Raw genomic sequence first — 56392 nt, 5'->3', positions numbered from 1 at the left:
GCCTTGAACACCGTCTCGCACTGGTGGTGGGCGTTGATGCCCTTCAGGTTGTCGATGTGCAGCGTCACGCCCGCATGGTTCACGAAGCCCTGGAAGAATTCGTAGGTGAGCTGGGTGTCGAAACCGCCAATGTTCCCGGCGGTGAACGGAATGTGCAGGTGCAGCCCCGGGCGGCCCGAGAAGTCCACCACCACCCGTGACAGGGCTTCATCGAGCGGCACGTAGGCATGGCCGTAGCGGCGGATGCCCTTCTTGTCGCCCACGGCCCGCGCGAAAGCCTGGCCCAGCGTGATGCCCACATCTTCCACCGTGTGGTGGCCGTCGATGTGCAGGTCGCCGTCGCAGTCGATCTGCAGGTCGATCAGCCCATGGCGCGCGATCTGGTCGAGCATGTGGTCGAAGAAGCCGATGCCGGTGTGCAGGCTGGCCGCGCCGGTGCCGTCGAGATTCACGCGCACGGTGATGCGCGTCTCGGCCGTCGTGCGGCTGACCTCGGCCGTGCGGTCGGGGCAGAGTTCTGCGGAAGAAGGAACGAGTGCGGAGGAAGTCATAGGGATGCCTGGAGCGCTGTGAGCATCTGGTCGTTGTCGGCACTGCTGCCCACCGTCAGACGCAGGCAGCCTGCCAGCAATGGATGCATTGTAGAAACGTTCTTGACGAGCACCTTGCGGGCCTTCATGCCCTCATAGGCGCGGGCGGCATCGGGCACACGCACCAGCACCATGTTGGCCTGGCTGTCCCACACGCGCTCAATGCCGGGCATGGCGCGCAGCGCGGCCAGCAGCTCGGTGCGCGCGGCACGCAGCTCGTCGGCCTGGGCGGCGAACACGTCGGCATGTTCCAGCGCGAACAGGGCGGCCTCGGTGTTCAGCACACTCACGTTGTAGGGCGGGCGCACCTTGTCGACCTCGGCCACCAGCGCGGCGGGGCCAATCATGTAGCCCAGGCGCACGCCGGCCAGGCCGAACTTGGAGAGCGTGCGCATCAGCAGCACATGGCCGTTGCGCTCGGGCTGCGTGCGCATGCGCTCGATCCAGCTGCGGCTGGCAAAGGGCTGGTAGGCCTCGTCCATGACCACGATGCCGCCCTGCGCACCGGCGGCGTCGATGATGCGCTGCACCACGGCCTCGTCCCACAGCGTGGCCGTGGGGTTGTTGGGATAGGCCAGGAAGGTGATGGCCGGGCGGTGCTGGGCGATCGCGGCCAGCATCGCGGCCTCGTCCAGCTCGAAGTCCGCCGTCAACGGCACGCCCACGAAGCCCAAGCCCTGCAGCTGCGCGCTCATCGCATACATCACGAAGCCCGGCACGGGCGCCAGCACGGTCGCCTGCGCACGCGCGCAGGCCAGCGCCACGAGGGAAATGAGCTCGTCGGAACCATTGCCCAGCAGCACGGCCGAGCCTGCCGGCGCCCCGGCGTAGGCTGCCAGCGCAGCCTTCAGATCGTTCTGGCGCGTACCGGGGTAGCGGTTAAGCGCGAGTTGCCCCAGGCGCTGCCCCAGCGCGGTCTGCAGCGCGGGCGGCAGGCCGAAGGGGTTCTCCATCGCGTCCATCTTCAGGTAGCCGGTGGCATCGGCCACGACGTAGGCCTGCATTGCGCGCACGTCGTCGCGGATGCGCGCCAGCGCGGGCAGTTCGGCAGAAGGGGTTGTCATGCGTTCATCACTCCATTCGATCGGGCGGCGCCGCCACATCAGGGGACAGCCAACGCGCAATGCAGCGGATGCAGCACCTCTACGCCGCCATACTGCGCGCCCTGCGGCAGGCTCAGCGACAGCAGGCTCGCGCAGCCGCTGTGCTGCGCGGCGGCCAGCGCCAGGCAGTCGCCCCAGGCCAGTTGGTGCCGCGCCTCCAGCGCCCAGGCGGTCTCCAGCGTGGCAGCATCGATCTGCCAGGGCGTCCAGCTGTGGTAGCGGCGGATGGCCGCGCGTGCATCGCCGTGCGGCATGGGCGCGCTGGCGGCGCGCGTCACGGTGTCGTAAAACTCGGCCAGCACCTGGCTGCTGACACGCCCCAGGCGCTCGCGCCACAGCAAGTCCAGACAGGCCAGCACCGGGGCTTGCAGGGCGGCATCGGCGCCGTCCTCGGCGGCGACCAGCACGGCCGTGTCCACAAACACGGGTTGCGCCAGGCTGCGCTGCAGCGGCTGCGGCGCCTCACCTACGTGGGCAGGACTGCGCTCGAAGCCGTGGATACGCCGCGCCGCGGCGCCCGCGCGCCAGGTGCGCTCGTCCGTGCGCCAGGCGAGGTAGGCACGCTCGTAGGCGTCCTCGCGGCGCTGCATCTCGCCTAGAAAGTCCCCCACCATGCGCGACACGCTGGTGCCGCGCCGCGCCGCCTCGATCCGGGCCCATTCGAGCACCGGATCGTCCACGGTGATGGTGACGTTCTTCATGCGTTCATCGTACACGAATTTCGTGTCACACGAAATTCGTGTTCATTCAGTTTGATGTGTTTTTCGCTTCTAAGGCTTGTTCATTCAGCGCCAGGCGCTCTCATTTTGAAAAGACAAAGCCACCTCGCAAGGTGGCTTGGTAGGCGTACAGGCTGTCGGAGCGGTCAGGACTTGAGCCGCATCTCCGCCGCCCGTGCATGCCCCTGCAGCCCCTCGCCATGCGCCAGCACGCTGGCGATGCGGCCCAGGCTCTGCGCGCCCTGCTCGCTCACCTCGATGATGCTGCTGCGCTTTTGGAAGTCGTACACGCCCAGCGGCGACGAGAAGCGTGCCGTGCCGCTGGTGGGCAGCACATGGTTGGGCCCGGCGCAATAGTCGCCCAGCGATTCGCTGGTGTAGGCGCCCAGGAAGATCGCGCCCGCGTGGCGCAGCAGCGGCTCCCAGCGGTGCGGCTCGCGGCTGCTCACCTCCAGGTGCTCGGGGGCGATACGGTTGCTGATCTCACACGCCTCTTCCATGCTGCGCGTGTGGATCAGCGCGCCGCGCCCGGTGAGGCTCTTGGCGATGATCTCGGCGCGCGGCATCTGGGGCAGCAGACGGTCGATGGCGGACTGGACCTGGTCAATGTAGGCCGCATCGGGGCACAGCAGGATGGACTGCGCCAGCTCGTCGTGCTCGGCCTGCGAGAAGAGATCCATCGCCACCCATTCCGCCGGCGTGCTGCCGTCGGCCAGCACCAGAATCTCGCTGGGGCCGGCAATCATGTCGATGCCCACGGTGCCGAACACATGCTTCTTGGCGCTGGCCACGTAGGCGTTGCCGGGGCCGGTGATCTTGTCCACCTTGGGAATGGTCTGCGTGCCATAGGCCAGCGCCGCCACGGCCTGCGCGCCGCCGATGGTGAAGGCGCGCGTGACGCCCGCCACATGCGCCGCGGCCAGCACCAGCGGGTTTTTGGTGCCCTGGGGCGTGGGCACGACCATGATGATGTCCTGCACGCCCGCCACGTGCGCGGGAATGGCGTTCATGAGCACGCTGCTCGGGTACGCGGCCTTGCCGCCCGGCACGTAGATGCCCACGCGGTCCAGCGGCGTGACTTTCTGGCCCAGCAGGGTGCCGTCGTCGTCGCGGTAGCTCCAGCTTTCGCCATTGGCCTTTTTCTGCGCCTCGTGGTAGCGGCGCACGCGGGCGGCGGCGGCCGTCAGCGCATCGCGCTGCGCCGCGGGCAGGCCGTCGAAGGCGGCTTGCAGTTCGCTGGCCTTGAGCTCCAGCGACGGCAAGCCCTGCGCATGCAGACCGTCGAAGCGCTGCGTGTACTCCAGCACTGCGGCGTCGCCGCGCTCGCGCACGTCGGCCAGGATGCCCGCCACGCGCTGCTCGATGGCCGCATCCGTGTCCGCCGACCAGTGCAGGCGTGCGGAAAACTCCACCTCGAAAGTGTCGTCAGCGGTGGACAGACGGACGGGAGCAGCTACGAATTGCATAGTGGACCTACTCAGAATGTACGAAAGGAATCGGCGCGCCGTTGCGGTAGCCGAGGGGTGCCCGGCCACGATGTTCTCACCATAACTCGGGCCACGGCGCGCGGTTGCAACGCCGGGCGATGGACGCGGAACCAAAGCGGCGCAGACGCAGCCCTGCGCACCCCTCAGCCCTGCGGCACGGCGGAGGCGAATGCGTCGATGATGCGGCGCAGCGGCGCCTGCTTCAGCTTCAGCGCGGCCTGGTTCACCACCAGGTGCGAACTGATGTCCATGATCTGCTCCACCTCCACGAGGTTGTTGGCCTTGAGCGTGTTGCCAGTGGAGACCAAGTCCACGATGGCATCGGCCAGGCCGGTGAGCGGCGCCAGTTCCATGCTGCCGTAGAGCTTGATGAGGTCCACGTGCACGCCCTTGCTGGCGAAGAAATCGCGCGCGATGCTGGTGTATTTGGTGGCCACCTTCAGGCGCGAGCCCTGGGTGACGGCCTCGCGGTAGTCGAAATCGGCGCGCACGGCCACGCTCACGCGGCACTTGGCAATCTTCAGATCCAGCGGGCGGAACAGCCCCTGGCCGCCGTGCTCGATGAGCGAGTCCTTGCCGGCCACACCCAGATCGGCGCCGCCGTATTGCACGTAGGTCGGCACGTCGGTGGCACGCACCAGCACCACGCGCACCTCGGGGCGGCTGGTGGGCAGGATGAGCTTGCGCGACTTCTCCGGGTCTTCCAGCACCTCGATGCCGGCAGCGGCCAGCAGAGGCAGGGTTTCCTCGAAGATGCGGCCCTTGGACAGGGCGAGTGTGATCTGCTGCGTCATTGAATTCTCTCGATGTCGGCCCCCAGGCCGCGCAGTTTGGCTTCCATGCAGTCGTAGCCGCGGTCCAGATGGTAGATGCGGTCCACCAGCGTTTCCCCGTCGGCCACCAGTCCGGCGATCACCAGGCTGGCCGAGGCGCGCAGGTCGGTGGCCATGACGGTGGCGCCCGATAGCCGCGCGCCCGCAGGCGCCGCGCCGCCCAGCCCCTCGATCACCGCTACGCGGCCATCCGTGGTCTGGATTTTCGCGCCAAGGCGCAGCAGTTCGTTGACGTGCATGAAACGGTTCTCGAAGATCGTCTCGGCCACCGTGGCGGTGCCCTGGGCCACCACGTTCAGCGCCATGAACTGCGCCTGCATGTCGGTGGGAAAGCCCGGGTACTCAGTGGTGCGAAAGCCCTGCGCCTTGAGCTGCGCCGCGCCAGGGCTGCGCACGCGGATGCCACCCTCTTCCGGCGCCACCTGCACGCCCGCGTCGCGCAGTTTGTCGATCACGGCGTCCAGGTGGTCGGCGCGCCCGTGGCGCAGCAGCGCGTCGCCGCCCGTGGCGGCCACGGCGCACAGGAAGGTGCCGGCCTCGATGCGGTCGGCCACGACGGCGTGCTCGCAGCCGTGCAGCCGCTCGACCCCCTGGATGCGGATGCGGCTGGTGCCATGGCCCTCGATATGCGCGCCCATCTTGATGAGCATCTCGGCCAGGTCCGCCACCTCGGGTTCCTGCGCGGCGTTCTCCAGCACGGTCTCCCCCTCAGCCAGCGTGGCGGCCATGAGCAGATTCTCGGTGCCGGTCACCGTGACCATGTCGGTGGTGATGCGCGCCCCCTTGAGTCGCGTGCACCCCTGCGGCAGCCTGGCGATCATGTAGCCGTGCTCGACCACGATCTGCGCGCCCATGGCCTGCAGCCCCTTGATGTGCTGGTCCACCGGGCGCGATCCGATGGCGCAGCCGCCCGGCAGCGACACCGTGGCCTCGCCGAAACGCGCCAGCAGCGGCCCCAGCGCCAGTACCGAGGCGCGCATGGTCTTGACCAGATCGTAGGGCGCCTCGGGCGTGGACAGGCCGCCCGCGTCCAGGCGCACTATGCCGGCCGCATCGGCCACGGAGCAGTCGGGGTCAGCGATGCGGTCCACCTGCACGCCCATGTTCCGGATGAGCCGCAGCATGGTGGCTACGTCCTGCAGGCGCGGCACGTTGTGCAGGGTGACCGGGTCGGCCGTGAGCAGCGCGGCGCACAGCTCGGGCAGCGCGGCGTTCTTGGCGCCGGAAATTGGCACCTCGCCCACCAGGGGGCGGCCACCGCGAATCAGGAGTTTGTCCATGGGTTTGCCGGTTGCTGCATTCAGTGCCAAAAATGGCTCTAGCGCTTATCTATCAAGCGGTAGCAGCTATTAAAATAATAGTGCGCGAATTCTTTCGGGGAACGCCGCGCGACGGTGTATGCGCCCATCCACCGGCGAGGACCGGGGCATGACGCCCGTGCCGCCCCCGCGCCGGGGCACGGTCCCGGCCGCACGGCCATCTTGCGAAGGACGGGGCCGTATCAGTCGCCCGCCTGGGCCTGCGCCCACTCGGCGGGGGTAAAGGTCCTCATGGACAACGCATGCACCTCGTCCGACTGCATGCGTGCGCCCAGTGTGGCGTAGACACGCTGGTGGCGCTGGATGGAGCGCTTGCCCTCGAACTCGGGCGACACGATGGTGGCGTACCAGTGGCGACCGTCGCCTTCCAGCGTGATGTGGTCGCAGGCCATGCCCGCGCTGATGATGTCCTTGAGTTGGTCTGCAGTCATGTCAGTTCCTGATTTTGTAGCCCGTGCGCAGCAGGTGCAGCGCCAGCAGGCTGACCAGCGCCCATGCCAGGCCGACGACGCCCAGGCTGAGCCAGGGGGAGACGTCGCTCACGCCGAAGAAGCCGTAGCGGAAGCCGTCGATCATGTAGAAGAACGGGTTCAGGTGGCTTGCGCCCTGCCAGAACGGCGGCAGCGATTGCACCGAATAGAACACGCCCGACAGGAAGGTCATGGGCACGATGATGAAGTTCTGGAATGCCGCCATCTGGTCGAACTTGTCGGCCCACAGCCCCGCGATGACCCCCAGCGTGGCCAGCAGCGCCGCGCCCAGCAGTGCGAACGCAAGAATCCACAGCGGCGCGGCGAACTGCGGCGTGGCGAACGCCAGCGTGACGATGAACACACCCAGGCCCACCACCAGGCCGCGCACCATGGACGAGCCCACGTAGGCCGCGAACCAGGCACGGTGCGACAGCGGCGTGAGCAGCACGAACACCAGACTGCCCATGATCTTGCTCTGGATCAGGCTGGACGAGCTGTTGGCAAAGGCGTTCTGCAGCACGCTCATCATCACCAGGCCGGGCACCAGGAAGGCGGTGTAGCTCAGCCGGTCATAGACCTTGACATGGTCTTCGAGCACATGGCCGAAGATCAGCAGGTACAGCACCGCCGTGAGCACCGGCGCCGCCACGGTCTGGAAGCCCACCTTCCAAAAGCGCAGCACTTCCTTGTAGAACAGGGTCTGCCAGCCGATCATGCGTGCTCCTCCTGCTCGGCCGCCATGACGTTGAGGAACACATCCTCCAGGTCGGCCTTGCGGATCTCCACATCCTCCACGCGCACGCCGGCGGCGCGCAGCCGGGCCAGCAACTGCTCGATCTCCTGCGCGTCCTGCGCGGGCAACTGGGCCACGCGGCCGGTCACGCGCGCCAGCGCTGCCAGGTCGGCCGGCAGCGTATCGTCGGTCTTGAACCGCAGGACGTTGGTGGAGGCCGCCTGCAGCAGCTCGGACGTGCGCGCCAAGGCCACGACGCGCCCGCGCTTGAGCATGGCCAGCCGCGTGCACAGCGCCTCGGCCTCTTCAAGGTAATGGGTGGTCAGCAGCACCGTGTGGCCCTGCTTGTTGAGGCGCGCCACAAACTGCCACAGCGTCTGGCGCAGTTCCACGTCCACACCGGCCGTAGGCTCGTCCAGCACGATGATGGGCGGTTTGTGCACCAGCGCCTGGGCCACGAGCACGCGGCGCTTCATGCCGCCCGAGAGCTGGCGCATGTTGGCCGTGGCCTTGTCGGCCAGCCCCAGGTTTTCCAGCAGCTCATCGATCCAGGCGTCGTTGTTCTTCACGCCGAAGTAGCCGGACTGGATGCGCAGCGTCTCGCGCACGTTGAAGAACGGGTCGAACACCAGTTCCTGAGGCACCACGCCCAACAGCCTGCGCGCGTCGGCAAACTGGGTTTGCACGTCATGGCCCAGCACGCTGACGCGGCCGCTGGTGGCGCGCGCCAGCCCGGCGAGGATGCTGATCAGCGTGGTCTTGCCGGCGCCGTTGGGGCCCAGCAGGCCGAAGAACTCGCCCTCCTCGATGTCCAGACTGACATCCTGCAGCGCCTGGAAAGGCCCTCGGGGAGTGGAAAAGCTCTTGGAAATGGATTGGAAGGAGACGGCGGGCATGGAAGAGCGGCATTCTAAAGGGGGGCTCTTGCGCGCGTGTCCGCAGGGGTTTGGCCGGCAGGCAACCCGCATGTGTGGGCAGCCCCGCAGGCCGCCGCTACAGGGCGGGCAGCAGTTCCTGCACCCCGTACAGCCCCGCCAGGCTGGACAGCGCCGGCGGCAGGGCCTTGACCACGAAACCCCGGTTCTCGAACACCGCTGCGCGGCGACACTCCAGCAGCACCGCGAGTGCGGAGGAGTCGAAGGCCGTCAGCGCACCGGCATCCACCACCACCAGCGATTCGTCCTGGGCCTTGAGCCCTTGCAGCAGCATGCGCAGGGTGGCGCCAGCGTGGCGGTGGGTGAGTTCAGCGGGCAGCACCAGCATGCACAGGCCTTTCGCTTCTTTCTGTTCTGGTTACTTGGCGCTGGAGGCGGCGTTGGCCTTGTTGCGCGCCACCAGCGCCTCGATCAGGCCATCTACGCCCTTGGCGTTGATCTCCTGCGCGAACTGGCTGCGGTAGGTTTCCACCAGCCACACACCCAGAACGTTGAGGTTGTAGATTTTCCAGCCCGCACCCTCGCCCGGCGTCTTCTCCAGGCGGTAGTCCAGTTGTATCGGGTCGCCCCGGCCGCGGATTTCGGTGCGCACGAGCACGTCCTTGTCTTCGGCGGCTGCGCGCAGCGGCTTCACAACGATGCTCTGGTCCGTGACCTGGCTGAGCGCGCCCGCGTAAGTGCGCACCAGCAGTGTCTTGAACTCGTCCTGCAGGCGCGCCTGCTGCTCCGGCGTAGCCTTGCGCCAGCCCGGCCCGACGGACGCTGCCGTCATGCGGCGGAAGTTCACGTGGGGCAGGATGGTCTTGTCCACCAGCGCCATGATGCGGTCCACGTCGCCGGCCTTGATGGATTTGTCTTTGCGCAGCGTCTCCAGCACATCGACCGAGAGGCGCTTGACGAGGGCATCCGGTGCCTCGTCGGCCGCCAGCGCGGCCTGGGGCACAGCCACCCACGTGGCCACCGCCATCGCGGCGGCGGCATGGATCAGGGTACGGCGGTTCATCATGGTGAGGCTCCTTGCGTGCAGCGCCACGCCGTGCGCTGCCATGTATGGTTTCGTTGGGTAGATTGTGGAGGGCGCCCCGCGCTGCACATGCGTCGCCGCCGTGCAGGGATGCAAGCAACTGCAACCGCGCCTGTCAGCCAGGGGCCCGAGTGCTTGTCAGGCCGGCCTTTGCGGGTTTTCAGTACTCGTCGTCGGGCAGCTTGCCCCCGTTTTCCTCATAGGCGCCCTCGTCGCGTGCGCCTGACACGCCACTACGCACCTTGAGGTACACGTCGCGCGTGAAGCTGTAGGGGTCCAGGGCCGCCGTATCCAGCACCGAGCCCGCGCGCAGCAGGCTAGCGCGCTGATCGACAAGGCGCAGGCCGTACAGGGAATTGCGGACCTCCACCGGGTCGAGCTGGCCCAGCGGGTTGCCCCAACTGTCTACCGGCAAAGCGGCCGTGTCGCGCACGGTGGACGGCCCCAGCAGCGGCAGCACGAGATACGGCCCCGTGGGCACGCCCCAGCGGCCCAGCGTCAGGCCAAAGTCCTGCTTGTGCCGCTCGATGCCTGCCTCGCTGGCAATGTCCAGTACGCCGCCCAGCCCGAAGAAGGTGTTGGTGGCGAAGCGCACGAGGCTCTCGTAAGCCTCCAGCCCGCGGAACTGCAGCAGGTTGTTGACGAACGACCAGGCATCGCCCAGGTTGCCAAAGAAGTTGCTCACGCCCGTACGCACCGGCTGCGGCGTCACGTCGCGGTAAACGGTGGCGACGGGTTTGAGCACCGCCTTGTCCACACTGTCGTTGAACGAATGCACGCCGCGGTTGAAGGGTTCGAACGGATCTGCGGGGTTGGCGTTGGGGCCCGTGGCGCAGCCGCTCATGAGGGCCGCGCCGAGCAACAGCGCCGCCCAGCGGGCAGTCCAGCCCGTGAAGCGAGGTTGATTTGTCATTTCTTGGTACCTCCATTGGACGAAGCACCTTCTTCGGCCTTGCCATACAGGAACTGGCCGATCAGGTTTTCCAGCACTACCGCGGATTGGGTGGCGGTCACCATGTCGCCCTCGGCCAGATTGTTCTCGTCGGCTCCCGGCTCGATGCCGATGTACTGGTCGCCCAACAGGCCGCTGGTCAGGATCTTGAGCGAACTGTCCTTGGGGAACACATAGCGCTTTTCCAACTCCAGTGTCACGCGCGCCTGGTAGGTCGTGTCGTCGAAGCCGATGGACTGCACGCGCCCCACCACCACGCCGGCGCTGCGCACCGCGGCCTTGGGCTTGAGCCCGCCGATGTTGTCGAAACGCGCCGTCACGGTATAGCCCGAGCGGAAGTTCAGGTTCAACAGGTTGGCCGACTGCAGGGCCAGGAAGACCAGCGCCGCTCCGCCCAGCAGGACGAACAGCCCCACCCAGAAATCGTTTTTGGAATGCTGCATGGTGAATTTCCTCAAGACAGACGCATGGTCGCCGTCAGATACTGAACATCAAGGCGGTGAGGACGAAGTCCAGCCCCAGCACGGACAGCGACGCCATCACCACCGTGCGCGTGGTGGCGCGCGAGACGCCTTCCGGCGTCGGCTTGGCCACGAAGCCCTGCAGCACCGCGATGAAGGTGACGGCCACGCCGAACGCGAGGCTCTTGACGATGCCGTTGCCCACGTCCTTCCAGACGTCGACACCGCTTTGCATCTGGCCCCAGAACGCCCCGCCGTCCACGCCGATGAGCACCACGCCGACCAGCCAGCCACCGATCACACCCACCGCGTTGAACACCAGTGCCAGCAGCGGCATGGCGATCACGCCCCCCCAAAAGCGCGGCGCCAGGATGCGGCGCACCGGGTCCACGGCCATCATCTCCATGGCCGACAGCTGTTCGCCGGCGCGCATCAAACCGATCTCGGCCGTGAGCGACGTGCCCGCGCGTCCGGCAAACAGCAGCGCCGTGACCACCGGCCCCAGCTCGCGCACCAGGCCCAACGTGACCACCAGGCCCAGTGAGTTGGCCGAGCCATAGAGCTGCAGCACGTTGTAGCCCTGCAGCGCAAGCACGAAGCCCACAAACAGGCCCGACATGGCGATGATGGACAGCGAATAGTTGCCCAGGAAGTGCACCTGGTCACGCACCAGGCCAGGGCGGCGCATCACGTCGCCGAACAGCCCCAGCAGCCGCGCGAACAGGCGCGCGCCCATGCCCACATCGGCCAGCTTCGTGCGCACGGCGTAGCCTACGTGCGTGGGACGCCACCAGCTCATGGGGTACCTCCGCTGGCGTGGGCGTCCACGCTGGGCGAGCGCAAGGGGCCGAAATCGTCGGCCACGCTGGGGCCGGGGTAATGGAACGGCACCGGCCCGGTAGGCAGCGCGTGCACGAACTGGTGCACCAGCGGATCCGTGCTGGCGCGCACCTCTTCGGGCGTGCCCTGGGCGGCCACCGTGCCGGGCCCCAGGATGATGACGTGGTCCGCCAAGCGGAAGGTCTCTTCCAGATCGTGCGAGACGACGATGGTGGTCAGCCCCATGGCATCGTTGAGTTGGCGGATGAGTTGCGCCGCAGTACCCAGCGAGATCGGGTCAAGCCCGGCGAACGGCTCGTCGTACATGATGAGCTCGGGGTCCAGGGCAATGGCCCGTGCCAGGGCAACCCGCCGCGCCATGCCGCCGGAGATCTGGCTGGGCATCAAGTCCCGCGCTCCCCGCAAGCCCACGGCATGCAGCTTCATGAGCACGATGTCGCGGATCAGGTCCTCGGGCAGATCGGTGTGCTCGCGCAGCGGAAAGGCCACGTTCTCGTACACGCTCATGTCGGTGAACAATGCGCCGAACTGGAACAGCATGCCCATGCGTCGGCGCGCGGCATACAACTGTGCGGTATCCATGCGCCCTACGTCCTGGCCGCCCACCAGCACCTCGCCCTGCTGGGCGCGCTGCTGGCCGCCAATGAGGCGCAGCACCGTCGTCTTGCCCCCGCCCGAAGCACCCATCAGCGCCGTGACCTTGCCACGCGGCACGGCCAGCGACAGGTCGCGCAGGATCACCCGCTCGCCGTACCCGAAGGTGACGTTGCGCAGTTCCACGAGGGCGTCGCCCGGCGATGAAAGTGGGGAGGACATGGTGTATGCAGATACGCCCAGCTCTACGACAGAGCGCGAGGCGAACCCGACATCATAGGGGAAACCCCTCTGCTCGGCTGCGCCTCCCATTAAAACCTGTGGTTTGCATATGACGTTTGGCTATACTCGCCGGTTCTTAAGAAATGTCCCGCCCGACCCTCCGGGCGGATTGCTTGTCAGCGTTGCTGCATGGGCGTCACCGACGCACAACGGAACGAAGGCGCGGCAATGTGCCTGCGACATTCCCTTTTCTTCCGTTGCGCGTCTGCCTCCCGGCAGCGTGCTGGTCGGTACCCGGCGGACGGCGTCCGACCGCGGCGCCGTTTCCTGCCACCCCCGCAGAAAGAGAAAAGGCTCCAGATAATGAAGAATCTCCAGTCCGTCGTCCCCATCCCGGCTCCCGTCCCCCAGCGCCAGGCCACGGGCCTGCACCTGATCGGCGACCTGTATGGCTGTCTCTGCGACAGCCGCCTGATGTTGGACGCCGCGCATCTGGAATCGTTCTGCAAGGAGCGCGTGGCCGCCGCCGGGTTGACCACCGTGGGCAGCCTGTTCCACAGCTTTGGCGAAGGCGGCGGCGTCACCGGCGTGGTGGTGTTGGCCGAGTCGCACCTGTCCATCCACACCTGGCCCGAGGCGGGCTACGTCACGCTGGACGTGTATGTGTGCAACTACACCGAAAACAACCGCCCCAAGGCGCAGAAGCTCTTCGACGACCTGCAGGCCGCCTTCAACCCGGCCGATCCGCACCTGCACCGCGTCGACCGCGCCTGATGAGCGGCGCCCTCACCGCGCAGGCCACGCGCTACGTGGCCGAGCGCCTGAACGCCGACTTCGGCTTTTACCTCAGCGACCGCCGCCTACTGGCCGAACGCCAGTCGGCCTGGCAGCACATCGAGGTCTTCGACAACCCGCAGTTCGGCCGCGTGATGCGCATCGACGGCTGCTTCATGACCAGCGAGCGCGACGAATTCTTCTACCACGAGCCGATGGTGCACCTGCCGGCCATCGCCCACCCCGGCGTGCGCCGTGCGCTGGTCGTGGGCGGGGGGGACGGCGGCGCCGCCGAGGAGCTGCTGAAGCTGCCCGGCATCGAGCAGGTGGTGCTGGCCGAGCTGGATGGCGAGGTGATTGCCATGGCCCGCGATTGGCTGGGCCAGATCCACCGTGGCGCCTTCGACGACCCGCGCCTGGAGGTGCGCCTGGGCGACGCACGCGCCTTCATCGGCCAGACCGAAGAGCGCTTCGACCAGATCGTCCTGGACCTGACCGACCCCTTCGGCCCCGCCGTCGAGCTGTACACCGTGGAGTTCTACGCCGCCTGCCGCCGCGCGCTGAACCCGGGCGGCGTGCTTTCGCTGCACCTGGGCTCGCCCGTGCACCTGCCCGAGAGCCTGGGGCGCATCGCCGCCTCGGTGCGCGCGGTGTTTCCCATCTTCCGCCCCTATCTGCAGTACGTGCCGCTGTACGGCACGTTGTGGTGCATGGGCATGGCATCGGACAGCACCGACCCCGCCCGGCTCAGCGCCGACGAAGTGGACGCACGCATCGCCGCGCGCGGCCTGCGCGACCTGCAGCTGTACAACGGAGCCATGCACCAGGCGCTGCTGGCCCAGCCGAACTTCGTGCGTGCGCTGCTGGATCGGCCTGCGCTGCCGCTGCACAGCGGGGATGTGCTGGAAGAGGTGCGGGACCCAGCGGAGTTGCCGGAGGTGGTGGTGTCCGCTGCCGCGTGATGTCTAGCCCAATCGCCGCCCAGCGCTTGCTGGGCGAGCGCTAGCAGCTATTTTTTTTAAGCCCCTGCGCACGGTTGGATGTCGCTGGCCGAGGCCGTCCCCGCCAGCGACACAGAATCCCATTAGCTACCAAAAACATAGCTTCCAGCGCTTATCCCATCACCGCTAGAGCCCAATTCGGCGCTAGACCTTCAAAGCATGTGCTGCAAGAACGCCCGCGCCCGCTCATGCCCGGGATCGGCAAAGAACTCCTCGGCCGGACGCGCCGCGATGAGTTCACCCTGGTCCATGAAGGCCACGGTATTCGCCACCTCGCGCGCAAAACCCATCTCGTGCGTGACGACTAGCATGGTCATGCGCTCCTCGGCCAGCTCGCGCATGGTGCGCAGCACCTCGCCCGTGAGTTCGGGGTCCAGCGCCGAGGTGGGCTCGTCGAACAGCATGATGTCGGGCTCCATGCACAGCGCACGCGCGATCGCCACGCGTTGCTTCTGGCCGCCCGACAGGCGCGAGGGATAGTTGTCCCGCTTCTGCGCCAAGCCCACCTTGTCCAGCAGCGTCTCGGCGCGGGCGATGGCCGCATCGCGCGCCAGGCCCTGCACCACCATGGGCGCCTCGATGAGGTTCTCCAGCACCGTGAGGTGTGGGAACAGGTTGAAATGCTGGAACACCATGCCGGTCTTGGCGCCGATGCGGCGCACCTCGGCATCAGACACGTAGGCGCAGCGCCCCTGTGCATCGGTCGTGGCCAGGGTTTCGCCTTCGATGGCGATGTGGCCGCTGTCGATGGTTTCCAGGTGGTTCAGGCAGCGCAGAAAGGTGCTCTTGCCGGAGCCCGAGGGGCCGATCACCGCCACCACCTCACCGCGGTGCACCGACAGCGACACGCCGCGCAACACCTGCACATGGCCGAAGGCCTTGCGCACGTCGCGCGCCTCAATCATCTGCGTGGCGTCACTGGTCAAACTTGGCATAGCGTTTCTCCAGGCGCTGGAAGCCCCAGGTAAGCACCAGGGTCATGACGAGATAGAAGGCGGCGGCAACGATGAAGGGCGTGGTCGTGAAGTCGCGCTGCACGATGCCGCGCGCGGCGCGCAGCAGGTCGTTCAGGGCCAGCACGTAGATGAGGGACGTGTCCTTGACCAGGGTGATGGTCTCATTGCTCATGGGCGGCAGGATGCTGCGCACCATCTGCGGCAGCACGATGCGGCGCATGGTCTGGCCGTAGCTCATGCCCAGCACCTTGGCGGCCTCGTACTGGCCGCGGTCCACCGACTGGATGCCGGCGCGGAAGATCTCGGCGAAATAGGCCGCGTAGTTCAGCGCGAAGGCTGCCACGGCGGCAGGGAAGTCCGGCAGGCGCACGCCGATCACCGGCACGAAGGGCAGCGCGAAGTAGATGAACAGCATCTGCAGCATGAGCGGCGTGCCGCGCATGAGCCAGATGTAGCCATTGACCGCCGCCGACAGGGGCGCAAAGCGCGACACGCGCGCCAGGGCCAGCACCAGCCCCAGGGGCACGGCCAGTACCAGCGTGATCGCAAACAGCTTCAGGGTGACCGCGGCGCCTTGCGCCAGCGGCCCCAGAAGGGAAAGAACGTAGTCCATACGGAGCCTCAGCGTGCGGCGCCAGCACAGCTGCGGCGCCGCGTTCCCGGCATTGTCGCGGCTTGCGGCCTCGACGAAACAACACCGGCCGCCCTGTTCCAAGGCGGCCGGTGCCGGGGTCGCGCCCCTTGCGGGAGAAGAAGCGCGAAGGGTCTTGCTTACTTGATGATGTTCTTGCCGAACCACTGCTCGGCAATCTTGGCGGCGCTGCCGTCCTGCTTCATGTCGGCCAGCGCCTTGTCCAGCTTGCCGTGCAGTTCAGTGTCGTCCTTGCGCACGCCCACGCCGTACTCTTCGGTGCCAAAGTTATCGTCCAGCACGGCGTACTGGTCAGGCTTCTTGGCCACGTAGTAGCGGCCCACCACTTCGTCCACCACCACGGCTTCCAGGCGGCCGGTGGTCAGATCCATCAGGGCGGTCACGTTGTCGCCGAAGGTCTTGAGTTCCTTGAACGACTTGAAGACAGCCTCTTCCTTTTTGATGGCGTCCACGGCGCTGGAGCCTTCCTGCGCACCGACGACCTTGCCGGCCAGATCGGCCTTGGCCTTGATGGCGGAGCCTGCGGGCACCACGATGATCTGGTGGTTCTCCATGTAGGGCGCGGTGAACAGGATGTTCTGCTTGCGCTCCTCGGTGATGGTCAGGCCGTTCCACAGCGCATCCACGCGCTTGCCGGACAGCTCGGCTTCCTTGGCGCTCCAGTCGATGGGCTTGAACTCCACCTCCACGCCCAGGCGCTTGGCGGCTTCCTTGGCCATGTCGATGTCAAAGCCCACCAGCTCGTTCTTCTCGTCGCGGAAGCCCATGGGCGGGAAGTTGTCGTCCAGGCCCACGACGATCTTCGTGACGGCGGCCGGGGCGGGTGCAGGCGCGGCTGCGGGGGCGGCGGGTTCCTGCTTGGAGCAACCCACCAGCACGGCGCCCAGGGTCAGCAGGGCAACGGCGGCAAACTTCTTCATGGTGTAGCGATTCTTGAAAAGAACAGTCGGAACGAACAAACGGCCCGGGCACGCCGCCCGACCAGGAAGGTCGCGCAGCAAGCCCATGGCCGGGCAAACCCTGAATTGTCCCACCGATGCGGAGACTGCGCCCACTCGCAGCGCTGGAACAGGGGATTTGATGCCAATAACTGCCGCAGTGCCCGTCCAGCAAGCGCAAGCAGCTATCAAAAAATAAGCACAACGGCGCCCCAGGGCGCCGTTGTGCGGGTAGACGGGTAAGCAGACTGCGGCTGCGACCGCCTTCTGTAATTGCCCAATGGCGAGGGATTCCCGCCTCAGCGCGGCAGACTGCTTTCCCCCATCAGGAATTCATCCACCGCACGCGCGGCCTGGCGGCCTTCGCGGATGGCCCAGACCACCAGCGACTGGCCGCGGCGCATGTCGCCGGCGGCGAACACCTTGGGCGCGCTGGTCGCATAGCCGCCGGTGAAGTCCGTCGTGGCCTGGGCATTGCCCCGCGCATCCTTGTCCACTCCGAAGGCGTCCAGCACGGCAGCCACCGGGCTCACGAAACCCATGGCCAGCAGCACCAGGTCGGCCTGGTATTCCTTCTCGGTGCCGGGGACCTCGATGAACTTGCCATCCTTGAACTCCACCTGCACGGTTTTGAGGCCCGTGACCTTCTTGCCGTCGCCGATGAACTCCTTGGTGGCGATGGCGAACGCGCGCTCGCAGCCCTCCTCGTGGCTGGAGCTGGTGCGCAGCTTGTACGGCCAGTAGGGCCACACCAGGGGCTTGTTCTCTTGGCTTGGCGGCATGGGCATCAGCTCGAACTGCGTGACGCTGGCCGCGCCATGGCGGTTGCTGGTGCCCACACAGTCGCTGCCCGTGTCGCCGCCGCCGATGACGATGACGTGCTTGCCGTCCGCGCGGATCTGGCCCTTGAGCTTGTCGCCCGCGTTGACCTTGTTCTGCTGCGGCAGGAACTCCATCGCGAAGTGAATGCCGTCCAGTTCGCGCCCCGGCACGGGCAGGTCGCGCGACTGCTCGGCGCCCCCCGTCAGTAGCACGGCGTCGAAGTCCTTGCGCAGCTGCTCAGGCGTGATGGTTTCCTTGGACCAGTTGGTGACCTTGCTGCCTTTGCCCAGCCCGTCCTTGGCCGCGCCGATGAAGACGCCGGTACGGATCGTCACGCCCTCGGCCACCAGTTGCTCCACGCGGCGGTCGATGTGCGCCTTGTCCAGCTTGAAGTCGGGGATGCCGTAGCGCAGCAGGCCGCCCACGCGGTCGTTCTTCTCGAACAGCGTGACGTCATGCCCGGCGCGCGCCAGTTGCTGCGCGGCCGCCAGGCCCGCCGGGCCGGCGCCCACCACGGCCACTTTCTTGCCCGTCTTGCGGGCAGCCGGCTGCGGCTGCACCCAGCCGTGCTCCCAGGCGCGGTCGATGATGGCGTGCTCGATGCTCTTGATGCCCACCGCGTCATCGTTGATGTTCAGCGTGCAGGCGGCCTCGCAGGGTGCGGGGCAGATACGGCCGGTGAACTCGGGGAAGTTGTTGGTGCTGTGCAGCACCGTGATGGCGCTCTTCCAGTCCTGGTGGTAAACGAGGTCGTTGAAGTCCGGGATGATGTTGTTCACCGGGCAGCCGTTGTTGCAGAACGGCGTGCCGCAGTCCATGCAGCGCGCGCCCTGGGTCTTGGCCTGCTCGGCGTCCAGGCCGATAACGAACTCCTTGTAGTGCTTCACACGCTCGACGGCGGGCGCGTAGCCCTCCTCGATGCGCTCGTATTCCATGAAACCTGTGGTCTTGCCCATGATCGTGGTGTCCTGTCTTTGTGCATGCTGCCGCAGCGGGGCCCCAGGCCCCGCCCGCGCGGGTTACTTGGCGGCTACCGCTTCTGTTTTAGGAGCTGCTACCGCAGGTGTAGCCTGCTCTTCCAGCACTTTTCTTTCATAGATTTCCGACAGGGCACGCTTGTACTCGGTCGGGAAGACCTTGACGAATTTGCTGCGCGACGCGGCCCAGTTGTCCAGGATCTCGCGGGCGCGCTTGCTACCCGTCCAGCGGCTGTGGTCCTCCAGCAGCTTCTTGAGCAGGGCCTCGTCCGTCTGGTCGCGGTGCCAGATGCCGCGGCCCATGTGGACCGCCTGCTCCTCGCCCGGCAGGATGCGCTCCAGCGTCACCATGGAGAGGTTGCAACGCGAGTCGAACTTGCCGTCCTCGTCGTAGACGTAGGCAATGCCGCCGCTCATGCCCGCCGCGAAGTTGCGGCCCGTCTTGCCCAGCACCACCACGGTGCCGCCGGTCATGTACTCGCAGCCGTGGTCGCCCACGCCCTCGACCACCGCCGTGGCGCCCGACAGGCGCACCGCGAAGCGCTCGCCCGCCACGCCGGCGAAGAACGCCTCGCCGCTGGTGGCGCCGAACATCACGGTGTTGCCGACGATGGTGTTGCCCACGGCCTCGCCGCGGAACTCATGGCTGGGGCGCACGATCACGCGGCCGCCCGACAGGCCCTTGCCGGTGTAGTCGTTGGCCTCGCCCGTCAGGTTCAGCGTGACGCCCTTGCACAGGAACGCGCCGAAGGACTGGCCGCCCGTGCCCTCGAAGTGGATACGCACGGTGTCGTCCGGCAGCCCTTCGGGATGCACCTTGGTCACCGCGCCCGACAGCATGGCGCCCACCGAGCGGTTGACGTTCTTGGCCACCTCCATGATGCGCACGCTCTCGCCGCGCTCGATGGCGGGCTTGCAGCGCTCGATGAGCTTCACGTCCAGCGACTTCTCCAGCGCATGGTCCTGCGACTCGACGTGGTAGCGCGCCACTTCCGGGCCCACGAGCGGCTGCGCGAACAGGCGCGAGAAATCCAGGCCCTGGGCCTTCCAGTGTTCGATGCCCTTGCGGGTGTCCAGCAGGTCGGTGCGGCCGATCAGCTCGTTGAAGCTGCGCACACCCAGCTGGGCCATGATCTGGCGCACTTCTTCGGCGATGAAGAAGAAGTAGTTCACCACGTGCTCGGGCTTGCCCGAGAACTTGGCGCGCAGCGCCGGGTCCTGCGTGGCCACGCCCACCGGGCAGGTGTTCAGGTGGCACTTGCGCATCATGATGCAGCCCTCGACCACCAGCGGCGCGGTGGCGAAGCCGAACTCGTCGGCGCCCAGCAGCGCACCGATGACCACGTCGCGGCCGGTCTTCATCTGGCCGTCGGCCTGCACGCGAATGCGGCCGCGCAGGCGGTTGAGCACCAGGGTCTGCTGGGTTTCGGCCAGGCCGATCTCCCAAGGGCTGCCCGCGTGCTTGATGGACGACCAGGGCGATGCGCCCGTGCCGCCGTCGTGCCCGGCGATCACCACGTGGTCGCTCTTGCACTTGGCCACGCCGGCCGCGATGGTGCCCACGCCGACTTCGGACACCAGCTTGACCGAGATGTCGGCATGCGGCGCCACGTTCTTCAGGTCGTGGATGAGCTGCGCCAGGTCTTCGATGGAGTAGATGTCGTGGTGCGGCGGCGGGCTGATGAGGCCCACGCCCGGCACGCTGTGGCGCAGCGCGCCGATGTAGTCGGACACCTTGCCGCCGGGCAGCTGGCCACCCTCGCCGGGCTTGGCGCCCTGGGCCATCTTGATCTGGATCTGGTCGGACGAGGCCAGGTACTCCGCCGTCACGCCGAAGCGGCCCGATGCCACCTGCTTGATCTTGGAGCGCAGCGAGTCGCCATCCAGCAGAGGGATGTCGGCCTGCACCTTGTCGCTGCCGATGATGGACGACAGCGTCTCGCCTTGCTGGATCGGAATGCCTTTGAGCTCGTTGCGGTAGCGCTTGGGGTCCTCGCCGCCCTCGCCAGTGTTGCTCTTGCCGCCAATGCGGTTCATGGCCACGGCCAGCGTGGCATGCGCCTCGGTGGAGATGGAGCCCAGCGACATGGCACCGGTGGCGAAGCGCTTGACGATGTCCTTGGCGGGTTCGACCTCTTCCACCGGGATCGCCTTGGCCGGATCGAATTTGAACTCGAACAGGCCGCGCAGCGTCATGTGGCGCTTGGCCTGGTCATTGATGATCTGCGCGTATTCCTTGTACGTACTGAAGTTGTTCGCACGCGTGGAGTGCTGCAGCTTGGCGATGGCGTCGGGCGTCCACATGTGCTCCTCGCCGCGCGCACGCCAGGCATATTCGCCGCCAGCGTCCAGCATGGTCTCCAGCACCGGGTCGTCGCTGAACGCGGCCAGGTGGGTGCGGATGGCTTCCTCGGCGATCTCGAACACGCCGATGCCTTCCACGCGGCTGGCCGTGCCTGTGAAGTACTTCTGCACCGTGTCGCTGTTCAGGCCGACGGCTTCGAACAGCTGCGCGCCGCAGTAGCTCATGTAGGTGGACACGCCCATCTTGGACATGATCTTGGACAGACCTTTGCCCACCGCCTTGACGTAGTTGTAGATGGCCTTGTCGGCAGACAGATCGCCGCTGAGCTCCTGGTGCATGTCCACCAGCGTCTCCAGCGCCAGGTAGGGGTGCACCGCCTCGGCGCCGTAGCCGGCGAGCACCGCGAAGTGGTGCACTTCGCGCGCCGTGCCGGTCTCCACCACCAGGCCGGCCGTGGTGCGCAGGCCCTCGCGCACCAGATGCTGGTGGATGGCCGACAGCGCCAGCAGCGCAGGGATCGCCACCTGCGTAGCGCTCAGGTTGCGGTCGCTGATGATGAGGATGTTGGCGCCGCCCTTGATCTCATCGACGGCCTGCGCGCACAGCGAGGCCAGCTTGGCCTCCACGCCCTGCTTGCCCCAGGCCAGCGGGTAGGTGATGTCGATGGTGGCGCTCTTGAACTTGCCGTGTGTGTGCTGCTCGATCTGGCGCAGCTTGGCCATGCCCTCGAAGTCGAGGATGGGCTGGTGCAGCTCCAGGCGCATCGGCGGGTTCACCTGGTTGATGTCCAGCAGGTTGGGCTTGGGGCCCACGAAGGACACCAGGCTCATCACGATGGCCTCGCGGATCGGATCGATCGGCGGGTTGGTCACCTGCGCGAACATCTGGCGGAAGTAGTTGTACAGCGGCTTGTTCTTGTCCGACAGCACGGCGAGCGGACTGTCGTTGCCCATGGAGCCCACGCCCTCCTCGCCGTTCTTCGCCATGGGGGCGAGCAGGAACTTGATGTCCTCCTGCGTGAAGCCGAAGGCCTGCTGGCGCTCCAGCAGCGGCAGCGCGGACGCGGCCGGCTGCACGGCCGATTCGCCCACCTTCACGTCATCGAGCTTGATGCGCAGGTTCTCGATCCACTGCTTGTAGGGCTTGGTGTTGACGATGTTGGCCTTGAGCTCGTCGTCCTCGATCAGGCGGCCCTGCTCCAGGTCGATCAACAACATCTTGCCGGGCTGGAGGCGCCATTTGCGCACGATCTTGCCGTCCGGCACGGGCAGCACGCCGGCTTCGGAGGCCAGGATCACCAGATCGTCGTCGGTCACCACGTAGCGCGAGGGGCGCAGGCCGTTGCGGTCCAACGTGGCGCCGATCTGGCGGCCATCGGTGAACACGATGGAGGCCGGGCCGTCCCACGGCTCGATCATCGCGGCGTGGTACTCATAGAACGCGCGGCGGCGCTCGTCCATGGACTCGTGCTGCTCCCAGGGCTCGGGGATCATCATCATCACGGCCTGGCTGATGGGGTAGCCGGCCATGGTCAGCAGTTCCAGGCAGTTGTCGAAGGTGGCGGTGTCGGACTGGCCGGCAAAGCTGATGGGATACAGCTTCTTCAGGTCTTCGCCCAGCACGGGCGAGGCCATCACGCCTTCGCGCGCCAGCATCCAGTTGTAGTTGCCGCGCACGGTGTTGATCTCGCCGTTGTGCGCCACATAGCGATAGGGGTGGGCCAGCGGCCACTCGGGGAAGGTGTTGGTGGAAAAGCGCTGGTGTACCAGGCCGATGGCGGAGACGCAGCGCTCGTCGGCCAGGTCCTTGTAGTACACGCCCACCTGATCGGCCAGCAGCAGGCCCTTGTAGACCACGGTGCGGCTGCTCATGCTAGGCACGTAATATTCTTTGCTGTGCTTGAGCTTCAGGCCCTGGATGGCGGCGCTGGCCGTCTTGCGGATCACGTAGAGCTTGCGCTCCAGCGCGTCCTGCACGATCACGTCGGAGCCGCGGCCGATGAATACCTGGCGCAGGATGGGCTCCTTCTCGCGCACGGTGGGCGACATCGGCATGTCCAGATTCACGGGCACGTCGCGCCAGCCCAGCAGCACCTGGCCCTCGGCCTTGATGGCGCGCTCCATCTCTTGCTCGCAGGCCAGGCGGCTGGCGTGCTCTTTGGGCAGGAAGATCATGCCCACGCCGTATTCACCGGCGGGGGGCAACTCCACGCCCTGACGCGCCATTTCCTCGCGGTAGAGCTGGTCGGGAATCTGGATCAGGATGCCCGCGCCGTCGCCCATGAGCTTGTCGGCCCCCACGGCGCCACGGTGGTCCAGGTTCTCCAGAATTTTGAGCGCGCCGGTCACGATGTCGTGCCGCTTCACGCCCTTGATATGGGCCACGAAGCCCAGGCCACAGGCGTCGTGTTCATTACTGGATGCATACAGGCCGTGCTGTTGCAGATGCTGGATTTCGGCAGCCTTGGTCATGGCGCGCTTCCTCAAAGATTCGCAGGGAACGCAAGCGTAGTGCAACGCAACATGGCGGCGCAAGCACTTTAATTAGGGTCAGATACCGAAAAGTTGGCGCACTTTATTGGTGCATTTTTATTGGGGACATATCAATTTCAGGAGCAGGAAAACCAGTCATTACAAAGGAAGTGCAGGCCAATTACGGTTTGGGTAGAACCACGGAAGCGGGACGCCCCGCGCGTGCTCGGGTGAGCCGACGGGGGGTCAGCTGTTGCAGAGCCTGCACAAACCCGTCATCCCCCAGGGCCCAACCGTTCAGGCCCGACTGCGTCAGTGCTGCCTGTTCGCTGGCGGAAATTCCCGCCTGCACGAGTGCGGCATAGGCCGCGTCGCGGGCAAAGGGGGTGTTGCCCAAGGCCCAGTAGAGGGCATGCGGCGTGATGAGACGGTCACTGCGCAGGCCGATGTAGTGGCCGTGGCTGGACCACCGGAAGTCCGCCGCCGCGGCGCACAGGCCCGCGCGCACGGGGTTGAGATCCAGATATGCCATGCAGGGCAGCAGATAGCGCTCCGCCTGCAATACGGCGCTGCGGTAGCGCCCCTCCCATAGCGTGCCCGAACGCCCATGGCGCTGGTTGAAGCGCCGCACATAGCTGCGCCCCACGGCTTGCATCATCAGAGGCAGCGATTTGCCCTCCTGCGGCGTGGCCAGCAGGTGGAAATGGTTGTCCATGAGCACATAGGCGTGCACCGCCACCTGCTGCTGCCGCGCATGCTCGACCAGCAACGACCACATGAGCTCCCGGTCCGCGGCATCCAGGAAGATCGGCTGGCGGTTGTTGCCGCGCTGGATGATGTGGTGCGGGTAGCCAGCGAGGGCGAGGCGGGGAAGGCGGGCCATGAAACCGTCTTGGGACCGTTCAGTTGCTCTTAAATCTATAGCTTCTAGCGCTTTATTGGCGGGCGCTAGAGGCTGAAATCGCTCATACCGCCACCGACCCGGCGTCATCCAGACCGAAGCGCGACCCCAGGGCCTGCGCCAACCCGAACTCTTCGAGTATGGCCGCCAGCCGCTCGCGCGCGCTGCGCTTCTTCTGGCCGGTGTAGCGCGCCAGGATCAGCTCGTTCTTCATGCTGTGCTCCCAGCCCACCAACTCCGTCACCGTGACCTGGTAGCCGCTGGCTTCCAAATGCAAGCACCGCAACACATTGGTGATCTGGCTGCCCATCTCGCGCGTGTGGATCGGGTGGCGCCACAACTCGGCCAGCGGCGTGCGCGACAGGCTCAGCGCCTTGGTGCCGCGCAGGCAGGCCGCCACCTCGGCTTGGCAACAGGGCACCAGCACCATGGCACGCGCCTGCTTGCGCAGGCCGAAGGCAATCGCATCATCAGTCGCCGTGTCGCAGGCATGCAGCGCGGTCACGATGTCAAAGCGCTCGGGCAGCTCTGCCGCGCCCGCAGCATCCGCCACCGCCATGTCCAGGAAGTGCATGCGTGCGAACCCCAAGCGCTGCGCCAATTCACGTGAACGCTGCACCAATTCCGCGCGCCACTCGATACCGTAAATCTCGCCACGGCCGAGCTGCTTGAAGAACAGGTCGTAGAGAATGAAACCCAGGTAGGACTTGCCCGCGCCATGGTCGGCCAGCAGCGGTGCGTGGCCATCAGCGGACAGCTCGGCGAGCAGTGGCTCGATGAACTGGTAGAGGTGATAGACCTGCTTGAGCTTGCGGCGCGAGTCCTGGTTGAGCCGTCCCTCGCGCGTGAGGATGTGCAGTTCCTTGAGCAACTCCACGGATTGGCCCGGCCGCAGTTCGGCCAGCACCGCGGCGTCGGCAGCGCCCGTCTGCTGCGTGCCCGACTTGGCCCACGCACTGCGGTGCGGCTGCCCGGTGGTGGTAGAGCGGCTCATACTTGCGGAGCACCCTTTGCAGGCGCGCCCACCGGCCAGTGGGGCCCCACGTCCAGATCGGCCCATCCGGCCGCGCCCAGGCGCTCCAGCAATTCCATGTTGCGCTCGAAGATCTCTTGCGCCTCGGGAAACACTTCCACCGCGCGGTCGATGCTTTCCTCGCGCAGCAAATGCAGCGTGGGATAAGGCGCGCGGTTGGTGCAGTTGGTCACATCGTCAGCGAGGGTGCCCTCGAACTGGAAGTGCGGGTGGAACGACGCAACCTGCAGGATGCCCGCCAGGTCCTTGGATTCGACGAGCTCGTCGGCCAACTCCAGGAAGTCGTTGAAATCCAGAAAGTCCGGCATGGCCAGCGGCGCGATGAGCAGCGTGGTGTCCCGCTTTTCGGGAGAGGCTTCGGCCAGCGCCTCCAACTCGGCAGCCAGGTCTTGCAACAGTTCACGCGCATCCGTGGCATGGCTCACCACGTAGTGGATCTGGTCCTTCACATGCACGCTTTTGGCGAACGGGCACAGGTTGAGTCCGATGACGGCACGCTCGAGCCAGCGCACCATGTCCGCCACCACCACGTTGTCATCGCAGGCGGCTGCATCCTCGCGGGGCTGGTCGGGCATAGGGCTAGTGGTCATGGCAGGCGTGGTCTGAAGAGGGCTCGCATTGTATGTCTCTGCCCTGCCGCACAGGCGGACCGGGGCTGGCGCGTCAGGCCAGCAAGCGCTGACCGGTCAAGCGTTCGTGCTCTCGGGCGGCGAACCGGTCCGTCATGCCTGCGATGAAATCCGCCACCGTGCGCGCACGGCGTGCATCGTCGCCATCCAACGCCCAGCCGGCTTGCGCCGGTGGCATTTGCCGCGGGTCCGCCTGGTAGATGGCGAACAGGTCGCGCACCACCTGACGGGCACGGTCCGTGGTCTGCATGACCTGGGGATGGCGGTACAGCGACTGGAACAGAAACCGCTTGAGCACCTGCGACTGCGCGCGCATGGCCTGCGAGAAGCCGACCAGGGCCGGCAGCCGGCGCACCGCTTCCACGTCAGCGGGCGCATGCTCTGCCAGCGCTGCGCGCGTGGCATCGATCACGTCGTACACCTGCTCGCTGAGCATGCGGCGGATGGCCTCGCTCAGCAATCGGCGCCGCCCTTCGGACTGCGCGAGATGCGGGTAGTCGTTCTGCGCTTGCGCGCGGTAGCGGTCGAACAGCGGTACGTCGCGCAACTGCTCCAGCGTAATCAGGCCCGAGCGCACACCATCATCGATATCGTGGGCGTTGTAGGCAATCTCATCGGCCAGGTTGCACAGCTGCGCCTCCAGGCTCGGCTGCTGGCCGAGGAGGAAACGCCGCCCCACACCGCCGGGTTCGCGCGCCTCCAATTGCTCGGCGTTGCGCCGCGAGCAGTGCTTGAGGATGCCCTCGCGCGTCTCGTAGGTCAGGTTGATGCCATCGTAGGCGGGGTAGCGGTCTTCCAGCGTGTCCACCACACGCAGGCTCTGCAGGTTGTGCTCGAAGCCTCCATGGTCCGCCATGCACTCGTTGAGCGCATCCTGCCCTGCATGGCCGAAGGGCGTATGTCCCAGGTCATGCGCCAGGCAAATGGCCTCGACAAGGTCCTCGTTCAGCCTCAGCGACCGCGCGATGGAGCGCCCCAACTGCGCAACCTCCAGTGAATGCGTGAGCCGCGTACGGAACAGATCGCCCTCATGGTTGAGGAATACTTGGGTCTTGTAGACCAGCCGCCGGAACGCGGTGGAATGCACGATGCGGTCGCGGTCGCGCTGGTATTCCGTACGCGTAGGCGCCGGCGCCTCGGGATGGCGCCTGCCTTGAGTGCACGCCGAATGACAGGCATACGACGCCAAATGCGTCTCAAGCACCAAACAGCCCCATAACGCCCACCAGACAAGCGCAATCAGCTACTATTTTTACAGTAAACATTAGGACGCACAGCACTGGCCGATGACTTCGCGCACCAGCGCATCCGGCGCGGCGCGCATGATGGCTTTGCCGGGTCCGTCGATCAGCACGAAGCGGATCTCACCGCCTTCTGCCTTCTTGTCCACGCGCATGAGTTCCAGATAGCGCCCCGCATTGTCCTGCGCGTCAAGCACCGGCCCCCGTGTGGGCAGACCGGCGCGCTCGATCAGGCGCGTCAGGCGTTCAACGAAAGAGCCGTCCACCAAACCCAGCCGCTGCGATAGATGCGCGGCCATCACCATGCCTGCGGCAACCCCTTCGCCATGCAGCCACACGCCGTAGCCCATGCCCGCCTCGATGGCATGGCCAAAGGTATGGCCGAAATTCAAAATGGCACGCAGCCCGGCTTCGCGTTCATCCGCGCCTACCACCGCCGCCTTGATCTCGCAGCTGCGCTTGACCACATGGGCCAGCGCGCCGCGCTCCCGCGCGACGAGGGCGTCCATGTGGGCCTCGAGCCAGGCAAACAACTCCATGTCTGCGATCGGCCCGTACTTGATCACCTCAGCCAGGCCCGCCGCCAACTCGCGCGCCGGCAAAGTGTCCAACGTATCCAGATCACATACCACCAACTGAGGCTGATAGAACGCGCCGATCATGTTCTTACCCAGCGGATGGTTGATGGCAGTCTTGCCGCCCACCGACGAATCCACTTGCGCCAGCAATGTGGTGGGCACCTGCACGAAGGGCACGCCGCGCATGTAGCACGCCGCGGCGAAACCGGTCATGTCGCCGATGACGCCGCCGCCCAGAGCATAAAGCACTGTTTTGCGATCACAGCCATGTTTGAGCAACTCATCGAAAATTAGCTGAAGAGTACTCCAAGTCTTGTACTCCTCTCCGTCCGGCAATTCCAATATGCGAACGTGGGAATGCCTCTGCGTAAGCGCAGCTCGCAGCTTCGGCGCATATAAAGGTCCGACTGTCGTATTAGAAACGATCAATGCTTGAGCAAGGCCAATGCCAGCTCGCTCCCCAAGCGTGGACAGCCCCCCCCCACCAATTTCGATCGGATAGCTGCGGGCACCAAGATCAATCGTTACGATTTCCACGTACAACACCTTCAGTCTTTAAGAAAAAAACCCAGCGGAGGTCAATTTTCCTCCGCTGGGTCTATAGACGGTCAATCTTGTTTAATTGGGATTCGTGCAGCTCATGGACGTTCCAAATGGCGACGTCAAGAAAGATCCATTCTTCATGTCAGCCTCTGCTACATCAGTAATGTAGCCTTTTTCGAACATGCCTTCGGACCCCGCCACAGTAGTAGTCACTTTAATTGCGTAGTCGATCCAGCTACCGACGTTTTGCGGATACTCAACTTGCAGTGTTGCACGTCCATTGGTACCTGTCACCTGGCCGCCTAGGTAAGAAATAATGATGTCTGCCTTGCGTGGTTTCAGTTGACCGTCACCATCGACGTCTTCCCCCGTATCCAGCAAGCCATTACGATTAGTATCCTCGTTGGCACACCATAGTACCACGCGCGAATACTCATCGTCCTTACCTTCACCACCCTTGATAACTGACCAAGATCCTTTGCCATAGCGACGGAGGTCAACGCTCGCAGAGATCGTCGCTCCCGAAATAGCATTACCTGCAGAATCCGCTACGGCCACATCAAACTTTTTGATGTAAGTGAGATTATTGGCGCCCTTCTCCAGTTCATTGTTTTCACCGAGAGTGATAGACAGGGGAGCACTTGCAACTGTCATCGACGCCATCAGGGCCTGCGGGCAGGCTCCGTTCGCAATATCAGCATCAGTATATCCATAACATGCCCGAATACGCACACCATTCGTAGGACTCGAACGCGTTCCCGAAATATATTCAGCTGTAGCGATGCCACTTTCATTGGTATAAATCACTGCGTCTTCTGTCGAGATGCGCTCCCCACTCCCCAATACCGGAGGAACAATTTCAAACCGGACACGCACGTTCTTTATCGCCTGATTGGCTGCATTTTGAAACACCGCACGCAGCGTCGCCCGATTCGTGCTCGCTCCCGAATTATTCGGCGCGATAGTGTTTGGCGTAATAGCCAGATTCGCGGCAGAAATCACCCCCACAGCGTCTGGCACTCCACCGGAATCGCCCACCACCTGTACATCCCGACGAGCCACCACACCCGAGCCTGTAGCCTCAACAGAATAAATACCAGCAGCTGACGGGGCGGCGGCGATGCGAGCCGTAGCCGTACCATTTGAATCAGTTGTCAAACTATTGGAAAAACCTAACGTGCCGCTCAGTGCCACTGGCGTATTTGCAATGCCGGTGCCATTCACATCGGACACCTTGACACTCACAGTGACCGCACTGCCTGGACGAGGTGCAGAGGGTACGGTTGTCACGTCAATCGCACTTCCTGTTACCGCAATGACGCCCGACTTTTTCTGATTACCTACAGTCATAGTGTAGGCAATATTCCGGTTAGATTTATTACTACCGACTGAAATTTTACCGGCCGCCTTACCAGCCGAATCTGTCGCGGAAGAAATCGGAGTATAAATTCCGGTGTCTACAGTTACGCTCACGGCAGCGTCACTGACGGGATTATTCTTTGAATCCAGAGCCGTAATGGTCAATGTTGCGTCATCGGAACCCGAATTGGTCAACGCAGCTTTATCTACTTGATAGTCAAAACTGGCGACGTTCTGTGCGCCACCGTTACCGCCCCCTGGGGACGTCCCCGAACTGCCCCCGCCCCCGCCGCATCCTGCGACAGACAATATAGTAGCGATGCACAAGATTTTATATAGATTTCTCATTTTTTTGCCATTCATGACTTAAATCAACGTACCGGACCGCGATCGGTTATTACCTTCGGTGTAATAAATACCAACATTTCCCGCTTTGACGACTCTTTCGTTCGGCTCTTAAACAAATTCCCTACAACCGGCACATCACCCAACACGGGAATTTTATTCTCTTGATTGGTCTCTTCCATCTCGAAAATACCACCAATCACAACAGTCCCACCATTCTCAACAAGGACCTGCGTTTTAATGTGCTTCGTATCAATGGCAACCCCCTGATTAGTGACCTCGCCACGACTGTCCTTATTGACATCTAAATCAAGAATAATATTACCCTCGGGCGTTATTTGCGGAGTAACCTCCAGCTTCAACACCGCCTTCTTGAATGCAATCGTAGTTGCACCATTAGGCGCCGTCACAGAATACGGATATTCCGTTCCTTGCTCAATCAGAGCCTTGGTCTGATCCGCAGTAATAAGGCGGGGACTAGATACTATTTTACCTTGCCCATCAGCCTCCATGGCGGAGAGCTCCAAAGTTAAGAATCGATTAGCTGCGGAGTTAAAGATAGACAGCGCAAAAGAACCCACACTCGAGACATTGGAAAGGGAAGCCGGTAGATTCACGAAGGTTCCGCCCACATCCACATTCCCGCCGAACCCAGTGGTATTTGTTGCGTTACCGTATGAAGTACCCAAAGCCACGCGATTCCCACCACCGATACCATAGCCGCCATCTCCACCGCGGTTTGCGCGAAGATCGCCCCCTCCCAGCTTGACCCCCAAAGACCGCCCGAATGTGTCGCGCGCTTCGACAATGCGCGCCTCAATCATTACTTGGCGTACGGGCACATCAAGAGTCGCCAACAACTGACGTACTTCTTCCAATTTACCCGGCGTGTCTGTTACGAAAAGTTGATTGGTACGTGGCTCTGCCAAGGCGCTTCCGCGCTCAGATAGAAAGCGCGTGTTCTGACTGTTTCCGCCACCTGCAGAGGAACTGCTGGTCAACTGAGCAACCATATCGGCTGCTTTTGCATAGTTCAGTTGATATGCCTGCGTGCGCAGCGGTTCCAGCTTCTGTATCGCCAGAGCTGCTTCGTAATCCTTTTTAGTGCGTTCATCGATCTCATCCTTGGGTGCAATCCACAACACCGTTCCGGATTTCCGCATCCCGAGACCCTTTGCATCCATGATGATCTGCAACGCTTGATCCCATGGAACGTCCTTTAATCGCAAGGTCAACGCACCGGTAACAGTGTCCGAAGTGACAATATTGAAATTTGTAAAATCGGCAATCACCTGAAGCAACGAGCGAACTTCGATATTCTGAAAATTCAGCGATAATTTTTCCCCAGAATATGTAGGGCCTTGCGTCAGTTTAGTTAGGTCCACCTTCTTCGGTCGAACTTCGACAACAAATTGATTATCGCTTTGATATGCGCTATGCTCCCATTCTCCTGCTGGATCGATTTTCAGGCGAACACGCTCACCTTCTTGGGTCGCAGTAATGGTTTGCACTGGTGTACCGAAGTCTGTGACATCTAGTTTGCGTCGCAAGCCTTCAGGTAAAGAAGAACGCAAGAAATCGACTACCAGTCCCTTGCCTTGCTGCTGCAGATCGACTCCAACCTGATTGTTGGTCAGCCCAACAACAATACGCCCGGCCCCATCTGCGCCACGTCGAAAATCCAAGTCTTTGAGAGGGAGCGTGTCAATATTCTGGCTTTCAGCAAATGGCGTTACCTGAGCCGCCGACGCCTTAGCTGGTAAGTTCGCCGTATCCAGCAATACCACCACCGCTTTGCCTTGCAACTCTGCGCGGTACGATGTGGGTTGCTTGAGATTCAAAACGATGCGTGCACGATCACCCGCTTGTACGATATTGGCAGATTTGATATTTCCCTGATTGATATTTATTGAAGAACGGCCGGTGCCGTTGCTTACCCCAGGAAAATCCAAAGCGATTCGCGCTGGACTTTGGATTGAGAAACCAGTGGGCACCTCTGTTTGCGGTTCGGAAAATTCAATCTGCAGAACCTCGGCTCCACCTTGCATAAAGCCTGAGATGGACTCAATCGCTCCACGCGCCTGTGCCATAGGCACCACAAACATGGTAATAGCCACCGCCCCAATTGTTCGCAAATACGCGCGCAAACGAATTGTTTTTTGCATCATTTCTTCACCTCATTCCCCTCTTGCAAGTCCAATGTTGTCATGCGCTCCACCCAATCGCCCGAAGAATCTTGGACAATTTCCCGCAAGCGCATATTGGTCTCGGTAATTCCTACTATTTTTCCGTAGTTTTGCCCTAAATAATTACCCAACCGAACTTGATACAACAATTTATCGACACTCACCAACGCGGTAGGCGTGCCTGTTTTATTCATACTTCCCACCATCCGAACCGCATCCAAAGGGTAAGCTTCCAGAGGCTCTTTTCTTCTCGCCATTTCTGGTGCGATTAGCGAGGCATTGGCCGCAGACTCTGCAGAATCTCGCCTTAAAGCCAGCGTCAACTTCATTGAATTGAACGGATCAACGCCACTATCTGCAATGTAGTCTTGGGGAAAAAACTGCTTGGGTTCCTTCAACGGCGTGACACGCGGTTTCGTTGTCGCACGCAGATCTGCCATCCATTGGCGAAGCTCATCCTCTCCGCCAGGCCCACACCCCGTCAACATGAAAGCGGCGGCTAGCGCTGCAGTTAGTACATTGTGGTATTTCACTTCTTGGCCCCCTTAGCTGCCGCCTTCTGCGCTTGTATCTCTTCCGGATCAAGATAGCGGAATGTTCGCGCCGTGGCCTCGAGGGTCAAATTACCATTTAAATCCTTTGAAGCAGGGGCAATTGACAGATTATTCAAAGTAACGATGCGCGAAAGATTCGCCACATCAGATGCAAAAGCCCCCATATCGTGATACTTGCCTGCTACCCGAATGGAAATAGGCAACTCAGCATAATAATCCTTAACCACGATCTGTCCAGGGCGAAACAATTCGAACTGCAAACTTCGACCAAGACCTGCCTGGTTAATATCTGAAAGTAACGCAGACATTTCTGCCTTACTCGGCAGTTGTTTTTCCAACTGAATTACATACTGCTGGATTTGCTCTCTCTGCTTCTTGAGCGCCTCCAGACTAACGGCTTTCACAAGTTTTTTCTGATAATCTCCTCGCAGCGTCTGTTCAGTATTTCTCTCGGCAGTCAATTCCTGCTCATAGTCAGTCAACTTAAAAAACCACAGAAATGTGGCCACACCTGCAGCAATGAGTACACAAAGTAACGCACGAGGCAACACCGGCCACAGAGAAGGATCTTTTGGGTCCAAATTCTGGAATTGCCGTTGTAAATCCTCTTGCAGTTTTGCGAAATCAAATTTCGGCTTGTTTTTCTTTGCCATTTTTACTTCCCCGTGCCTACTGCGCTGGCAGCTTCCATAGCCTTTTGGGCTTCGGCACTACGCACCAAGCGGAAACGTAAATTAAAGGCGGCAACACGACGCTGATCTTTGGGAGTTAACGAAACGTTAGCTGCGACAATTTCGACCAGTTCTGGCTTTGAGAACCAGGGTGTATTATTGGCGAGATTGCGTAGCATCTCTGAAACACGCTCATTAGACTGCGCCATGCCCTGCATGGTGACCGTCTGGTCTGCCTGCTTAAGACTTGTTATATAAACGCCATCCGGCAGCTGTAAGACCAGCTCATTAAGAAGGTGTACAGGCAAATTTCGATCGGATTGAAGATCTTCTACAGCTTTTTGCCGAGCCAAAAGGGCAGCAATTTCTTCTTCAAGGGTCGCGATTTCCTTGATTTGTCCTTCAAGGACTTTGATTTCGCTTCGAAGAAAATTATTACGATCCTGCTGATCGGTAATCATCGCTTGAAACCACCAATAAATAGCCGCAGCAATGGCAAGGCCTACCAATGCTGAAGCGAGCATGATGGCTTGAAACGCCTCTCGCCTGCGTTTACGAGCGGCCTCACGATGCGGGAGAAGGTTGATAAGAATCACTGCAGGAACCTCCGCATTGCCAGCCCACAGGAGGTCAAGTAGGACGGTGCCTCGCGCACCATCTTTTTGAGGCGAACCCCCCCGCCCACTTCCATGCCATCAAAGGGGTTGATGACGCTGCACGCAAACCCCGTGTTCTGAATGACAGATTCCGTCAAGCCGGGCAGAGGGGCAGATCCGCCTGCGAGCATGATGTGATCCACGCGGTTGTATGGGGTGCTCGTAAAGAAGAACTGCAGCGCGCGGCTGATTTCCTGAGAGAGACTGTCCACGAAGGGGCGCAGGACGGCAGATTGATAGTCTTCAGGCAAGTCGCCATTGCGCTTCTTGCCCTCCGCTTCTTCTTGTGAGAACCCATACTGGCGCACGATCAATTGGGTCAACTGCGCACCACCAAAGGCTTGGTCGCGTTCATACAAGACATCGTCATTCCGAATGACCTGCATGCTCGTCGTCATTGCCCCCACCTCAAAGAGGGCAACGACCGCATCGGCGCCCCGATTGGGCAACCCTTCAATCAGCCGCCCTGCTGCCAAGCGTGCCGCATGCGACTCAATGTCGACGACCACGGGTTTCAGTCCAGCCGCCTCCGCGAGACCTTGACGATCTTGCACCTTCTCTTTGCGCGAGGCCGCAATCAGCACGTCGACATCGCCTGGCGCGCTCTTGCTGGGACCCACCACGCAGAAGTCGAGGCTCACCTCGTCCAGCGAAAAAGGAATGTACTGGTTGGCTTCGGATTCCACCTGCACTTCCAGTTCCTGCTCGGACATCCCGCCGGGCAGCGTGATGCGCTTGGTGATCACAGCAGAGGATGGCAATGCAAGGGCGACATTCTTGGTTTTGGTCCCGCTCTTCTTTACAACGCGACGCAACGCCTCGGCGACTTCATCGAACTTTTCGATGTTGCCATCCGTGATCCACCCACGCTCCAGTTGCTCGATTGCACAGCACTCGAGAACCAGCGCCCCTCCCTTATCTCGCCCCAACTCCACCAGCTTGACGCTGGAAGAACTGATGTCCACACCCAGCAATGGGGCAGACTGACGACTGAACAACGACCCCATTGAGATCAAGGTGCCCCTCCGCTACTTATCTATATGACGCAACAAAACTTAACACTTCACATGAATGCTATCAGCAAGGTTCTTCACCAGCCAAGAGTTTTACCTTTCTCACACAAAAGCGGCGTTGTCAAAAGCAGACGATTTTTAGGTGCTATCGCTGAATCGTCGGCCCTATTTTTCGCGCGCTGACCAAGGCAAAGCGCCCCAGCCAAGCCGAAACGCTAAGATTTTTATAATGACGGGTTGCCTCGTATCGAGACCCTATGCCACAGCCTCCCGACAGAACATCTTCCCCGCCCACATCCTCAATGCCACGCGCCGTGCGCTGGCTTCTGCTGGGGTTCACGTGGATCCTTGGCCTGGGCGTCGCCGCAACGTTGACCGGTGCTCTCGCCATCGGACTGGGCCTTGCGGTGGCCTATCCCAATCTGCCTGATGTGTCCGATCTGGCGGACTACCGCCCTAAGCTACCCTTGCGGGTGTACTCCGCAGAAGGCGCATTGCTGGGAGAGTTCGGTGAGGAGCGGCGTAACTTGACGCCCATCCAGGACATCCCCCCTGTGATGACCAATGCAGTGCTGGCGATCGAAGACGCACGCTTCTTCCAGCACGGGGGCGTGGACTACAAAGGGGTGTTGCGCGCTGCGCTGGCCAATCTGGGGCGCGTAAAAAGCCAGGGGGCTTCCACTATTACCATGCAAGTGGCGCGAAATGTTTATCTTTCTTCCGAAAAAACATTTACCAGAAAAATTTACGAAATATTACTTACATTTAAGCTCGAGCATCTGTTAACAAAAAACCAGATTCTCGAAATCTACATGAACCAGATTTATCTGGGGAATCGCGCGTATGGATTTGCAGCAGCCGCAGAAACCTATTTTGGCAAGCCGCTGAAGTCCATATCTATTGCCGAAGCAGCCATGCTTGCTGGCCTTCCGAAGGCCCCATCCGCTTACAACCCCATCTCCAACCCCAAGCGCGCAAGGATCCGGCAGCTGTACATCATTGATCGCATGCTGGAAAACGGCTTCATCACTGCCGAGGAAGCCACTGCTGCAAAGCGAGAAGATCTCAAGCTGCGCTCGTCGACGGATTCGACCCGCATCCATGCGGAGTACGTGGCCGAGATGGCGCGTCAACTCATCTACGCGCAGTACGGCCCCGAGGCATACACGCGCGGATTGAATGTGTACACCACGCTGAATGCCGGCGAGCAGGAGACAGCCTACACCGCGTTGCGCAAAGGCATCATGGACTACGAGCGCCGACAGCACTATCGCGGGCCTGAGCGGTTTGTCAGCCTGCCCTCCGCGTCTGAGGAGACCGAAGACGCCATCGACGACGCTCTGGCCAACCACCCGGATAACGGCAATGTGCTCGCCGCGGTCGTGCTGGAGGTCAACGCCAAGAGGATTCTGGCGGCCCGCGCCGATGGCGAACAGATCGAGATCACGGGCGAAGGCCTCAAGCCCGCGCAGTCCGGACTCAGCGAGAAAGCCCCGCCCAACATCAAACTGCGCCGGGGCGCGGTCATCAGGGTCGTACAAACACCCAAGAAGACTTGGGAAATCACCCAACTTCCTGAGGTGGAAGGTGCTTTCGTGGCCATCGATCCGCGTTCCGGGGCCATCCGTGCCCTGGTGGGCGGCTTTGACTTCGACAAGAACAAGTTCAACCATGTCACCCAGGCCTGGCGCCAGCCAGGTTCGGCATTCAAGCCGTTCATCTACTCCGCCGCTCTGGAAAAGGGCTTCACACCTGCCACGGTGATCAACGATGCTCCCCTGTTCTTCAGTGCGGGCGTGACAGGCGGGCAACCCTGGGAGCCCAAGAACTACGACGGCAAGTACGACGGTCCCATGACCATGCGCGCAGGGCTTGCCCGCTCCAAGAACGTCGTCTCCATTCGCATCCTGCAGGCTGTCGGCCCCAAGAACGGGCAGGACTGGGTGACCCGTTTCGGATTCGAAGCCGACAAGCATCCCCCCTATCTGACGATGGCGCTGGGCGCAGGCTCTGTCACCCCGATGCAACTCGCTTCGGCCTACGCGGTGTTTGCCAACGGCGGCTACCGCGTCAACCCCTATCTCATCACCCGTGTCACGGACCACAAGGGACGCATCCTGTCGGATTTCCAACCTCCCGCCGTCACAGACAACCCCCGCGCCATTGAGCCACGCAACGCGTTCATCATGAACAGCATGCTTCAGGAAGTCGCGCGCTCCGGCACGGCGGCACGTGCACAGGCCACGCTCAAACGCCCCGATATCTATGGCAAGACAGGAACGACCAATGACGCCGTCGATGCGTGGTTTGCAGGCTTCCAGCCCACGCTGGCGGCTGTGACGTGGATCGGTTACGACACGCCGCGCAACCTCGGAAGCCGTGAGACCGGCGGCGGACTCAGCCTGCCGGTCTGGATCAGCTTCATGGAAAAAGCGCTTAAGGGCGTCCCAGTGGCAGAGCCCACCGTACCCGCAGGCGTCGTGAACGTGAGTGGCGAATGGTTCTACGAAGAATATGCACGCAACGCGGGCGTCGCCAGTGTGGGTATGGAGAGCGCCACCCCCACCGACGGTGCGCCGGCTCCGGGAACACCGCCTCCCCCCGAAGAGCGCAACCGTATCCTAGATCTGTTCCGTAATTGATGAAGAGGCGGGCCTGTGCGCCCGCGCAATCATTTGCGCAGCCCTTCGCTTGTTGGCCGAGCCGCGCTGTCGCCGCTAGTCGGTGAACTGGAGCGCTTCCCCCGCTTGCAAAGTGGCGTTGTAGCTGAGCGCTGCAAAGAACTCGCCGGCACCCTTGGTATCCATCCACGCCGTCCCGTCATGGCGGAAGTGATATCCGCCGGATTGCGCCGCCATCCATATCTCGTGCAGCGGCTTTTGAAGGTTGATCACGATCTGGCTGCGGTTGCGGAAAGTGATGTTCACCATGCCCCCCGTACGCTGGCCATCTAGATCAGCGTCGGTGGTGTCGTTGATACGGTCGCAGCTTTGTTCCACCGCCAGCAGCAGCTTTTCCGCACGGTCCATGAATTCGAGGTCGGTCATTACAATTTGCGTATGTTCAGAGCTCGTCAAATTCTAGTCAGGACGATTGTCCTTGCTGTGAGCACGGCAGCCTTCGCGGCCTGTGGCCAACGGGGTCCGCTTTACCTGCCCACGGACCCGGCTGCCGCGCAGCGCGCCACACTCCCTGAAACCCTCAACCCTGCCGCCTCGCGGGCTCCCGCCTCGTCGCCAGCCGATTCCGCTTCTACTACCCGTCCATGACCCATCCCGTTCTGCCCGGCCACCCCCACTTGCACTACCACGACCAAGCGCTTCAGTTGGAGGGCCTTCGCCTTGCCGACCTGGCCCGGGAGTTCGGCACGCCCCTCTACGTCTATTCCCAAGCGGCCATGCTGGACGCCCTGGGGGCGTACCAGCGCGGGTTCGCTGGGCGCAAGGTGCAGATCTGCTATGCCATGAAAGCGAACTCGTCGCTCGCTGTCCTGCAGCTTTTCGCACGCCACGGTTGCGGCTTCGACATCGTTTCTGCCGGCGAACTGCAACGCGTGATTGCAGCCGGCGGCGACCCGGCGAAGGTGATCTTTTCCGGCGTAGGCAAGACGCGCGCAGAAATGCGCCAGGCGCTGGAGGTCGGCATTGGCTGCTTCAACGTGGAGAGCGAGGCAGAACTCGACGTGCTGAGCGAAGTGGCCCAATCCATGGGATTGCGCGCGCCGATCAGCATTCGTGTCAATCCCAACGTGGACGCCAAGACGCACCCCTACATTTCCACGGGCCTCAAGGGCAACAAGTTCGGTATCGCCCATGAACGCACGGTCGCCACCTACCAGCGCGCAGCCGCCCTGCCCGGCTTGCGCGTGGTGGGCATCGATTGCCACATCGGCTCCCAGATCACGGAAGAGAGCCCGTATCTGGACGCCATGGATCGCATGCTGGACCTCGTGCAAGCCATCGAGGCCGCAGGCATCGCGATCCACCACATCGATTTTGGCGGTGGTCTGGGCATCGATTACAACGGCGACACGCCACCCCAGGCCGACGCGTTGTGGGCCAAGCTGTTGGCCAAGCTGGACGCGCGCGGCTACGGTGACCGCCAATTGATGATCGAGCCCGGTCGCTCCTTGGTGGGCAACGCCGGTGTTTGCCTGACGGAGGTGCTCTACCTCAAGCCCGGCGAGCAAAAGAACTTCTGCATCGTCGATGCGGCCATGAACGATTTGCCGCGGCCGGCGATGTACCAGGCCTACCACGCCATCGTGCCCCTGCAGGCAACAGCCCCCACGGCCGTGTCGCACGTGTATGACGTCGTCGGACCGATCTGCGAAAGCGGGGACTGGATCGGCCGTGACCGCAACCTGGCGGTGGCAGCGGGCGATATGCTGGCGGTGCTGTCCGCCGGAGCGTACTGCAGTTCCATGGGGAGCACCTACAACACCCGTCCCCGGCCCGCCGAGGTGCTGGTGGACGGAGCGCAAGCCCACCTCATCCGCACGCGCGAAAGCGTGAACGACATCTTCCGCAGCGAAAAGCTGGTACCGCAGGGCAACCCTTGATAACCATCAAGGAATAACCATTTCGCCCTGAGTACTATTGCACTTTCATTGCGGAGTCACGTGCATGCCTCAGGAACCTCTTGAACTCTACCGGGACAAGAACCACGCTTGTCTGATGTTCTCGGACCTTGTCGAGGAGGATGGGCAGGCGGTTCAGGCCAACCAGTTCCTGATCGTGGACGACGACACGGGCGCCATCATCGACCCGGGCGGCAATCTGGCGTTCAACGAGTTGTTCATGGGGATGTCCAAGCACTTTCCGCCCCACAAGCTGTCCTACCTGATTGCGTCGCACGCCGACCCCGACATCATCGCCTCGCTGGACCGATGGTTGAGCAGCACCAAGGCGACGCTGGTCATCTCACGCATCTGGGAGCGCTTCGCGCCGCACTTCACCAAGCTCGGCAAAACCGAGAACCGCATCATCGGGGTGCCCGACAGCGGCGGCCGCCTGCCGCTGGGCCGGCACGAGCTGGTGCTGCTGCCGGCGCATTTCATGCATTCCGAAGGCAACTTCCACTTCTACGACCCGGTCAGCCGCATCCTGTTCACGGGCGACCTGGGCGTCTCCATGACCTCGGGCGCCGACGCACGCGTGCCGGTGACCCATCTGGCACCGCACATTCCACGCATGGAAGGCTTTCACCGCCGCTACATGGTCTCCAACAAGATCCTGCGCCTGTGGACGCGCATGGCGCGGCAACTCGACATCGCCATGGTGGTTCCGCAGCACGGCGCGCCCATCATGGGCAAGCCGGCCATCGACGACTTCTTCCAATGGCTCGACAGCCTGATGTGCGGCATCGACCTGTTTGATGACCGCGCCTACCAGATCCCCACGGGTCACATCGATCCCGTCACCCGCCAGGTGCGCCCTGCGCTGCAAGCCGTGCGCGCCTGAAGGTTTGATAAAAATCGGCTCTAGCGCTTACCCAAAAAGCGCTAGTAGCTATCTAAATAATAGCAATCAGACCGCACGGCGGCGCCGGCGCAACCAAGGCCGAGCGAGCAGCAACGCCGCCAGGATGGCGGCATAGACCGCCACCTCGGCAAAGTCGTTCTTGCCCGACCGCATCCAGAAAAAGTGCAGGATCGCCAGCCCCGCGGCCAGGTACACGCCGCGGTGCAGTTGCTGCCAGCGCCGCCCGCCCATCCAGCGCATGGCCCGGTTGAACGACGTGGCCGCCAGCGCCAGCAGCACCGCAAAGCAGCCCATGCCCACCAGGATGAAGGGGCGCTTGAGCACGTCACGAACGATTTCCGGCACATCCAGCCCCATGTCGAACCAGCTGTAGCACAGCAAGTGGAGTGCCGCGTAGGCGAAGGTGTACAGCCCCAGCATGCGCCGAAAGCGTGCCAGCGGCGGCTGGGCCAGCGCCAGCCTCAGGGGTGTGACTGCCAGGGTGAGGCACAGCATGCGCAGCGTCCAGTCGCCTGTGGAGCGGATCAGGGCTTCGGCAGGGTTGGCGCCCAGGCGATCGGCGGCCGCCCCATACACCAGCCAGGCCAGTGGTAGCAGGCACAGCACAAACAGCACCGGCTTGGCTGCCGGGTGCAACAACACGCGCGCGCCCCAGCCGCGACCCGCCAGCGCGGGAGTACTACCCGAAAGGCGTGCATGCGCCATCAGTAGAACTTGCGCAGATCCATGCCCGCGTAGAGCTGCCCCACCTGGGCCTCGTAGCCATTGAACAGCAGGGTCTTGCGCTTCTTGGCGAACAGTCCGCCCTCGCCGATACGCCGTTCGGTGGCCTGGCTCCAGCGCGGGTGGTCCACATCCGGATTCACGTTGGAATAGAAGCCGTACTCCTGCCGTGCAGCCTTGTTCCACGCGGTACCAGGCTCCTTCTCGACGAAGCGGATCTTGACGATGCTCTTGGCGCTCTTGAAGCCGTACTTCCACGGCACGACGATGCGCACCGGTGCGCCATTCTGATTGGGCAGCACCTCGCCATACATGCCCAAGGCGAGCAGCGTGAGCGGATGCATGGCCTCGTCCAAGCGCAGGCCTTCGGTGTAAGGCCAGTCCAGCACACGCGAGCCCACGTAAGGCATGGTGGCTTTGTCCGCCAGCGTGACGAACTCGACGTACTTGGCACTGCCCTGCGGCTCCACCCGCTTGATCAACTCTGCCAACGAGTACCCCACCCAGGGGATCACCATGGACCAGCCCTCGACGCAGCGCAGGCGGTAGATGCGCTCCTCCTGCGCACTGAGCTTGAGCAGCTCGTCGATATCGAAGCGCCGTGGCTTGTTGACCAAGCCTTCCACTTCCACAGTCCAGGGGCGGGTTTTCAGGGTATGGGCATTGCGCGCGGGGTCGCTCTTGTCCGTGCCGAATTCGTAGAAATTGTTGTACGTGGTGGCGTCCTGGTACTCGGTGACCTTCTCCATGGTCACCGCGCCCGGCACGGCGGACGGCGCACCCGGCAGGGGTGCGAGCCTCCCCGGGCGGCGGACTTGGTCAGCGAGGGCAACACGCCCTGCCCAGCCGGCCATCGCCGCGCCACCAGCACCCGCTGCCAGCAGGCGGAGCATGGCGCGTCGCTGCTCATAGACGGCGCGCGGCGTGATCTCGCCAGCGCAAGGGTGGATGTATCCGTTGTCTCGGGTAGGAATCAACATGGGGGTCCTTCTGGCAGCCGCATCTGCCACAGTCTGCATGAGACACAGACTGCCCGCAGGGCCCGCAGGTTCCCCCCTTGGACGCCGAGGGTTACAAGGTTCCGTAGCTGTGCAGCCCGCTCAGGAACATGTTCACGCCCAGGAAGGCGAAGGTGGTCACCGCCAGGCCCACCAGCGCCCACCACGCCGACATGGTGCCGCGCAAACCCTTCATCAGCCGCATGTGCAGCCATGCCGCGTAGTTGAGCCACACGATCAGCGCCCAGGTTTCCTTGGGGTCCCAGCTCCAGTAACCGCCCCAGGCCTCCGCGGCCCACAGCGCTCCCAGGACCGTGGCGATGGTAAAGAACGCAAAGCCCACGGCGATGGACTTGTACATCACATCGTCCAGGATCTCGAAGGACGGCAACCGCTCGGCAATGCGCCGGCGCGCCAACAAGATGCCCGCCACGATCAGCGCAGAAACACCGAAATACACCATCCAGTAGCCACCGCCGTTGTCGGCCGCACCCTGGCGAAAGACGATGGGCTCAAAGCACAGCACCACGCCCAACAGCCACAGCGGTGTCAGTTTCCACCAGCGCGTTTCGCTCGCCTGCTGTTTGATCAGGTAGGCAAAGGCCACCATGGCCGACAGCGCGAAGGTGCCGTAGCCGATGAAGTTGGCCGGCACATGCAGCTTCATCCACCAGCTCTTGAGCGCGGGCACCAGCGGCTGGATCTCATGTGCCTCGCGCACGACCGTGTACCACAACAGAAAGCCCACGGCGGCGCTCACCACCAGCATCACGAAGCCGCCGAGCGCGCGGGTTTCGTACTGCTCCTCGTAGTACAGGTAGAACACGGCCGTCATCCAGCAGAACATGACGAACACCTCGTAGAGGTTGCTCACCGGGATGTGGCCGATATCCGGGCCGATCTGGTAGCTTTCGTACCAGCGCACCATGGTGCCGATCAGTGCCAGCGCCACGGCCACCCACGCAATGCGCGAGCCGATGCGCATCATCGTCTGCCCTTGACCGCGCGAGAGCATGCCCACCCAATAGAACGCGGTGCTCATGAAGAACAGCATGCTCATCCACAGGATGGCCGACTGGCTCGACAGAAAGTACTTGAGTCCGAAGACCGTGTCCGCGCGCGCCAGGTCGCCCGCGCCATTGTTCTGGTACAGCCCGATGGCCAGCAGCGAGCACGCGGCCACCATCAGCATCAGTGTGCTCAGCGGGCGCCAAAACCAGCCCAGCCAGATCGCGCTGGGAATGGAGCCCAGCAAAATGGCCTTCTCATACACATCCATGTACGCCGCATAGCGCTGCAGCGCGAACACGCCCCCCGCGACCACCAACAACGCAAACAGCCAGTCCCACCAGCTGCGGCGTGCGAAATACCCTTCGCTCAACGTGAGCGTGGTCGTGGCTGTATTCATGAGGCACCTCCGTGCGGGGATGTTCCGATCAATTGGGTGGTGAGCTGCGCGAATTCACGATCCGCATCCAGCGTCTTGCGGTTGGTGGACAGCGCCATCGTCGCGCGGGCGCCAGTCTCATGGGGTGCCAGCCATACCCATACGCGGCGTTCGCGCACGTAGAGCATGGCAAACACGCCGATGATCAGCAGCGCGCAACCCAGGTACACCACGTTCTTGCCCGGCGCGCGCGCCACCTGGAACACGCTGGCCTGCACCTGCTTGAAGTCACGCAGCTCGAACGCCAGGGGCACCGGATAGGCCTGTGCATCGCTCAGGCTCAACACCGCCTGCGTCATGAACGCCTGCGTTGCGCCATTCTGTGGCAAGGGGGCCAGGCCTGCACGTTCGCGGGTGATCTGCGCCAGTTCGAACAAGGCGCCGTTGAGGATGCGCACCAGTACCTCGCTGGCGCGGTTGCGCTCGTCTTCGGGCACATTGGCCTCCATGAAGTCCGAGATCGCCTGCAGCCCGCCGCGCGGCCGGCCGCCCGCCGCAGCAGGCTCGTCGATCGCACCGGCGAACAGCGCGAGCGCGCGCCCCGCCGACTGCGCGAGTTGCTCGGCCAGCTCGGGGCGCGCCCCATCCACGGCCGCTGCCGCGTAGCGACGCACCGCCAGCTCGCGCATCTGCGGATCGGCCAGTGCCAGGCGCATGCGCAAGAAGCCATCCATGCCACCCTCGGCATCCACCGGCACGCGCAGGTAGCGGAAGGGCTCCGCGGGGGTCTCACGCACACCCAGCAAATACATGGGCTGACCGTCGCCCGTGTCCACGGGCAGCATGAAATTGTGGAACTCCCGCGCCTGGCCCGCAGCATCGCGCAGCTTGTAGGTGATGCTGGGGCCTACGTTGCGCAGTTCGCGCTTGCTCACGGTCTTGTTGCCGGCACCCAGGCGCGATTCGATCGATTCGCGCAGATCCACCTTGCGCACGTCAGCGCCCGAACCGCTGGCGCCGGTATCGCCGAAGTTCTCCACATTGAGTACCCGCAGCCCCGTGAACTCCAGCGTCATGCCTTCGCCCGAGCCCGAGTGCGTGAGGCGCGTGGAGCCGCCGATCACGCCTTGCACATCGAAGGGTTCCGCGCCAGGCACCATGGGACGCGCACGCAGGTGCACTTCGGAGCCGCCATCGTCAAAGCTGGATTGGTAAATTTCGATGCCCCGGTAGCTCACGGGATGGTTGACCTCCACGCGCGCCGGCGTGGCCTCGCCCGTGGCGCGGTCGTGGATCACGATCTCGCTGGCGAACAGCTTGGGCATACCGGTGGAGTAATGCTCCACGATAAACTTCTTGAGCTCGACGGCAAACGGCAGTTCTTGCAGCAGTACGCCGTCGGACTGGCTCAGGATGGCGGTGCCGGACTGCGTGCCCTCGGCCACCACAAGATTGCCGCGGAAAGTGGGATTGCGCTCGGACAGCCGGTGTTCGGGCTTGACCTCGGAGATCAATCCCGAGCCGGCATAGGGCGTCTTGCCACCAAACCACATCTGCGCCCGCACAACGAGATCGCCGTCGAGCAGGCCGCCCAGGCACACCAGCACGATGGCGCTGTGCGCGGCGATATAGCCCAGCTTGTTGGCGGCACCAGCCTTGGCGGCCACCATCCAGCCGTCACCTGCCGGGGTCTGGCGCTGCTGCAGGCGCACCTTCCAGCCTTTGGCGACCAGTTGCTGCCCCACGCGGCGCGCGGCCGCCTCGGGCGTTTCGGCCGCCAGCTCCGCGCTGGCCTTGTGGTGGAACGCCTGCAGGCTCTTCTCGCGGATGTCTTCCTTGTAGGTGCGCAGATCCGCCAGATACTTGGGCGCATGGCGGGCAATGCACAGCGAGGTGCTGACCACCAGAAAGCCCAGGATCACGAGGAACCACCAGGCGCTGTAGACCGCGTTCAGCTTGAGCGCCAGGAACACCTCCGCCCAGAACGGGCCGAACTGGTTCACATAGTTGACGGCCGGCTCGTGCTGCTTGAGCACCGTGCCGATCACCGAGGCAATGCAGATCACGGTCAGCAACGCGATCGCGAAGCGCATGGACGCCAGCAGCTCGGTCATCGACCGCATGGCGTGCGTCCGGGGGGCGCTGCTAGGACCGAAAGTGGTGTCAGACATGAAAGACGCGAAGGCCGGGAGGAATCCACCTACGCCGGTCAACCCTGCGTGCGTAGGCCCATGAGAAAGGGCGGGCCATCCGTTCAGATGAGCCCGCCCGTCTTGGGTGCGATTATCGGCGGTAGGTTCCAAAGGCGCATCGGAGCACCCCTGGAAATTTGACGTGAATCAACGCAAACCGGCAATGTAGTCAGCCACGGCCTTGATCTCGCGGTCGTTGAGCTTGGCGGCCACGTCGCGCATCTGCACGTTGTTGCCACGCTTGCCGTCGCGGAAGTCCACCAGTTGCTTGACCGTGTAGTCGGCATGCTGGCCCGACAGGCGCGGGTACTGGGCAGGAATGCCGGAACCGTTGGGGCTGTGGCAGCCGGCGCAGGCGGCAATGTTGCGCTCCTGGATGCCGCCGCGGTAGATGCGTTCGCCCATGGCGACCAGATCCTTGTCCTTGGCAAAGCCTTCCTTGGCTTGCTTGGAGGCCAACCACCACGACACGTTGCGCATGTCGTCCTCGGAGAGGATGGCGGCCATGCCTTGCATGATCGGGTCAGCGCGCTTGCCGGCCTTGAACTCCTGCAGCTGCTTGACCAGGTATTCCGGGTGCTGCTGCGCCAGCTTGGGGTTGGCTGCGATGGTGGAATTGCCGTCGGCGGCGTGGCAGGCGGCGCACACGGCGGCGTAGCTGGCCTCGCCCTTCACGAGATCAGGCTTCGCTGCCTTTTGCGGCGCCGGGGTTTCGCCTGCGGCAAGGGCCGAGGCAGCGGGGACTGCCAGTGCGGCAGCCATCAGCAGAGAGGCGAGCAACTTCATATCGGGGGATCTTGTGTTATGAGCGCAAAACCCCGCGATTCTACAATGCCCCCTGTTTCGCCCTATCCCTTGGAAAACCCATATATGCCGACCACATCACATGCGCCAGTTGCTGGCTCCCTCCCGCCAGCGCCGGACGCCAAGGTCGCCATGGGGTGGATGCACACCGCGCGCTTCCTGACGACGGCCGCGCAGTTACACCATTTGCCCGCCATCGAGGTGCCCGAGATCGCCTTCGTGGGCCGCTCCAACGCAGGCAAATCCACCTGCATCAACACCCTCACCCAGCAGCGCCAACTGGCGTTTGCATCCAAGAAGCCCGGACGTACCCAGCACATCAACCTGTTCGCGCTGGGCAAGCAGGGCGCAACGGACGCGGTGCTGGCCGACCTGCCGGGCTACGGCTACGCGGCCGTGTCGCGCTCGGACAAGCTGCGCTGGCAGCAAGTGATGCTGAGCTACCTGGTGAGCCGCGAAAGTCTCACCGCCATCGTGCTGCTGTGCGACCCGCGCCTGGGCCTGACCGAGCTGGACGAGGCGCTGCTGAACGCCGTGCGGCCGCGCGTGGAGGCAGGGCTCAAGTTCCTGGTGCTGCTCACCAAGGCCGACAAGCTCACGCGCGCCGAGCAGGCCAAGGCACTGTCCATCACGCGACTGCAGGCCGGCGGCGGTGAGGTCAGGATGTTCTCCGCGCTCAAGAAGCAGGGCGTGGACGAAGTGGCGCAACTGCTGTGGCAGTGGGCCCACCCCGTCCAAAAAGAGGATGCGGCCGTGGAAGCCCTGCCGCCATCTGAAGACCAAAACTGACGCCAGCGCCCGTCCATCAAGCGCTGGCAGCTATGAAAGGCGTAGCGTATGGCGGAGACGATCACCCACACACTGCCGCACGGCATCACGCTGCACTGCCGCGTGGCCGGCATGCCGGGGCGCCCGGTGCTGCTGTTCCTGCACGGCTTTCCCGAAGGCGCGTTCATCTGGGATGCGCTGCTGGGCCATTTCGCCGATCCGGCACACGGCGGCTACCGCTGCGTGGCGCCCTGGCTGCGCGGCTATGCACCCTCCAGCGCGCCGGCTGCAATAGAGGCCTACCGCCCCAAACATCTGGTGCAGGACATCGCCGCGCTGATCGCCCAGGAAGCCGGTGCCGGCACGCCGCTGGCGGCGCTGGTGGCACACGACTGGGGCGGGGCCGTGGCCTGGAACCTGGCCAACCAGCATCCCGGACTGCTCAAGCGCCTGATGGTCATCAACGCGCCTCACCCTGGCGCCTTCTTGCGCGAGTTGCAGGGCAGTGCCGCGCAGCAGGAGGCCAGTGCGTACATGCACTTCCTGTGCCGCCCCGATGCCGAGTCGCTGCTGGCCGAGAACGATTTCGCGCGCCTTTTCGGCTTCTTTCGCCGCGCCGATGGCAGCGCGCCCGGCTGGCTCACCCCTGCACTGCGCGCGCACTACCGCGCGCAGTGGGCGGCGGGGCTTGCCGGGCCTTGCAACTACTACCGTGCCAGTCCGCTGCGGCCGCCGCTGCCCTCGTCTTCCCAGGACGACGGGACGCCGGACATCCGCTCCCTCACGCTGCCCGCCGACATGCTGCAGGTACCCGTACCCACGCAAGTGCTGTGGGGCATGGACGACCCCGCGTTGCTGCCCGGTCTGCTGCAGGGGCTTCAAGCCTGGGTGCCACGCCTGCAGGTGCAGCAAGTGCCAGGCGCCACGCACTGGGTGGTGCACGAGCAGCCGGAGTTGGTGCGCGACACCCTGGCGGATTTTCTTCGCCAGTCACTATGATTTTCGTAGCTGATAGCGATTACCAGATAAGCGCTAGAGCCATTTTACTGATACACCGAATCCTGCCCCTCGGGGCGAGTCTTGAAGCGCTTGTGCACCCAGTAGTACTGCGCGGGCATGGTGCGGATGGCGGCTTCCAGCTCGCGGTTCATGCGCGCCGTGTCGGCCACATGGTCCTCGGTGGGAAAGTGGTCCCAGGCGGGGGTCAGCTCGGCCACGTAACCCTCGGGCGTCATGCGGCTGTACAGCGCCACCACCTTGGCGCGCCCCAGGCGCGCAAAGCGCGACAGTGACGGGATGGTGGCCGCGTCCGGCATGGCGAAGAAGGGCACGAACACCGAGTCGTTCCTGCCGTAGTCCATGTCGGGCAGCAGGTACAGCAGCCCGCCCTTGCGCAGGCACGAGATGATGGGTTTCACGCCGTCGGCGCGGTTGAGCATGCGCACGTTGCCAAAGCGCTGGCGGCCCGCCATGAACCATGCGTCCAGCACCGGGTCGGGGTTGGTGGCGAAGATCGAGGTGAACTCGCGCCGCGTGTTCAGCGGCAAGGCGAGGCCGCCTGCGTCCATGCTGTAGAAGTGCGGCGCGAAGACGATGGTCGGCGTGTCGCCTTCCAGCTCGTGCAGCGCGCCCACCAGCTTCACGCGGCTGCGCACCAGCGCCTCGGAGCCCGACCACAACCAGCCGCGGTCCAGGAAGGTCTGACAGAACACCACGAAGGACTCGCGCGCCCACGCGCGGCGCTGCGACTCGGGCACCTCGGGGAAGCACAGGGCCAGGTTGCGCAGCGCCACCCTGCGCCGCGGCACGGCCAGCACGAACAGCACCCGGCCGATGAACCGCCCCAGCGCACGCAGCGCCGGCAGCGGCAGGCGACCCAGCAAATTCAGCAGCGCGATGCCCGCGCGCGCCATCATGCGCGGCCCTCCGGCGGTGCATCGGCCCCGGCAGAGGTATGCATCTCCGCGCGGGGCTGCTTGTAGCGGGCGTAGCCCCACAGGTATTGGCCGGGGCTTTGGCGGATGAGGTATTCCATGGCTTGGTTGAGCTGCAGCACGGCCGCGTCGAGTGTAGGCGCTAGCGGCTGGGGCAAATCCTCCAGGTGCAGCACATAGCCGCGTCCGCGTGGCAGGCGCTCGCACCGCGCCAGGATCACCGCCGCACCGGTCTGCTGCACCAGGCGCGCAGCCAGCGTCATGGTGTAGGCCGGGCGGCCGAAGAACGGCGACCACACCCCCAGCCCCTGCGGCGGCACCTGGTCAGGCAGCAGGCCCACCGCCTCGCCGCGCCGCAGCGCCTTGATCATCTGGCGCACGCCCTGCAACGTGGTGGGCACGGCCTGGATGCCGGGGCGGTTGCGCGCGGTCTGCATCACCTCGGCCAGCCAGCGCTGGCGCGCGGGCCGGTACAGGATGGTGATGGGGCCGTGCTCCGGCGACCAGCGCCGCGCCGCCGCCTGCACCGACAACTCGAAACAGCCAATGTGCGGCGTGAGGAACACGATACCGCGGCCTTGGCCCCAGGCCCGTTGCACGTATTCGGCCCCGCGTATCTCGCAGGCCGGCGGCTCGGGCCACAGCCACAGACGCGGCGCCTCGGCCACCATGCGCCCCGCGTGCGCTATGGCCGCACGCACGTCACGCAAGGCATAACCCGCGCGCGCGGCGTTGTCGATGAAGCGGCGGCGGTAGGTGGGCGATGCGCAAAACGCCACCCAGCCAAGCGCCGCGCCAATGACATGCAGCAACCACAAGGGCAGCGCGGAAACGAGCCGAAAGAGGGATGACATTACAATGACGGTCGTCGCCGAGTTAAATGAGCAACTTGCAGGGCGACGTTAAACACAACTGCTAAAGCGTTCGCCGAGGCTCCATGAGGCTCTGGGCAACGCCCAAATGCTGACAACACGGAGTTTATTCAAATGGCGAACGATTTCCTCTTCACGTCCGAATCGGTCTCTGAAGGCCACCCCGACAAGGTGGCGGATCAGATCTCCGACGCCATCCTGGACGCGATCTTCACGCAAGACCCCCGCAGCCGCGTGGCAGCCGAGACGCTGACCAACACCGGCCTGGTAGTACTGGCCGGCGAGATCACCACCAACGCACACGTGGACTACATCCAGGTGGCGCGCGACACCATCAAGCGCATCGGCTACGACAACACCGAGTACGGCATCGACTACAAGGGCTGCGCAGTGCTCGTGGCCTACGACAAGCAGTCCAACGACATCGCCCAGGGCGTGGACCACGCCAGCGACGACCACCTGAACACCGGCGCGGGCGACCAGGGCTTGATGTTCGGCTACGCCTGCGACGAGACGCCCGAGCTGATGCCCGCGCCCATCTACTACGCGCACCGGCTGGTCGAGCGCCAGGCCCAGTTGCGCAAGGACGGCCGCCTGCCCTTCCTGCGCCCGGACGCCAAGAGCCAGGTCACGATGCGCTACGTGGACGGCAAGCCCCACAGCATCGACACCGTGGTGCTCTCCACCCAGCACAGCCCCGACCAGAGCGAGACGGCGACCAAAATGAAGGCCAGCTTCACTGAGGCCATCATCGAGGAGATCATCAAGCCGGTGCTGCCCAAGGAATGGCTGCAGGACACCAAGTACCTCATCAACCCCACGGGCCGCTTCGTCATTGGCGGGCCGCAGGGCGACTGCGGCCTGACGGGCCGCAAGATCATCGTGGACACCTACGGCGGCGCCTGCCCGCACGGCGGCGGCGCATTCAGCGGCAAGGACCCGACGAAGGTGGACCGCAGCGCGGCCTACGCTGCGCGCTACGTGGCCAAGAACATCGTGGCCGCCGGCCTGGCGCGCCAGTGCCAGATCCAGGTGGCTTATGCCATCGGCGTGGCGCGCCCGATGAATATCACCGTGTACACCGAGGGCACCGGCGTAATCCCCGACGACCAGATCGCCCAGCTGGTGCAGGAGCACTTCGACCTGCGCCCTAAGGGCATCATCCAGATGCTGGACCTGCTGCGCCCCATCTACGCGAAGACCGCCGCCTACGGCCACTTTGGCCGCGAGGAACCCGAGTTCACCTGGGAGAGGACGGACAAGGCTGCCGCGCTGCGTGCAGCGGCCGGGCTGTAAGGCACGGCGACCCGCGCCAGCGGGTGCGGCACCCTTGCGGCGGCACAAAGCCCAGGCGCTGCGCGCAGCGGCGGGGCTTTGAACCCCACGTCTGCGTCCAGGCAATCACTGAGCTTGGGGGCGGAGTTCGTACCCCGCCGCGTTGCGAACGCAGACCAGTACGCCGCCGCGCGGCGCCAAGCGGCCGGCTTGTAAGCCTGTGCAGGCGCGCGTATCAACGCCGCGCGCGCTGCTGGCCGCAGTAGGTGCGCCGGCCACGGTGGCGCAGGAACTGGGCTTTTAGGACCAGCGCCACTTCCACAACGCGTTGCGCGAACGCGTGGCGGCTGCGCCGGGAGATTCTCGGCGCTAAGGGCGGCGGCCTACTGCAGGGCCGCAGCGGTGCCCTGGGCAAGGCCGCGCATGTATGCCCTTGCAGACGCCATTTTTTCCAATACACCCCCGGCACCCCGCGTCCAGGCTGCCTAAGAATGCGCTGTTCACGCCAACCTGTTCCTGCTGCTGGCGGGCACGCCGCCTGTGCTGCAGCGGCTGTACAGCGCCTGGACGGTTGCCATCATGCTGGGATGGGTTCTGCGGATGGCCGCCACAGAACGCACGGGCGCCGTGCTGCTGCCGATCGCCGGCGGCGTGGTGCTGCATGCGCTGCGATAACCGGCAGCACTGTCAACACCCTCCTACACGCTGCGGTTTCGCCAGATGACGGAGTGCCTGCGCCAGCGCCCCTACTCTGGTGCCCAGCCGCCGCACCCGCCGGCGGCCCATCCCAAGGAGGCCTATCCCATGCTCAAGTACGCGATCATCTTCGCCATCATTTCGCTCATTGCCGGCGCGCTCGGGTTCACCGGCGTGGCCGCTGGCTCGGCCGCCATCGCCAAGGTGCTGTTCGTGGTGTTCCTGGTATTGGCCGTGCTGTTCGTGGTGCTCGCGCTGCTGGGTATCGGGGCCGCGCGCAAAGCCATCAAATAGCGGTGCCGGCCGGATGCGGCCCCGCAGTTGCCTACACTGCAGGCCCTGCACGCTCGCATCCGCGCCATGACAAGCACCGTTCACCTGCTCGCCATCGATCCCCAGAACGACTTCTGCGATCTGCCCGCCGCGTGGCACTCGCGCGATCCCCATAGCGGCGCGGTAACCGCCCCGGCGCTGCCCGTTCCCGGCGCACATGCGGACATGCAGCGCCTGGCAGCGTTCATCCGCGCGCAGGGGGCAGGTATAGACCACATCACTGTCACCCTCGACTCGCACCAGCGGTACGACGTGGCGCACCCTGCCTACTGGCAGCGCAGCGACGGGGGCGCGGTGGCGCCCTTCACCGCCATCACCGCTGCGCAGGTCCGCGCGGGTGCATTTGCGCCGCGTGACCCTGCCGCGCTGGCGCGCACACTGGACTACCTGGACACGTTGGAAACCCAGGGCCGTTACACCCTCATGGTCTGGCCCGTGCATTGCGAAATCGGCAGCTGGGGCCATGGCGTGCATACCGACGTGCTGGCCGCGTGCAGGGACTGGCAGGCGCATCGCCTACGCGCCGTACAGTCCGTCTTCAAGGGCATGAGTCCCTGGACCGAGCACTACAGCGCCGTGCAGGCCGAAGTACCCGACGCGGCCGACCCGCACACCGCCCTGAACACCCATCTGCTGGAACAATTGGCCAGCGCAGACCTGCTGCTCATCGCAGGCGAGGCCAGCAGCCACTGCGTGCGCGCCACCACCGAGCACATCATCCAGCACCTGGCCCGCCTGCACCCCGGGTGGAGCCCGCGGCGCCTGGTGCTGCTCACCGATTGCATGAGCCCCGTGGCCGGCTTCGAGGCGCAGCATGAGGCCTTCCTGGAGGCGATGCACGCCCAGGGTGCACGACTGGCGACTTCAAGCGAAATTTGCCTCTAGCGCTTATCCATCAAGCGCGAGCAGCTCACTTTTTTGAGAACACACGAATCGCCGCATGTACGACACCGCCATCCTCATCGGCCGATTCGAGCCCGTCCACACCGGCCATCTCGCCCTGCTGCGCGAAGCGCTGGTGCAGGCGCAGCAGGTCATCGTCATCGTCGGCTCGGCCTTCCAGGCGCGCACACCCAAGAACCCGTTCACCTGGCACGAACGCGAAGCCATGCTGCGCGGGGCTCTGCCCGAGGGCGACCGCACGCGCCTCACCGTGCTGCCGGTGCGCGACTACTACAACGAGGCGGTGTGGGTGGAGGCCGTGCGCAATGCGGTGGCGCGCCACAGCCCGCCGCAGGCGCGCGTGGGGCTGGTCGGCCACTTCAAGGACGCCACGAGCAGCTACCTCAGCGCCTTTCCGGGCTGGGAATTGATACGCATGGAGCGCCAGGGCCGCATCGACGCGACCGCCATCCGCGACACCTACTTCGGCGCCACACCCGCCACCGTGGCCCATGCGCTGCAGCCGCTGGCGCCCATGCTGCCGCCCGCCACGCAAGCGCTGTTGGAGCAATTCGCCCACACGCCGCACTTCGCCACACTGCAGCAGGAATGGCAGATGCTGCGCGGTTACCGCGCCGCCTGGGCAACGGCGCCCTACCCGCCGGTGTTCGTGACCGTGGACGCGGTACTGCGCTGCCAGGACCACGTGCTGCTCATCCGCCGCGCCCACGCACCAGGGCGTGGCCTGCTGGCGGTGCCCGGCGGCTTCATCGAACAACGCGAGACGCTGTGGCAGTCCTGCCTGCGTGAACTGGCAGAGGAAACGAATTGCGCCCTGCCCGAGGCCACGCTGCGCGCGGCGCTGCGCAGTGTGACGGTGTTCGACCACCCCGACCGCAGCCAACGCGGCCGCACCATCACCCACGCGCACTACTTCGACCTGCAGGACGCCCCGCTACCCCCGGTGCAGGCGGCTGACGACGCGGCGCATGCCGAGTGGGTGGCCATCGACCGGCTCGCGGGCATGGAAGAAGCGTTCTTTGAAGACCACTTCCACATGCTGGACCACTTCCTTCGGCTAACGGCGGAACAATGGGTGTAACGAGTTCTCCGTTTCTCTTAGACTCGCCAGCCATATTGGCTCCCAGCAGGGCATATATGCCCCTCAACACTGGAATCACGTTTCCATGACCGAATCTTCCAAGACCCCCTATGTGTATGCCGCTGCTCTCCTGATTGCAGTGTTGGGCATATACCTCCCCAGTCTGGGCAATGGACTAGTCTTTGACGACTTACGCCTGAGCGACGGGACCATCTTTGGGGAATATGGCAGTCTGTTGCAGATCAAGCAACGCATGCTGTCGTATGGAAGCTTTGTGTGGATACAGGATTTGTTTGGCGATGGCTGGTGGAAGCAGCGCACCGTCAATCTTGCACTGCACCTCGGGGTGGTAGCTGCACTATTTGCACTGCTGAAATCGCTGATCGGCATGGCGCGCTTCCCGCAAGAGTTTGAGGAGCAGGAGCATTTCGTGCGCTCCCGTGCGGCGGCGCTACGCGTAGGGGTGGCTCTTTTCGCGCTCAATCCCGTTGCCGTGTATGCCGTGGCCTACCTTGCACAGCGTTCGATCCTCATGGCCACGCTGTTTGCCGTCTTGGCATGCTGGATGTTTGTGCGTGGACTGCAAACGAGCCGTGCTAACTGGTTCGCGGGCGCGCTGCTGAGCTACGTGGCGGCAGTGCTCTCCAAGGAATATGCGGTGATGACAGTAGCCATGGCCGTGCCTCTGTATATCTTTGTTCGCCGCCCCGGCTGGAAGCAGATTGCAACCATCGTCGGCGTCGCACTGCTGGTGCTGATGATGGCCATCGGTGCGCTCTGGAGCGTTTATGGCCATGTCATAGGCAGGCTGTTCGACCCTCAGTCTCTGGCTCTGGCGCAGCAGTTGGAAGCGCTGCGCCCTGGCATTACGCAGCAGATCTACCCGCTCAGCATCTTGAACGAAGCCGCTCTGTTCTTCGTGTACGGGCTGCTGTGGGTGTTCCCTAACGTGCAATGGATGTCCATTGATTTACGGCCTGCATTCCCTCTCAGTTTTGGCTCTTCTTGGCACCTTCTGGGCGCGTTGTCCTATCTCGCGTTGCTGTTGATTAGCCTGTGGCTGGCCGTGCGCCGCAGCAACCTCTGGGGTCTCGCTGGATTGCTACTACTGTTTCCGTTGCTCTGGTACGTGACCGAGTTTTCCACCGTGTGGGTTCAGGATCCCTTTGTGCTGTACCGCAGCTACCTGTGGGCGGTTGCCCTGCCAGGGCTGGCCGCCATCGTGCTCACGGGATTCAAGCCGCGCAGCATTTACATCGTAGGCGTGGTGCTGGGCGTGTTATTCGGCGCCCTGGCCTTGGAACGGGTGATGTCATTGAAGGATGCAGGCTCGGCGTGGGGTGACGCAGCCGACAAGATCAGCCCCACCGCACCTCCCAATGCCGTAGGCCGCAGTCGCGCGTATCTCAATCTCGGTGCGTACCAACTGGAAAAGGGCCTGCTGACCCAGGCGGAACGTAGCTTTGCCACCGCCGATGCGCTGGGTGACCCACAAGGCAACGCCCGCTTCAACACAGGCGTCGCGTTACAGCAGCAGAAGAAACATGCCGAGGCGCTGCAAGCGTTCGACAAGGCCCAGGCCAAAGGTTTTTCAGGCCAGTCATTGCACTATCACCGCGGAGAATCGGCCTTTGCGTTGGGCCAGTATGCCAAGGCATATCAGAACTTTGATGCTGCGCTGAAGGCTCCTGCCGAAGCCATTGAAGGGGGGGAGAAAATGCAACAGCTGCTGCGTTTGCGCCACGCCGAAGCGGCCATTGGCGCCAATCAATTCGACGCCGCGATTGCTGACTTCAACCTGCTGCTACAACAGAGCCCTGGCAACTCCCGATTAGAACTGGGCCTCGGCATGGCACTGATTGGCAAGGGAGATACAGCACGTGCAATCGGCCTTTTTGACCGACTCCTGGCACGCGCCCCCAACCCGGCTGCCTTTTATGGTCGTGGCCTCGCACATCAACGTGGGGGGAATCAGGCCCAGGCATTAAAGGACCTGGACCAAGCCATTCGCATGGACCCCCGCAATCCGCAATATCGAGCAGTACGCGAGCAA

52 protein-coding genes and 2 pseudogenes (2 of these 54 cut by a window edge) are annotated in these 56392 nt (G+C 63.8%); 14 read left to right on the top strand and 40 right to left on the bottom strand.

The window, feature by feature from the left end; all coding sequences use genetic code 11:
* From hisB to AC1PPL_RS08405, 16 genes and pseudogenes are all read right to left on the bottom strand, one after another.
* On the bottom strand, nt 1-551 hold the 5' portion of the coding sequence (gene hisB, locus AC1PPL_RS08480; RefSeq protein ID WP_287805383.1) for an imidazoleglycerol-phosphate dehydratase HisB. It extends 82 nt beyond the left edge of the window; 551 of the gene's 633 nt are visible here — the first part of the coding sequence; it begins with the start codon at nt 549-551; its stop codon lies off the left edge, out of view.
* Entirely contained in the window at nt 548-1654 is a 1107-nt protein-coding gene (hisC, locus tag AC1PPL_RS08475; RefSeq protein WP_479973065.1) for a histidinol-phosphate transaminase, read from the bottom strand. Before hisC ends, hisB begins: the two co-directional genes overlap by 4 nt.
* 38 nt (nt 1655-1692) lie before the next feature.
* Nucleotides 1693-2112 carry a PIN domain-containing protein gene (locus AC1PPL_RS08470; RefSeq protein WP_256376608.1) on the bottom strand — a complete coding sequence of 140 codons (420 nt, stop codon included), beginning with the start codon at nt 2110-2112 and terminating at the stop codon, nt 1693-1695.
* A 96-nt stretch (nt 2113-2208) separates the two neighbouring features.
* Nucleotides 2209-2394, bottom strand: a pseudogene (locus AC1PPL_RS08465) (PIN domain-containing protein); the annotation flags it as partial.
* 164 nt (nt 2395-2558) lie between these two features.
* Nucleotides 2559-3878: a histidinol dehydrogenase gene (gene hisD / locus AC1PPL_RS08460; protein ID WP_012655717.1), complete on the bottom strand. Its 1320-nt coding sequence runs from the start codon at nt 3876-3878 to the stop codon at nt 2559-2561.
* Between the two features lie 164 nt (nt 3879-4042).
* Complete coding sequence (gene hisG, locus AC1PPL_RS08455; protein ID WP_011804208.1) at nt 4043-4693, bottom strand: ATP phosphoribosyltransferase; 651 nt, start codon at nt 4691-4693, stop codon at nt 4043-4045.
* Entirely contained in the window at nt 4690-6012 is a 1323-nt protein-coding gene (gene murA, locus AC1PPL_RS08450; RefSeq protein WP_288011831.1) for a UDP-N-acetylglucosamine 1-carboxyvinyltransferase, read from the bottom strand. The genes hisG and murA overlap by 4 nt, the downstream gene beginning before the upstream one ends.
* Before the next feature lie 221 nt (nt 6013-6233).
* Entirely contained in the window at nt 6234-6482 is a 249-nt protein-coding gene (locus tag AC1PPL_RS08445) for a BolA family protein (RefSeq protein ID WP_479973064.1), read from the bottom strand.
* Between the two features lies 1 nt (nt 6483).
* Nucleotides 6484-7239: an ABC transporter permease gene (locus AC1PPL_RS08440; RefSeq protein WP_012655715.1), complete on the bottom strand. Its 756-nt coding sequence runs from the start codon at nt 7237-7239 to the stop codon at nt 6484-6486.
* A complete protein-coding gene (locus tag AC1PPL_RS08435) occupies nt 7236-8153 on the bottom strand; it encodes an ABC transporter ATP-binding protein (RefSeq protein ID WP_103737812.1) in 918 nt (305 codons plus the stop codon). The genes AC1PPL_RS08440 and AC1PPL_RS08435 overlap by 4 nt, the downstream gene beginning before the upstream one ends.
* A 97-nt stretch (nt 8154-8250) precedes the next feature.
* A pseudogene (locus AC1PPL_RS08430) lies at nt 8251-8532 on the bottom strand (STAS domain-containing protein); the annotation flags it as partial.
* Between the two features lie 18 nt (nt 8533-8550).
* Entirely contained in the window at nt 8551-9198 is a 648-nt protein-coding gene (locus AC1PPL_RS08425) for an MlaC/ttg2D family ABC transporter substrate-binding protein (RefSeq protein ID WP_012655713.1), read from the bottom strand.
* Nucleotides 9199-9376: 178 nt separating this feature from the next.
* Complete coding sequence (locus tag AC1PPL_RS08420) at nt 9377-10129, bottom strand: MlaA family lipoprotein (protein ID WP_479973063.1); 753 nt, start codon at nt 10127-10129, stop codon at nt 9377-9379.
* Entirely contained in the window at nt 10126-10611 is a 486-nt protein-coding gene (gene mlaD, locus AC1PPL_RS08415; RefSeq protein ID WP_012655711.1) for an outer membrane lipid asymmetry maintenance protein MlaD, read from the bottom strand. The genes AC1PPL_RS08420 and mlaD overlap by 4 nt, the downstream gene beginning before the upstream one ends.
* Nucleotides 10612-10645: 34 nt before the next feature.
* Entirely contained in the window at nt 10646-11428 is a 783-nt protein-coding gene (gene mlaE, locus AC1PPL_RS08410; RefSeq protein ID WP_011804199.1) for a lipid asymmetry maintenance ABC transporter permease subunit MlaE, read from the bottom strand.
* Nucleotides 11425-12285 carry an ABC transporter ATP-binding protein gene (locus tag AC1PPL_RS08405; protein WP_012655710.1) on the bottom strand — a complete coding sequence of 287 codons (861 nt, stop codon included), beginning with the start codon at nt 12283-12285 and terminating at the stop codon, nt 11425-11427. The genes mlaE and AC1PPL_RS08405 overlap by 4 nt, the downstream gene beginning before the upstream one ends.
* A 363-nt stretch (nt 12286-12648) precedes the next feature.
* Here AC1PPL_RS08405 and speD point away from each other — a divergent pair, with 363 nt between their 5' ends.
* Nucleotides 12649-13059: an adenosylmethionine decarboxylase gene (gene speD, locus AC1PPL_RS08400; protein WP_011804197.1), complete on the top strand. Its 411-nt coding sequence runs from the start codon at nt 12649-12651 to the stop codon at nt 13057-13059.
* Nucleotides 13059-14021: a polyamine aminopropyltransferase gene (gene speE / locus AC1PPL_RS08395; RefSeq protein WP_479973062.1), complete on the top strand. Its 963-nt coding sequence runs from the start codon at nt 13059-13061 to the stop codon at nt 14019-14021. Before speD ends, speE begins: the two co-directional genes overlap by 1 nt.
* 191 nt (nt 14022-14212) lie before the next feature.
* Here the strand turns inward: speE and AC1PPL_RS08390 are convergent, their stop codons facing one another.
* The 16 genes from AC1PPL_RS08390 to AC1PPL_RS08315 all read right to left on the bottom strand — a co-directional run bounded on the left by AC1PPL_RS08390 (nt 14213) and on the right by AC1PPL_RS08315 (nt 34884).
* The gene (locus AC1PPL_RS08390) at nt 14213-14995 is read right to left on the bottom strand and encodes an amino acid ABC transporter ATP-binding protein (RefSeq protein WP_479973061.1); all 783 of its coding nucleotides are present in this window, start codon (nt 14993-14995) and stop codon (nt 14213-14215) included.
* Nucleotides 14976-15629, bottom strand: a complete 654-nt coding sequence (locus AC1PPL_RS08385) for an amino acid ABC transporter permease (RefSeq protein WP_012655708.1) — start codon at nt 15627-15629, stop codon at nt 14976-14978. Before AC1PPL_RS08385 ends, AC1PPL_RS08390 begins: the two co-directional genes overlap by 20 nt.
* Before the next feature lie 158 nt (nt 15630-15787).
* Nucleotides 15788-16588: an amino acid ABC transporter substrate-binding protein gene (locus tag AC1PPL_RS08380; RefSeq protein WP_041835888.1), complete on the bottom strand. Its 801-nt coding sequence runs from the start codon at nt 16586-16588 to the stop codon at nt 15788-15790.
* Between the two features lie 317 nt (nt 16589-16905).
* Complete coding sequence (locus tag AC1PPL_RS08375) at nt 16906-18384, bottom strand: glutamate synthase subunit beta (protein WP_479973060.1); 1479 nt, start codon at nt 18382-18384, stop codon at nt 16906-16908.
* A 63-nt stretch (nt 18385-18447) separates the two neighbouring features.
* Nucleotides 18448-23181, bottom strand: a complete 4734-nt coding sequence (locus tag AC1PPL_RS08370) for a glutamate synthase-related protein (RefSeq protein WP_479973059.1) — start codon at nt 23179-23181, stop codon at nt 18448-18450.
* A 181-nt stretch (nt 23182-23362) separates the two neighbouring features.
* Entirely contained in the window at nt 23363-24064 is a 702-nt protein-coding gene (locus tag AC1PPL_RS08365; RefSeq protein WP_312128926.1) for a transposase, read from the bottom strand.
* 82 nt (nt 24065-24146) lie between these two features.
* A complete protein-coding gene (locus AC1PPL_RS08360) occupies nt 24147-25076 on the bottom strand; it encodes a class I SAM-dependent methyltransferase (protein ID WP_479973058.1) in 930 nt (309 codons plus the stop codon).
* A complete protein-coding gene (locus tag AC1PPL_RS08355) occupies nt 25073-25705 on the bottom strand; it encodes a DUF1415 domain-containing protein (protein ID WP_479973057.1) in 633 nt (210 codons plus the stop codon). The genes AC1PPL_RS08360 and AC1PPL_RS08355 overlap by 4 nt, the downstream gene beginning before the upstream one ends.
* A gap of 73 nt (nt 25706-25778) precedes the next feature.
* Nucleotides 25779-26951: a deoxyguanosinetriphosphate triphosphohydrolase gene (locus AC1PPL_RS08350; RefSeq protein ID WP_370633096.1), complete on the bottom strand. Its 1173-nt coding sequence runs from the start codon at nt 26949-26951 to the stop codon at nt 25779-25781.
* A 57-nt stretch (nt 26952-27008) separates the two neighbouring features.
* The gene (aroB, locus tag AC1PPL_RS08345) at nt 27009-28100 is read right to left on the bottom strand and encodes a 3-dehydroquinate synthase (RefSeq protein ID WP_479973056.1); all 1092 of its coding nucleotides are present in this window, start codon (nt 28098-28100) and stop codon (nt 27009-27011) included.
* Between the two features lie 81 nt (nt 28101-28181).
* Nucleotides 28182-29828: an Ig-like domain-containing protein gene (locus AC1PPL_RS08340; protein ID WP_123675032.1), complete on the bottom strand. Its 1647-nt coding sequence runs from the start codon at nt 29826-29828 to the stop codon at nt 28182-28184.
* An 8-nt stretch (nt 29829-29836) separates the two neighbouring features.
* The gene (locus tag AC1PPL_RS08335) at nt 29837-31978 is read right to left on the bottom strand and encodes a type IV pilus secretin PilQ (protein ID WP_123675031.1); all 2142 of its coding nucleotides are present in this window, start codon (nt 31976-31978) and stop codon (nt 29837-29839) included.
* Nucleotides 31975-32484 (bottom strand): pilus assembly protein PilP, encoded by a 510-nt coding sequence (locus tag AC1PPL_RS08330; protein ID WP_123675030.1) that lies wholly within the window; start codon nt 32482-32484, stop codon nt 31975-31977. Before AC1PPL_RS08330 ends, AC1PPL_RS08335 begins: the two co-directional genes overlap by 4 nt.
* A gap of 41 nt (nt 32485-32525) precedes the next feature.
* Entirely contained in the window at nt 32526-33203 is a 678-nt protein-coding gene (locus AC1PPL_RS08325; protein ID WP_123675029.1) for a type IV pilus inner membrane component PilO, read from the bottom strand.
* Nucleotides 33204-33205: 2 nt separating this feature from the next.
* Nucleotides 33206-33817: a PilN domain-containing protein gene (locus AC1PPL_RS08320; RefSeq protein WP_123675028.1), complete on the bottom strand. Its 612-nt coding sequence runs from the start codon at nt 33815-33817 to the stop codon at nt 33206-33208.
* The gene (locus AC1PPL_RS08315) at nt 33814-34884 is read right to left on the bottom strand and encodes a pilus assembly protein PilM (RefSeq protein ID WP_011804181.1); all 1071 of its coding nucleotides are present in this window, start codon (nt 34882-34884) and stop codon (nt 33814-33816) included. The genes AC1PPL_RS08320 and AC1PPL_RS08315 overlap by 4 nt, the downstream gene beginning before the upstream one ends.
* Before the next feature lie 308 nt (nt 34885-35192).
* Here AC1PPL_RS08315 and AC1PPL_RS08310 point away from each other — a divergent pair, with 308 nt between their 5' ends.
* Entirely contained in the window at nt 35193-37532 is a 2340-nt protein-coding gene (locus AC1PPL_RS08310) for a penicillin-binding protein 1A (protein ID WP_479973055.1), read from the top strand.
* Between the two features lie 75 nt (nt 37533-37607).
* On the opposite strand, the gene cyaY is transcribed toward AC1PPL_RS08310, so the two are convergent.
* On the bottom strand, nt 37608-37937 hold the full coding sequence (cyaY, locus tag AC1PPL_RS08305; RefSeq protein WP_479973054.1) for an iron donor protein CyaY: 330 nt from the start codon (nt 37935-37937) through the stop codon (nt 37608-37610).
* Between the two features lie 12 nt (nt 37938-37949).
* Between cyaY and lptM the strand changes: the two genes are divergently transcribed.
* The 3 genes from lptM (at nt 37950) to AC1PPL_RS08290 (ending at nt 40352) form a co-directional block, all read left to right on the top strand.
* On the top strand, nt 37950-38159 hold the full coding sequence (gene lptM / locus AC1PPL_RS08300) for an LPS translocon maturation chaperone LptM (protein ID WP_088887569.1): 210 nt from the start codon (nt 37950-37952) through the stop codon (nt 38157-38159).
* Complete coding sequence (gene lysA, locus AC1PPL_RS08295; protein ID WP_479973053.1) at nt 38156-39451, top strand: diaminopimelate decarboxylase; 1296 nt, start codon at nt 38156-38158, stop codon at nt 39449-39451. Before lptM ends, lysA begins: the two co-directional genes overlap by 4 nt.
* Before the next feature lie 64 nt (nt 39452-39515).
* Nucleotides 39516-40352 carry an oxygen-binding di-iron domain-containing protein gene (locus tag AC1PPL_RS08290; RefSeq protein WP_011804166.1) on the top strand — a complete coding sequence of 279 codons (837 nt, stop codon included), beginning with the start codon at nt 39516-39518 and terminating at the stop codon, nt 40350-40352.
* Nucleotides 40353-40418: 66 nt separating this feature from the next.
* Here the strand turns inward: AC1PPL_RS08290 and AC1PPL_RS08285 are convergent, their stop codons facing one another.
* The 5 genes from AC1PPL_RS08285 to AC1PPL_RS08265 all read right to left on the bottom strand — a co-directional run bounded on the left by AC1PPL_RS08285 (nt 40419) and on the right by AC1PPL_RS08265 (nt 46459).
* Nucleotides 40419-41078, bottom strand: a complete 660-nt coding sequence (locus tag AC1PPL_RS08285; RefSeq protein WP_479973052.1) for a protein-methionine-sulfoxide reductase heme-binding subunit MsrQ — start codon at nt 41076-41078, stop codon at nt 40419-40421.
* A complete protein-coding gene (msrP, locus tag AC1PPL_RS08280) occupies nt 41078-42076 on the bottom strand; it encodes a protein-methionine-sulfoxide reductase catalytic subunit MsrP (protein WP_479973051.1) in 999 nt (332 codons plus the stop codon). Before msrP ends, AC1PPL_RS08285 begins: the two co-directional genes overlap by 1 nt.
* Nucleotides 42077-42167: 91 nt before the next feature.
* Nucleotides 42168-43502: a c-type cytochrome biogenesis protein CcsB gene (gene ccsB / locus AC1PPL_RS08275; RefSeq protein ID WP_123675025.1), complete on the bottom strand. Its 1335-nt coding sequence runs from the start codon at nt 43500-43502 to the stop codon at nt 42168-42170.
* Nucleotides 43499-45652: a cytochrome c biogenesis protein ResB gene (locus tag AC1PPL_RS08270; protein WP_479973050.1), complete on the bottom strand. Its 2154-nt coding sequence runs from the start codon at nt 45650-45652 to the stop codon at nt 43499-43501. Before AC1PPL_RS08270 ends, ccsB begins: the two co-directional genes overlap by 4 nt.
* A 168-nt stretch (nt 45653-45820) precedes the next feature.
* A complete protein-coding gene (locus tag AC1PPL_RS08265) occupies nt 45821-46459 on the bottom strand; it encodes a c-type cytochrome (protein ID WP_012655688.1) in 639 nt (212 codons plus the stop codon).
* 84 nt (nt 46460-46543) lie between these two features.
* Between AC1PPL_RS08265 and yihA the strand changes: the two genes are divergently transcribed.
* Complete coding sequence (yihA, locus tag AC1PPL_RS08260; protein WP_047350979.1) at nt 46544-47266, top strand: ribosome biogenesis GTP-binding protein YihA/YsxC; 723 nt, start codon at nt 46544-46546, stop codon at nt 47264-47266.
* Nucleotides 47267-47314: 48 nt separating this feature from the next.
* Nucleotides 47315-48244 carry an alpha/beta fold hydrolase gene (locus AC1PPL_RS08255; RefSeq protein WP_479973049.1) on the top strand — a complete coding sequence of 310 codons (930 nt, stop codon included), beginning with the start codon at nt 47315-47317 and terminating at the stop codon, nt 48242-48244.
* Nucleotides 48245-48288: 44 nt separating this feature from the next.
* On the opposite strand, the gene AC1PPL_RS08250 is transcribed toward AC1PPL_RS08255, so the two are convergent.
* Together AC1PPL_RS08250 and AC1PPL_RS08245 are read right to left on the bottom strand one after the other, a co-directional pair.
* Entirely contained in the window at nt 48289-49161 is an 873-nt protein-coding gene (locus AC1PPL_RS08250; protein WP_011804158.1) for a lysophospholipid acyltransferase family protein, read from the bottom strand.
* Complete coding sequence (locus AC1PPL_RS08245) at nt 49158-50033, bottom strand: lysophospholipid acyltransferase family protein (RefSeq protein ID WP_479973048.1); 876 nt, start codon at nt 50031-50033, stop codon at nt 49158-49160. The genes AC1PPL_RS08250 and AC1PPL_RS08245 overlap by 4 nt, the downstream gene beginning before the upstream one ends.
* A 132-nt stretch (nt 50034-50165) precedes the next feature.
* On the opposite strand from AC1PPL_RS08245, the gene metK reads away from it, so the two are divergent.
* The 6 genes from metK to AC1PPL_RS08215 form a co-directional block, all read left to right on the top strand.
* Complete coding sequence (gene metK, locus AC1PPL_RS08240) at nt 50166-51347, top strand: methionine adenosyltransferase (RefSeq protein WP_012655683.1); 1182 nt, start codon at nt 50166-50168, stop codon at nt 51345-51347.
* A gap of 519 nt (nt 51348-51866) precedes the next feature.
* Complete coding sequence (locus AC1PPL_RS08235; protein WP_479973047.1) at nt 51867-52001, top strand: hypothetical protein; 135 nt, start codon at nt 51867-51869, stop codon at nt 51999-52001.
* 129 nt (nt 52002-52130) lie between these two features.
* Nucleotides 52131-52316 (top strand): DUF1328 domain-containing protein, encoded by a 186-nt coding sequence (locus AC1PPL_RS08230; protein WP_011804154.1) that lies wholly within the window; start codon nt 52131-52133, stop codon nt 52314-52316.
* Nucleotides 52317-52382: 66 nt separating this feature from the next.
* Nucleotides 52383-53240 (top strand): cysteine hydrolase family protein, encoded by an 858-nt coding sequence (locus tag AC1PPL_RS08225; protein ID WP_479973046.1) that lies wholly within the window; start codon nt 52383-52385, stop codon nt 53238-53240.
* Nucleotides 53241-53295: 55 nt separating this feature from the next.
* The gene (locus AC1PPL_RS08220) at nt 53296-54339 is read left to right on the top strand and encodes a bifunctional nicotinamide-nucleotide adenylyltransferase/Nudix hydroxylase (RefSeq protein WP_479973045.1); all 1044 of its coding nucleotides are present in this window, start codon (nt 53296-53298) and stop codon (nt 54337-54339) included.
* 85 nt (nt 54340-54424) lie between these two features.
* Nucleotides 54425-56392, top strand: partial view of a tetratricopeptide repeat protein gene (locus AC1PPL_RS08215; protein WP_479973044.1) — the 5' portion only. Its footprint extends 30 nt past the window's final position; only the first 1968 of its 1998 coding nucleotides appear in the window; the start codon lies at nt 54425-54427; its stop codon lies beyond the right edge, outside the window.

The sequence above is a fragment of the Diaphorobacter sp. B2A2W2 genome (assembly GCF_056730635.1).
This window is presented reverse-complemented; position numbering and strand designations above follow the sequence as displayed.

What these genes read in the sequence shown, in the direction of transcription:
- AC1PPL_RS08365 (WP_312128926.1), bottom strand. Translation starts at nt 24,064, where the DNA reads ATGGCCCGCCTTCCCCGCCTCGCCCTCGCTGGCTACCCGCACCACATC.
- msrP (WP_479973051.1), bottom strand. Translation starts at nt 42,076, where the DNA reads ATGTTGATTCCTACCCGAGACAACGGATACATCCACCCTTGCGCTGGC.
- AC1PPL_RS08270 (WP_479973050.1), bottom strand. Translation starts at nt 45,652, where the DNA reads ATGTCTGACACCACTTTCGGTCCTAGCAGCGCCCCCCGGACGCACGCC.
- AC1PPL_RS08310 (WP_479973055.1), top strand. Translation starts at nt 35,193, where the DNA reads ATGCCACGCGCCGTGCGCTGGCTTCTGCTGGGGTTCACGTGGATCCTT.
- AC1PPL_RS08360 (WP_479973058.1), bottom strand. Translation starts at nt 25,076, where the DNA reads ATGAGCCGCTCTACCACCACCGGGCAGCCGCACCGCAGTGCGTGGGCC.
- AC1PPL_RS08285 (WP_479973052.1), bottom strand. Translation starts at nt 41,078, where the DNA reads ATGGCGCATGCACGCCTTTCGGGTAGTACTCCCGCGCTGGCGGGTCGC.
- AC1PPL_RS08230 (WP_011804154.1), top strand. Translation starts at nt 52,131, where the DNA reads ATGCTCAAGTACGCGATCATCTTCGCCATCATTTCGCTCATTGCCGGC.
- mlaE (WP_011804199.1), bottom strand. Translation starts at nt 11,428, where the DNA reads ATGAGCTGGTGGCGTCCCACGCACGTAGGCTACGCCGTGCGCACGAAG.
- hisD (WP_012655717.1), bottom strand. Translation starts at nt 3,878, where the DNA reads ATGCAATTCGTAGCTGCTCCCGTCCGTCTGTCCACCGCTGACGACACT.
- AC1PPL_RS08370 (WP_479973059.1), bottom strand. Translation starts at nt 23,181, where the DNA reads ATGACCAAGGCTGCCGAAATCCAGCATCTGCAACAGCACGGCCTGTAT.
- AC1PPL_RS08250 (WP_011804158.1), bottom strand. Translation starts at nt 49,161, where the DNA reads ATGATGGCGCGCGCGGGCATCGCGCTGCTGAATTTGCTGGGTCGCCTG.
- AC1PPL_RS08405 (WP_012655710.1), bottom strand. Translation starts at nt 12,285, where the DNA reads ATGTCCTCCCCACTTTCATCGCCGGGCGACGCCCTCGTGGAACTGCGC.
- hisC (WP_479973065.1), bottom strand. Translation starts at nt 1,654, where the DNA reads ATGACAACCCCTTCTGCCGAACTGCCCGCGCTGGCGCGCATCCGCGAC.
- AC1PPL_RS08315 (WP_011804181.1), bottom strand. Translation starts at nt 34,884, where the DNA reads ATGGGGTCGTTGTTCAGTCGTCAGTCTGCCCCATTGCTGGGTGTGGAC.
- AC1PPL_RS08380 (WP_041835888.1), bottom strand. Translation starts at nt 16,588, where the DNA reads ATGAAGAAGTTTGCCGCCGTTGCCCTGCTGACCCTGGGCGCCGTGCTG.
- lysA (WP_479973053.1), top strand. Translation starts at nt 38,156, where the DNA reads ATGACCCATCCCGTTCTGCCCGGCCACCCCCACTTGCACTACCACGAC.
- speD (WP_011804197.1), top strand. Translation starts at nt 12,649, where the DNA reads ATGAAGAATCTCCAGTCCGTCGTCCCCATCCCGGCTCCCGTCCCCCAG.
- AC1PPL_RS08325 (WP_123675029.1), bottom strand. Translation starts at nt 33,203, where the DNA reads ATGGCAAAGAAAAACAAGCCGAAATTTGATTTCGCAAAACTGCAAGAG.
- AC1PPL_RS08425 (WP_012655713.1), bottom strand. Translation starts at nt 9,198, where the DNA reads ATGATGAACCGCCGTACCCTGATCCATGCCGCCGCCGCGATGGCGGTG.
- AC1PPL_RS08445 (WP_479973064.1), bottom strand. Translation starts at nt 6,482, where the DNA reads ATGACTGCAGACCAACTCAAGGACATCATCAGCGCGGGCATGGCCTGC.
- AC1PPL_RS08290 (WP_011804166.1), top strand. Translation starts at nt 39,516, where the DNA reads ATGCCTCAGGAACCTCTTGAACTCTACCGGGACAAGAACCACGCTTGT.
- AC1PPL_RS08440 (WP_012655715.1), bottom strand. Translation starts at nt 7,239, where the DNA reads ATGATCGGCTGGCAGACCCTGTTCTACAAGGAAGTGCTGCGCTTTTGG.
- AC1PPL_RS08375 (WP_479973060.1), bottom strand. Translation starts at nt 18,384, where the DNA reads ATGGGCAAGACCACAGGTTTCATGGAATACGAGCGCATCGAGGAGGGC.
- AC1PPL_RS08220 (WP_479973045.1), top strand. Translation starts at nt 53,296, where the DNA reads ATGTACGACACCGCCATCCTCATCGGCCGATTCGAGCCCGTCCACACC.
- speE (WP_479973062.1), top strand. Translation starts at nt 13,059, where the DNA reads ATGAGCGGCGCCCTCACCGCGCAGGCCACGCGCTACGTGGCCGAGCGC.
- AC1PPL_RS08355 (WP_479973057.1), bottom strand. Translation starts at nt 25,705, where the DNA reads ATGACCACTAGCCCTATGCCCGACCAGCCCCGCGAGGATGCAGCCGCC.
- AC1PPL_RS08245 (WP_479973048.1), bottom strand. Translation starts at nt 50,033, where the DNA reads ATGTCATCCCTCTTTCGGCTCGTTTCCGCGCTGCCCTTGTGGTTGCTG.
- AC1PPL_RS08330 (WP_123675030.1), bottom strand. Translation starts at nt 32,484, where the DNA reads ATGTTGACGGGGTGTGGGCCTGGCGGAGAGGATGAGCTTCGCCAATGG.
- AC1PPL_RS08340 (WP_123675032.1), bottom strand. Translation starts at nt 29,828, where the DNA reads ATGAATGGCAAAAAAATGAGAAATCTATATAAAATCTTGTGCATCGCT.
- AC1PPL_RS08390 (WP_479973061.1), bottom strand. Translation starts at nt 14,995, where the DNA reads ATGCCAAGTTTGACCAGTGACGCCACGCAGATGATTGAGGCGCGCGAC.
- mlaD (WP_012655711.1), bottom strand. Translation starts at nt 10,611, where the DNA reads ATGCAGCATTCCAAAAACGATTTCTGGGTGGGGCTGTTCGTCCTGCTG.
- murA (WP_288011831.1), bottom strand. Translation starts at nt 6,012, where the DNA reads ATGGACAAACTCCTGATTCGCGGTGGCCGCCCCCTGGTGGGCGAGGTG.
- AC1PPL_RS08435 (WP_103737812.1), bottom strand. Translation starts at nt 8,153, where the DNA reads ATGCCCGCCGTCTCCTTCCAATCCATTTCCAAGAGCTTTTCCACTCCC.
- lptM (WP_088887569.1), top strand. Translation starts at nt 37,950, where the DNA reads ATGTTCAGAGCTCGTCAAATTCTAGTCAGGACGATTGTCCTTGCTGTG.
- AC1PPL_RS08385 (WP_012655708.1), bottom strand. Translation starts at nt 15,629, where the DNA reads ATGGACTACGTTCTTTCCCTTCTGGGGCCGCTGGCGCAAGGCGCCGCG.
- AC1PPL_RS08420 (WP_479973063.1), bottom strand. Translation starts at nt 10,129, where the DNA reads ATGACAAATCAACCTCGCTTCACGGGCTGGACTGCCCGCTGGGCGGCG.
- cyaY (WP_479973054.1), bottom strand. Translation starts at nt 37,937, where the DNA reads ATGACCGACCTCGAATTCATGGACCGTGCGGAAAAGCTGCTGCTGGCG.
- AC1PPL_RS08265 (WP_012655688.1), bottom strand. Translation starts at nt 46,459, where the DNA reads ATGAAGTTGCTCGCCTCTCTGCTGATGGCTGCCGCACTGGCAGTCCCC.
- yihA (WP_047350979.1), top strand. Translation starts at nt 46,544, where the DNA reads ATGCCGACCACATCACATGCGCCAGTTGCTGGCTCCCTCCCGCCAGCG.
- metK (WP_012655683.1), top strand. Translation starts at nt 50,166, where the DNA reads ATGGCGAACGATTTCCTCTTCACGTCCGAATCGGTCTCTGAAGGCCAC.
- AC1PPL_RS08335 (WP_123675031.1), bottom strand. Translation starts at nt 31,978, where the DNA reads ATGATGCAAAAAACAATTCGTTTGCGCGCGTATTTGCGAACAATTGGG.
- AC1PPL_RS08255 (WP_479973049.1), top strand. Translation starts at nt 47,315, where the DNA reads ATGGCGGAGACGATCACCCACACACTGCCGCACGGCATCACGCTGCAC.
- AC1PPL_RS08225 (WP_479973046.1), top strand. Translation starts at nt 52,383, where the DNA reads ATGACAAGCACCGTTCACCTGCTCGCCATCGATCCCCAGAACGACTTC.
- ccsB (WP_123675025.1), bottom strand. Translation starts at nt 43,502, where the DNA reads ATGAATACAGCCACGACCACGCTCACGTTGAGCGAAGGGTATTTCGCA.
- hisG (WP_011804208.1), bottom strand. Translation starts at nt 4,693, where the DNA reads ATGACGCAGCAGATCACACTCGCCCTGTCCAAGGGCCGCATCTTCGAG.